General features: G+C 66.4%; 56 protein-coding genes, 2 tRNA genes and 1 pseudogene (1 of these 59 running past the window's edge). 34 read left to right on the forward strand and 25 right to left on the reverse strand.

The window, feature by feature from the left end; translation table 11 throughout:
* The first annotated feature begins 123 nt into the window (after window positions 1–123).
* The 3 genes and pseudogenes from GGR45_RS09945 to GGR45_RS20005 all read left to right on the forward strand — a co-directional run.
* On the forward strand, window positions 124–369 hold the full coding sequence (locus tag GGR45_RS09945) for a hypothetical protein (RefSeq protein WP_175310933.1): 246 nt from the start codon (window positions 124–126) through the stop codon (window positions 367–369).
* Window positions 370–774: 405 nt separating this feature from the next.
* The gene (locus tag GGR45_RS19825; protein WP_281394124.1) at window positions 775–909 is read left to right on the forward strand and encodes a hypothetical protein; all 135 of its coding nucleotides are present in this window, start codon (window positions 775–777) and stop codon (window positions 907–909) included.
* Window positions 906–1,931, forward strand: a pseudogene (locus GGR45_RS20005) (recombinase family protein); the annotation flags it as partial. The gene GGR45_RS19825 and the pseudogene GGR45_RS20005, both read left to right, overlap by 4 nt.
* Window positions 1,932–1,982: 51 nt before the next feature.
* On the opposite strand, the gene GGR45_RS09960 reads toward GGR45_RS20005, so the two are convergent.
* From GGR45_RS09960 to GGR45_RS09975, 4 genes are all read right to left on the reverse strand, one after another.
* Window positions 1,983–2,528, reverse strand: a complete 546-nt coding sequence (locus GGR45_RS09960; RefSeq protein WP_175310934.1) for a hypothetical protein — start codon at window positions 2,526–2,528, stop codon at window positions 1,983–1,985.
* A tRNA-Leu gene (locus GGR45_RS09965) sits at window positions 2,499–2,583 on the reverse strand. The genes GGR45_RS09960 and GGR45_RS09965 overlap by 30 nt, the downstream gene beginning before the upstream one ends.
* Window positions 2,584–2,640: 57 nt before the next feature.
* The gene (locus GGR45_RS09970) at window positions 2,641–2,934 is read right to left on the reverse strand and encodes a hypothetical protein (protein WP_175310935.1); all 294 of its coding nucleotides are present in this window, start codon (window positions 2,932–2,934) and stop codon (window positions 2,641–2,643) included.
* Complete coding sequence (locus tag GGR45_RS09975; RefSeq protein ID WP_175310936.1) at window positions 2,934–4,448, reverse strand: YifB family Mg chelatase-like AAA ATPase; 1,515 nt, start codon at window positions 4,446–4,448, stop codon at window positions 2,934–2,936. The genes GGR45_RS09970 and GGR45_RS09975 overlap by 1 nt, the downstream gene beginning before the upstream one ends.
* 196 nt (window positions 4,449–4,644) lie before the next feature.
* On the opposite strand from GGR45_RS09975, the gene rpmH reads away from it, so the two are divergent.
* The 6 genes from rpmH to GGR45_RS10005 all read left to right on the forward strand — a co-directional run bounded on the left by rpmH (window position 4,645) and on the right by GGR45_RS10005 (window position 8,589).
* Window positions 4,645–4,779, forward strand: a complete 135-nt coding sequence (gene rpmH / locus GGR45_RS09980; protein WP_007404632.1) for a 50S ribosomal protein L34 — start codon at window positions 4,645–4,647, stop codon at window positions 4,777–4,779.
* A gap of 59 nt (window positions 4,780–4,838) precedes the next feature.
* Window positions 4,839–5,225 carry a ribonuclease P protein component gene (gene rnpA, locus GGR45_RS09985; RefSeq protein WP_415640703.1) on the forward strand — a complete coding sequence of 129 codons (387 nt, stop codon included), beginning with the start codon at window positions 4,839–4,841 and terminating at the stop codon, window positions 5,223–5,225.
* Window positions 5,226–5,227: 2 nt separating this feature from the next.
* Window positions 5,228–5,440 (forward strand): membrane protein insertion efficiency factor YidD, encoded by a 213-nt coding sequence (gene yidD, locus GGR45_RS09990; RefSeq protein WP_285139263.1) that lies wholly within the window; start codon window positions 5,228–5,230, stop codon window positions 5,438–5,440.
* 18 nt (window positions 5,441–5,458) lie between these two features.
* Window positions 5,459–7,156 (forward strand): membrane protein insertase YidC, encoded by a 1,698-nt coding sequence (yidC, locus tag GGR45_RS09995; protein WP_175310937.1) that lies wholly within the window; start codon window positions 5,459–5,461, stop codon window positions 7,154–7,156.
* A complete protein-coding gene (gene yihA / locus GGR45_RS10000) occupies window positions 7,153–7,827 on the forward strand; it encodes a ribosome biogenesis GTP-binding protein YihA/YsxC (protein ID WP_175310938.1) in 675 nt (224 codons plus the stop codon). The genes yidC and yihA overlap by 4 nt, the downstream gene beginning before the upstream one ends.
* Window positions 7,828–7,926: 99 nt before the next feature.
* The gene (locus GGR45_RS10005; protein ID WP_175310939.1) at window positions 7,927–8,589 is read left to right on the forward strand and encodes a glutathione S-transferase; all 663 of its coding nucleotides are present in this window, start codon (window positions 7,927–7,929) and stop codon (window positions 8,587–8,589) included.
* Between the two features lie 18 nt (window positions 8,590–8,607).
* Here the strand turns inward: GGR45_RS10005 and GGR45_RS10010 are convergent, their stop codons facing one another.
* Window positions 8,608–8,790 carry a hypothetical protein gene (locus GGR45_RS10010; protein ID WP_175310940.1) on the reverse strand — a complete coding sequence of 61 codons (183 nt, stop codon included), beginning with the start codon at window positions 8,788–8,790 and terminating at the stop codon, window positions 8,608–8,610.
* Window positions 8,791–8,930: 140 nt separating this feature from the next.
* Here GGR45_RS10010 and dapE point away from each other — a divergent pair, with 140 nt between their 5' ends.
* Window positions 8,931–10,046: a succinyl-diaminopimelate desuccinylase gene (gene dapE, locus GGR45_RS10015; RefSeq protein ID WP_175310941.1), complete on the forward strand. Its 1,116-nt coding sequence runs from the start codon at window positions 8,931–8,933 to the stop codon at window positions 10,044–10,046.
* Here the strand turns inward: dapE and GGR45_RS10020 are convergent.
* From GGR45_RS10020 to GGR45_RS10030, 3 genes are read right to left on the reverse strand one after another with little or no spacing between them, the layout of a single operon-like run.
* Window positions 10,024–10,551, reverse strand: a complete 528-nt coding sequence (locus GGR45_RS10020) for a Smr/MutS family protein (protein ID WP_175310997.1) — start codon at window positions 10,549–10,551, stop codon at window positions 10,024–10,026. The two genes, dapE and GGR45_RS10020, sit on opposite strands and share 23 nt — an antisense overlap.
* A gap of 25 nt (window positions 10,552–10,576) precedes the next feature.
* Window positions 10,577–11,947, reverse strand: a complete 1,371-nt coding sequence (gene mltA / locus GGR45_RS10025; protein ID WP_175310942.1) for a murein transglycosylase A — start codon at window positions 11,945–11,947, stop codon at window positions 10,577–10,579.
* A gap of 25 nt (window positions 11,948–11,972) precedes the next feature.
* Window positions 11,973–12,626: a Tim44/TimA family putative adaptor protein gene (locus GGR45_RS10030; protein ID WP_175310943.1), complete on the reverse strand. Its 654-nt coding sequence runs from the start codon at window positions 12,624–12,626 to the stop codon at window positions 11,973–11,975.
* A 186-nt stretch (window positions 12,627–12,812) separates the two neighbouring features.
* On the opposite strand from GGR45_RS10030, the gene secB reads away from it, so the two are divergent.
* The 3 genes from secB to trpS are packed head-to-tail and all read left to right on the forward strand — an operon-like array spanning window position 12,813 to window position 15,926.
* The gene (gene secB, locus GGR45_RS10035; RefSeq protein ID WP_042490310.1) at window positions 12,813–13,319 is read left to right on the forward strand and encodes a protein-export chaperone SecB; all 507 of its coding nucleotides are present in this window, start codon (window positions 12,813–12,815) and stop codon (window positions 13,317–13,319) included.
* A 13-nt stretch (window positions 13,320–13,332) separates the two neighbouring features.
* Window positions 13,333–14,910, forward strand: a complete 1,578-nt coding sequence (murJ, locus tag GGR45_RS10040) for a murein biosynthesis integral membrane protein MurJ (protein WP_175310944.1) — start codon at window positions 13,333–13,335, stop codon at window positions 14,908–14,910.
* Between the two features lie 8 nt (window positions 14,911–14,918).
* Window positions 14,919–15,926, forward strand: coding sequence for a tryptophan--tRNA ligase (trpS, locus tag GGR45_RS10045; RefSeq protein ID WP_175310945.1), 1,008 nt, complete (start codon window positions 14,919–14,921; stop codon window positions 15,924–15,926).
* A gap of 167 nt (window positions 15,927–16,093) precedes the next feature.
* Here trpS and dnaA read toward each other — a convergent pair whose 3' ends face one another.
* The 3 genes from dnaA to mutM form a co-directional block, all read right to left on the reverse strand.
* Entirely contained in the window at window positions 16,094–17,623 is a 1,530-nt protein-coding gene (dnaA, locus tag GGR45_RS10050; RefSeq protein WP_175310946.1) for a chromosomal replication initiator protein DnaA, read from the reverse strand.
* Between the two features lie 478 nt (window positions 17,624–18,101).
* Window positions 18,102–18,365 carry a 30S ribosomal protein S20 gene (gene rpsT / locus GGR45_RS10055; protein ID WP_175310947.1) on the reverse strand — a complete coding sequence of 88 codons (264 nt, stop codon included), beginning with the start codon at window positions 18,363–18,365 and terminating at the stop codon, window positions 18,102–18,104.
* Window positions 18,366–18,452: 87 nt separating this feature from the next.
* Window positions 18,453–19,268 (reverse strand): bifunctional DNA-formamidopyrimidine glycosylase/DNA-(apurinic or apyrimidinic site) lyase, encoded by an 816-nt coding sequence (gene mutM, locus GGR45_RS10060; RefSeq protein WP_175310948.1) that lies wholly within the window; start codon window positions 19,266–19,268, stop codon window positions 18,453–18,455.
* A gap of 79 nt (window positions 19,269–19,347) precedes the next feature.
* On the opposite strand from mutM, the gene GGR45_RS10065 reads away from it, so the two are divergent.
* From GGR45_RS10065 to GGR45_RS10100, 8 genes are all read left to right on the forward strand, one after another.
* Complete coding sequence (locus GGR45_RS10065) at window positions 19,348–20,079, forward strand: class I SAM-dependent methyltransferase (RefSeq protein ID WP_042490299.1); 732 nt, start codon at window positions 19,348–19,350, stop codon at window positions 20,077–20,079.
* Window positions 20,080–20,116: 37 nt separating this feature from the next.
* Entirely contained in the window at window positions 20,117–21,652 is a 1,536-nt protein-coding gene (gene ubiB / locus GGR45_RS10070) for a 2-polyprenylphenol 6-hydroxylase (protein ID WP_175310949.1), read from the forward strand.
* Window positions 21,653–21,726: 74 nt separating this feature from the next.
* Window positions 21,727–22,761: a hypothetical protein gene (locus GGR45_RS10075; protein WP_175310950.1), complete on the forward strand. Its 1,035-nt coding sequence runs from the start codon at window positions 21,727–21,729 to the stop codon at window positions 22,759–22,761.
* Window positions 22,758–23,945 (forward strand): bifunctional phosphopantothenoylcysteine decarboxylase/phosphopantothenate--cysteine ligase CoaBC, encoded by a 1,188-nt coding sequence (gene coaBC / locus GGR45_RS10080; protein WP_175310951.1) that lies wholly within the window; start codon window positions 22,758–22,760, stop codon window positions 23,943–23,945. The genes GGR45_RS10075 and coaBC overlap by 4 nt, the downstream gene beginning before the upstream one ends.
* On the forward strand, window positions 23,942–24,391 hold the full coding sequence (gene dut / locus GGR45_RS10085) for a dUTP diphosphatase (protein ID WP_175310952.1): 450 nt from the start codon (window positions 23,942–23,944) through the stop codon (window positions 24,389–24,391). The genes coaBC and dut overlap by 4 nt, the downstream gene beginning before the upstream one ends.
* Entirely contained in the window at window positions 24,388–24,819 is a 432-nt protein-coding gene (locus GGR45_RS10090; RefSeq protein WP_175310953.1) for a hypothetical protein, read from the forward strand. The genes dut and GGR45_RS10090 overlap by 4 nt, the downstream gene beginning before the upstream one ends.
* Entirely contained in the window at window positions 24,816–25,583 is a 768-nt protein-coding gene (locus GGR45_RS10095; RefSeq protein WP_175310998.1) for a HesA/MoeB/ThiF family protein, read from the forward strand. Before GGR45_RS10090 ends, GGR45_RS10095 begins: the two co-directional genes overlap by 4 nt.
* Window positions 25,580–25,936, forward strand: coding sequence for a hypothetical protein (locus GGR45_RS10100; RefSeq protein WP_175310954.1), 357 nt, complete (start codon window positions 25,580–25,582; stop codon window positions 25,934–25,936). Before GGR45_RS10095 ends, GGR45_RS10100 begins: the two co-directional genes overlap by 4 nt.
* A gap of 83 nt (window positions 25,937–26,019) precedes the next feature.
* On the opposite strand, the gene galU is transcribed toward GGR45_RS10100, so the two are convergent.
* A complete protein-coding gene (gene galU / locus GGR45_RS10105; RefSeq protein WP_175310955.1) occupies window positions 26,020–26,880 on the reverse strand; it encodes a UTP--glucose-1-phosphate uridylyltransferase GalU in 861 nt (286 codons plus the stop codon).
* A gap of 112 nt (window positions 26,881–26,992) precedes the next feature.
* Here galU and wecB point away from each other — a divergent pair, with 112 nt between their 5' ends.
* The 4 genes from wecB (at window position 26,993) to GGR45_RS10125 (ending at window position 30,645) form a co-directional block, all read left to right on the forward strand.
* Complete coding sequence (gene wecB, locus GGR45_RS10110; RefSeq protein ID WP_175310956.1) at window positions 26,993–28,132, forward strand: non-hydrolyzing UDP-N-acetylglucosamine 2-epimerase; 1,140 nt, start codon at window positions 26,993–26,995, stop codon at window positions 28,130–28,132.
* Window positions 28,116–29,378 (forward strand): UDP-N-acetyl-D-mannosamine dehydrogenase, encoded by a 1,263-nt coding sequence (wecC, locus tag GGR45_RS10115; RefSeq protein ID WP_175310957.1) that lies wholly within the window; start codon window positions 28,116–28,118, stop codon window positions 29,376–29,378. Before wecB ends, wecC begins: the two co-directional genes overlap by 17 nt.
* 72 nt (window positions 29,379–29,450) lie before the next feature.
* Window positions 29,451–30,209, forward strand: a complete 759-nt coding sequence (locus GGR45_RS10120) for a metallophosphoesterase (protein WP_175310958.1) — start codon at window positions 29,451–29,453, stop codon at window positions 30,207–30,209.
* Window positions 30,210–30,405: 196 nt separating this feature from the next.
* Window positions 30,406–30,645 (forward strand): hypothetical protein, encoded by a 240-nt coding sequence (locus GGR45_RS10125; RefSeq protein WP_175310959.1) that lies wholly within the window; start codon window positions 30,406–30,408, stop codon window positions 30,643–30,645.
* A 663-nt stretch (window positions 30,646–31,308) separates the two neighbouring features.
* Here GGR45_RS10125 and GGR45_RS10130 read toward each other — a convergent pair.
* Complete coding sequence (locus tag GGR45_RS10130; protein ID WP_175310960.1) at window positions 31,309–31,881, reverse strand: FKBP-type peptidyl-prolyl cis-trans isomerase; 573 nt, start codon at window positions 31,879–31,881, stop codon at window positions 31,309–31,311.
* 156 nt (window positions 31,882–32,037) lie between these two features.
* Window positions 32,038–32,244: a 30S ribosomal protein S21 gene (gene rpsU / locus GGR45_RS10135; protein WP_007404630.1), complete on the reverse strand. Its 207-nt coding sequence runs from the start codon at window positions 32,242–32,244 to the stop codon at window positions 32,038–32,040.
* Window positions 32,245–32,631: 387 nt separating this feature from the next.
* Between rpsU and cysS the strand changes: the two genes are divergently transcribed.
* Window positions 32,632–34,077, forward strand: a complete 1,446-nt coding sequence (gene cysS / locus GGR45_RS10140) for a cysteine--tRNA ligase (protein WP_175310961.1) — start codon at window positions 32,632–32,634, stop codon at window positions 34,075–34,077.
* 12 nt (window positions 34,078–34,089) lie between these two features.
* Here the strand turns inward: cysS and GGR45_RS10145 are convergent, their stop codons facing one another.
* From GGR45_RS10145 to GGR45_RS10155, 3 genes are all read right to left on the reverse strand, one after another.
* Complete coding sequence (locus GGR45_RS10145; RefSeq protein ID WP_343051170.1) at window positions 34,090–34,446, reverse strand: hypothetical protein; 357 nt, start codon at window positions 34,444–34,446, stop codon at window positions 34,090–34,092.
* A 101-nt stretch (window positions 34,447–34,547) separates the two neighbouring features.
* Complete coding sequence (locus tag GGR45_RS10150; RefSeq protein ID WP_175310962.1) at window positions 34,548–36,386, reverse strand: methyl-accepting chemotaxis protein; 1,839 nt, start codon at window positions 36,384–36,386, stop codon at window positions 34,548–34,550.
* Between the two features lie 94 nt (window positions 36,387–36,480).
* Complete coding sequence (locus tag GGR45_RS10155; protein ID WP_175310963.1) at window positions 36,481–37,512, reverse strand: M48 family metallopeptidase; 1,032 nt, start codon at window positions 37,510–37,512, stop codon at window positions 36,481–36,483.
* Window positions 37,513–37,707: 195 nt separating this feature from the next.
* Between GGR45_RS10155 and GGR45_RS10160 the strand changes: the two genes are divergently transcribed.
* Window positions 37,708–39,081: a class II 3-deoxy-7-phosphoheptulonate synthase gene (locus GGR45_RS10160; protein WP_175310964.1), complete on the forward strand. Its 1,374-nt coding sequence runs from the start codon at window positions 37,708–37,710 to the stop codon at window positions 39,079–39,081.
* Window positions 39,082–39,202: 121 nt separating this feature from the next.
* Window positions 39,203–39,277 (forward strand) — tRNA-Glu (locus GGR45_RS10165).
* Window positions 39,278–39,777: 500 nt separating this feature from the next.
* On the opposite strand, the gene GGR45_RS10170 is transcribed toward GGR45_RS10165, so the two are convergent.
* The 4 genes from GGR45_RS10170 to GGR45_RS10185 form a co-directional block, all read right to left on the reverse strand.
* Window positions 39,778–40,620: a 23S rRNA (adenine(2030)-N(6))-methyltransferase RlmJ gene (locus tag GGR45_RS10170; RefSeq protein ID WP_175310965.1), complete on the reverse strand. Its 843-nt coding sequence runs from the start codon at window positions 40,618–40,620 to the stop codon at window positions 39,778–39,780.
* On the reverse strand, window positions 40,617–41,189 hold the full coding sequence (locus GGR45_RS10175) for a pseudouridine synthase (protein WP_175310966.1): 573 nt from the start codon (window positions 41,187–41,189) through the stop codon (window positions 40,617–40,619). Before GGR45_RS10175 ends, GGR45_RS10170 begins: the two co-directional genes overlap by 4 nt.
* Window positions 41,190–41,447: 258 nt before the next feature.
* Window positions 41,448–42,524, reverse strand: a complete 1,077-nt coding sequence (locus GGR45_RS10180) for a PLP-dependent cysteine synthase family protein (RefSeq protein WP_175310967.1) — start codon at window positions 42,522–42,524, stop codon at window positions 41,448–41,450.
* Between the two features lie 666 nt (window positions 42,525–43,190).
* Window positions 43,191–43,892 (reverse strand): OmpW/AlkL family protein, encoded by a 702-nt coding sequence (locus GGR45_RS10185; RefSeq protein WP_175310968.1) that lies wholly within the window; start codon window positions 43,890–43,892, stop codon window positions 43,191–43,193.
* 129 nt (window positions 43,893–44,021) lie between these two features.
* On the opposite strand from GGR45_RS10185, the gene hemN reads away from it, so the two are divergent.
* Together hemN and GGR45_RS10195 are read left to right on the forward strand one after the other, a co-directional pair.
* Window positions 44,022–45,344, forward strand: coding sequence for an oxygen-independent coproporphyrinogen III oxidase (hemN, locus tag GGR45_RS10190; protein ID WP_175310969.1), 1,323 nt, complete (start codon window positions 44,022–44,024; stop codon window positions 45,342–45,344).
* Between the two features lie 37 nt (window positions 45,345–45,381).
* Complete coding sequence (locus GGR45_RS10195; RefSeq protein WP_246358155.1) at window positions 45,382–46,023, forward strand: Crp/Fnr family transcriptional regulator; 642 nt, start codon at window positions 45,382–45,384, stop codon at window positions 46,021–46,023.
* On the opposite strand, the gene GGR45_RS10200 is transcribed toward GGR45_RS10195, so the two are convergent.
* Together GGR45_RS10200 and cydD are read right to left on the reverse strand one after the other, a co-directional pair.
* Window positions 46,020–47,621 carry an amino acid ABC transporter ATP-binding/permease protein gene (locus GGR45_RS10200; RefSeq protein WP_175310971.1) on the reverse strand — a complete coding sequence of 534 codons (1,602 nt, stop codon included), beginning with the start codon at window positions 47,619–47,621 and terminating at the stop codon, window positions 46,020–46,022. The genes GGR45_RS10195 and GGR45_RS10200 overlap by 4 nt on opposite strands.
* The gene (gene cydD, locus GGR45_RS10205) at window positions 47,618–49,249 is read right to left on the reverse strand and encodes a thiol reductant ABC exporter subunit CydD (protein WP_175310972.1); all 1,632 of its coding nucleotides are present in this window, start codon (window positions 49,247–49,249) and stop codon (window positions 47,618–47,620) included. Before cydD ends, GGR45_RS10200 begins: the two co-directional genes overlap by 4 nt.
* A 125-nt stretch (window positions 49,250–49,374) precedes the next feature.
* On the opposite strand from cydD, the gene GGR45_RS10210 reads away from it, so the two are divergent.
* The 4 genes from GGR45_RS10210 to GGR45_RS10225 are packed head-to-tail and all read left to right on the forward strand — an operon-like array spanning window position 49,375 to window position 52,998.
* Window positions 49,375–50,943 (forward strand): cytochrome ubiquinol oxidase subunit I, encoded by a 1,569-nt coding sequence (locus tag GGR45_RS10210; protein ID WP_175310973.1) that lies wholly within the window; start codon window positions 49,375–49,377, stop codon window positions 50,941–50,943.
* Window positions 50,944–50,959: 16 nt separating this feature from the next.
* Entirely contained in the window at window positions 50,960–52,099 is a 1,140-nt protein-coding gene (cydB, locus tag GGR45_RS10215; protein ID WP_175310974.1) for a cytochrome d ubiquinol oxidase subunit II, read from the forward strand.
* A 14-nt stretch (window positions 52,100–52,113) separates the two neighbouring features.
* Window positions 52,114–52,230, forward strand: a complete 117-nt coding sequence (cydX, locus tag GGR45_RS10220; RefSeq protein WP_175310975.1) for a cytochrome bd-I oxidase subunit CydX — start codon at window positions 52,114–52,116, stop codon at window positions 52,228–52,230.
* Window positions 52,231–52,287: 57 nt separating this feature from the next.
* On the forward strand, window positions 52,288–52,998 hold the full coding sequence (locus tag GGR45_RS10225; RefSeq protein WP_175310976.1) for a Crp/Fnr family transcriptional regulator: 711 nt from the start codon (window positions 52,288–52,290) through the stop codon (window positions 52,996–52,998).
* Here GGR45_RS10225 and GGR45_RS10230 read toward each other — a convergent pair.
* Together GGR45_RS10230 and GGR45_RS10235 are read right to left on the reverse strand one after the other, a co-directional pair.
* Entirely contained in the window at window positions 52,995–53,531 is a 537-nt protein-coding gene (locus GGR45_RS10230; protein WP_175310977.1) for a hypothetical protein, read from the reverse strand. The genes GGR45_RS10225 and GGR45_RS10230 overlap by 4 nt on opposite strands.
* A gap of 81 nt (window positions 53,532–53,612) precedes the next feature.
* Window positions 53,613–54,464: the 3' portion of a sigma-54-dependent Fis family transcriptional regulator gene (locus GGR45_RS10235; RefSeq protein WP_175310978.1), read on the reverse strand. Its footprint extends 189 nt past the window's final position; only the last 852 of its 1,041 coding nucleotides appear in the window; the start codon falls outside the window, past its right edge — the gene reads right to left on this strand; its stop codon occupies window positions 53,613–53,615.

The raw sequence follows: 54,464 nt of genomic DNA on the forward strand, positions 1-54,464 counted from the left end.
ACCCGCTACGATCGGTGCCCAACCGCCTTCTTCTCCGCCGTCGCCCTCGCTGCCACCATCATCTTCTGGCTTTGATCAACGAGTCCTGACCCTAAATATGCTACAGCCACGGCATTTCCAATTGTGATCGATGCTCCCAATCAACAGGGCCAGGACGCAGTGCACCTGCCTCAGATGCTGAAGTTTATCTTTGCGCAGGCGCCGGCTGACGCGCAGGTCATCGTCGCTGTCGAGGAGGCGTCGCAGAGTCTGCCGGCTGATGTAGATATCCGATCCTATGGCGTGCAGCGGCGGCAAGTACTGCGCGAAGCCGAATTCGATGAGGTCAACGAAAGGTTCTCTGTATACATTAAGAAATTAATCCTGTGACACTTTGAATGGCTCATTTCAGCGGCAATCTGGACGCGACCGAAACTTAGTTGTTACATATCGCGCTTCAGCATGTATCGGCACAATCAGCATTCGACCAAACGTGTCCGCCTGACGACTCCGAATCCATTGATGACCGGATTATCCGAACCTGCCCTTTCGAGGCCGGACCGAGAATGGCGGCTTTGTCCCAGCATAAGCTATTCCCGGGTGACAAGTGCGGCTCGCTCAAGCGGCCAATCCCTTCGCACGAACAATTTTCGGGGTAGGTGGACCGCGAACATCTGAGAAGGATGGCACCGCTCGGTCACCATGCCGCCGGCGCCACCTCCTCCTGCGAAAGACGCGATTGATCCACAGGCTGGAGCCGCGTGTTCGCGTGAGGTCATCGTCGAACTACCGCCTATGATCGGGCTTCTGCCCGGTGAGGTCGATCTCATCGCCAGCATGCTTGGCGAGGCCCTGATTGAGCTGTTCAGGGAAGAAGATATGAATGCTGCCGGGCGGCATGAGCATCAATTGCAGGATGAAAATAGATGAGCGAGCCGCTGCGCGCCTATGGGTATGTCCGGGTCAGCAACGACGACGAGGACGGCAACAATGCCAGTATCGCAGCCCAGATCGCCGCGATCAAAGACAAGGCGAAACGCGATGGCGTGCAAGTGGTGGAGATATTCGAGGAACTGAACGTCTCCGGCCGCAAGCTCCGTCGCCCTCAATTCGACACCATGATGGCGAAGGCGACCGCGCCCGAGCGACCAGTGGACATCATCTATGTCCACGCCTTGTCACGCTTTGCCAGGCGGCTGCGGACTCAGGTCAACAGCGAGTACAGGCTCGAACAGGCTTGCGTTCGCCTGATTTCGCTGACCGAAGAATTTGGCGACGATGCCAACGGCCGGCTCATGCGCGGCATGTTCGGCGCCATCAATGAAAAGTATGCCCTCGACGCATCCATCTTCACGCGGCGTGATAGACGCGGAAATGCGCAGTCGGGATACTTCAACGGCGGGCCGGTGCCGTTCGGCTACCAGGCACGCACCGTGGTTGTCGAGGGACGCAAGGAACGCCGCAAACTCTTCATCGTGGAGGAAGAAGCCGCCGTCGTTCGGCTGATCTATGATCTGGCGCGAATCGGCCTCCACGGCACGCCGATGGGCACGCGCGCGATCGCTCAGCATCTCAACGCCTTGGGATACCGGATCCGTGGCCGCGAATTCTTCCACAGCAGCGTCGATGGCATCCTGACCCGCCAACATTACGGCGGCCAATATCTCGATCGAACGGCTGACAGCAAAGGTCGAAAGCCTTCGATCGACGAGAGCATTATAGTGCCTTGTCCGGAGATCGTCCCACCCAAGATCATCGCGGAGGTCGCGGCTCGTCGTGCGAGGGCTGCTCCCAAGGTGACGCCGCCGCGCGTCACCAACGGCCCTACGCTGCTGACCGGTATGCTGAAGTGCAAAGCACCCGGCTGCGGAGCCGGTATGACGATCCGCACCGGCGAGTCCGGACAGTATATCTACTATGCCTGCAACGCGAAGCTGACCGGCGGTGCCGGACGCTGTGAGACGCGTGCGATCCGACAGGACGAGTTGGACAGCATCGTCCTGTCAGTCCTGACGGATCGTATCCTTCAGCGCGATCGGCTCCTCGAATTGTTGCAGGCCGTACTCGAGAAATCCGATACGGCGGATGCGCAGCGGCACCAGGATCTCGATCGTGTCAGGCGGGAGAAAGTCAAAGCGGAAAAGCGCATACGAAGGTTGCTGGAACTGCTCGAGGAGGGTCTGATGTCGCCCAAGGACCCGCAGTTCGCCGAGCGGCTCACCCAGCACCGCCAGAACGTCGCGCAACTGGGCGCCAGCGCGCGCAGCTTGACGCTCCAGCTTGAACGAGGACCGCAGCGCATCAGCGAGGAAACGATCGCCAAATTCGGCAATCTGATCAGCGAGCAACTGAGAGGCGGAAACCCGGCGCTGCGAAAAGCCTATGTCCGGCTGCTGATCGACAATGTCCGCGTGGACAACCAAACCATCCACATCCAGGGCAGCAAAGCGGCGCTGGAAAGCGCGGTCGTGCGGGACGGCGATGCCGCCATATCCATGGTGCCCGGTTTTGACCGGAAGTGGTGCCCCTGGCCGGACTCGAACCAGCATGCCTTTCGGCGTTCGATTTTGAGTCGAATGCGTCTACCAATTTCGCCACAGGGGCAGCGAAGTCGCGCTGCTAGACGAGGGTGACGGCGTACGCAAGTGCCGATTGCCGGGCTCAAGGGCAATCATGGGTGGCAACGCAGACGAAGACCACCAGAGTATAGAGCAGGCTCAGGATGACGGCGGTCAGGTAAAGCGGGAGGATCAGACCCTTGGTTCTGCGGCGCAGGGGCAGCATCGACAGGCCGGTAAGGCCGGGAACACTCGCCAGTGCGGGAAGGCCATAGAGTAGCGGACCACGGACACCCGACGCGACAGGATCGGACCAGAGGATGGCCAGCCACGTCAGCGGCGGTCCGACCCCCATCAACAGCATCGGGGCGATCCAGCGTATTGCCTTGCGCGCCATCAATTCACCGGCGGTCGCTGGCGATAGCTCAGCGCCTCGGCGATATGGATGCGCCCGACCTGCCCTGCCCCCGCCAGATCGGCGATGGTGCGCGCCACGCGCAGGACGCGGGTATAGCCGCGCGCGGTCACGCGCATCCGCTCTGCCGCTTCCACCAGCAGGGCGCGGCCTGGCTCATCCGGGGTAGCGAAGCGTTCCAGCCACTGGCCGTCCGCTTCGGCATTGGTCCGCACCGTCACGGTCGCCTCCCGATAGCGCTCGGCCTGAAGCCTTCGCGCCGCCGCCACCCGTGCGGCCACCGTGGCGGACGATTCGGCGGCGGCAGGTGCGAACAGATCGACCGCACGAACCGGCTGGACCTCGACCGACAGATCGATTCGGTCGAGCAACGGCCCTGAGATCTTCGCTTGATAATCCGCCGCACAGCGCGGCGCACGGGCACAGGCCAGCGCCGCGTCCCCCAGATGACCACAGCGGCAAGGGTTCATCGCCGCGACCAGCTGCACCCGCGCCGGGAAGGTCACATGCGCATTGGCCCGGGCGATGCTGACCGTGCCGGTCTCCAGCGGCTGGCGAAGCGAATCAAGCACGGCGCGCTGGAACTCGGGCAATTCGTCGAGGAACAGGACACCCAGATGCGCAAGGCTCACCTCGCCCGGTTTGGCCTTCAACCCGCCGCCAGTCAGCGCCGCCATCGAGGCCGAGTGATGCGGCGCGCGGAACGGGCGGGTGCGGGTCAGCCGTCCTCCGGCCAGGGTTCCCGCAACCGACTGGACCATCGACACCTCCAACGCCTCGGCCGCGTCGAGCGGGGGGAGAATTCCGGGGAGGCAGGCCGCCATCAGCGACTTGCCCGACCCCGGAGGACCGCTCATCAGCAGATTATGCCCACCGGCCGCGGCGATCTCCAGCGCACGGCGGGCATTTTCCTGGCCCTTGACCTGCGCCAGATCGGGGCCGGGAACGTCCTCCTCAACCAATCCGGCTTCGGGCAATGGCAGTATCGAATGCCCCTTCAGATGGTTGATGAGCGAGAGCAGGTCGGGTGCGGCGATCACCGCGCCGCCGCCCGCCCAGCTTGCTTCGGCGCCTTGCGCGGCGGGGCAGATCAGTCCCTTGTCGAGCGATCCGGCGTGAATCGCGGCCAGCAGCACGCCTGGTGACGGCCCGATCCGTCCGTCCAACGCCAGCTCGCCGACGACGACATGGTCGGCCAACAGCTCGGCATCGACCACCCCCATCGCGGCGAGCAGCGCCAGCGCGATCGGCAGGTCGAAATGCGATCCCTCCTTGGGCAGGTCGGCAGGCGACAGGTTCACCGCGATCCGCTTGGGCGGCAGCGCGAGGCCCATCGCGGCGATCGCGGCGCGCACCCGCTCACGGCTCTCCCCCACCGCCTTATCGGCCAGCCCGACCAGATTGAAGGCGGGCAACCCTGCGATCAGTTGCACCTGAACTTCGACGGCGCGCGCCTCCAGCCCCAGATAGGCCACCGTGGACACGATCGTCGCCATGAGATTCCCCCTATACGGGCTCTCCCCTGCCCGCTTATGCTTCCTGCAAAGGATGACGCCCGACCGCAAGGGGCGACGGATGTACCGGGAGTGCGTACAGCCGATTGACTTGAAAGCCCGCTTTGCGTAAGCGACTTGCCACCAAGGCCGTCCTCGTGGCGGCCGTTTTTATTCAGACGTATCCAAGGAATGAACGATGAAGCGGACCTTTCAGCCGAGCAATCTGGTGCGCGCTCGCCGTCACGGCTTCCGTGCGCGGATGGCGACGCCTGGCGGCCGTGCGGTGATCCGGGCGCGTCGCGCGCGCGGCCGCAAGAAGCTGTCGGCGTAATCACGACGCTGACCCGCCGCCGCGATTTCCTCGCGGCCAATGGCGGGCGCCGCGTGGTGATGCCCGGCTTCGTGCTGCAGGTTCGCCCGCGGGATGACGGTGACGCGGCGATTCGCGTCGGCTTCACCGTCACCAAGAAGATCGGAAACGCGGTCGTTCGCAACCGGATGAAACGCCGGTTGCGGGCGCTCGCGCGCGATCTGTTGCCGGGTAAGGGCATAGCGGGCGCCGACCATGTCCTGATCGGACGGCAAGGCGGTATCGAGCGCGACTATCAGGCGCTCACCGCCGAACTGGCCAAGGCGCTGACCCGCGCCGCCTCGCCCGAGTCCGCCAGCGATCAGCGCCCGCGCGAGCCGCGTGTGCATCATGGTCGCGGCAAGGGGCGATCCCCGCGCGGCGGTGCGCACCGCCAGCCCGCCACACCATCTCAAGAGCCCGCGTGACCGTGTTCGCGCGGGCCTTGATTCTCATCGCGCGGGGCTGGCAACTCGGCCCTTCGCTGATCCTGCCGCCCACTTGTCGCTATCAACCATCCTGTTCGGCCTATGCAATACAGGCCATTGACCGCTATGGCGCGGCCAAAGGGGGCTGGTTGGCGTTCAAGCGCATTGCGCGGTGCCATCCCTGGGGCGGGCACGGACCCGACCCGGTCCCCTGACACTACTGGGGTTTCCACGTGAACCAAGACCGCAAGAATTTCGTCGTGTTCGCGGTGATCGCGGCGCTGATCCTGTTCGGATGGCCGCTCATCCAGAGCAAGTTCTTCCCGAGCAATCCGCCCGCGACCAAGATCGAGGGTGGCAAGCAGGTGCCGGTGGCCAATTCCACCGCCAACCCGACCGCGACGACGCCGACCGCGATTCGCGACCGCAAGGTGGTGCTGGCCGAAACCCCGCGCGTGGCGATCGACACGCCGCGCCTGAAGGGCTCGATCAACCTGAAGGGCGCGCGAATCGATGACCTCGTTCTGCTCGACTATAAGGAAACCGTCGCCAAGGACTCGCCGCCGATCCGCCTGTTGTCGCCGGCGGGCGCGGAAGGCGCCTATTTCGCCGGCTTCGGCTGGCGCACCGATGGGCTGAACCCACCCGCCGCCGATACGGTCTGGACCGCCAGTGCACCCGTGCTGCGCCCCGGCCAGCCGGTCACGCTGACCGCCGCCAACGCGACGGGCCAGCAGTTCCGCATTGTCCTGTCGGTCGACAAGGATTACATGTTCACCGTCCAGCAGACGGTGGCCAATGGCGGCAATGCTCCGGTGCCGGTCGCGGCCTATGGTTATGTGAATCGCGGCATTTCAGCCGATCCGGACACCTGGACGATCCATGTCGGCCCGATGTCGGTCAATAACGGCTCGGCCAATTACGGTCCGAACTGGAAAGACGTGGACAAGGCCCCGACCCGCTTCAGCACGACCGGCGGCTGGCTGGGCTTTACCGACAAATATTGGCTGACCGCCCTGATCCCCGATCAGGCCAAGGCATTTGACGGCCAGTTCCGTGCAGGCGCGGGCCAGACCTATCAGGCCGACGACACGGTTCAGCCGCAGACGCTGGCGCCGGGCAAGCAGTTGACCCAGACCACCCGCTTCTTCGCAGGCGCCAAGGAAGTGGCGCTGCTCGATCGTTACACCGACAAGGAAGGCGCGACAAAGCTCGATTACGCTCTCGACTGGGGCTATCTGCGCGTCCTGGAAAAGCCGATCTTCTATTATCTCGATTGGCTGTTCCGTCTGGTCGGCAATTTCGGCGTCGCGATCATCCTGCTGACCGTCACCATCCGCGCGCTGATGTTCCCGATCGCGCAGCGCCAGTTCGCCTCGATGGCGGCGATGCGCGCGGTGCAGCCCAAGATGAAGGCGCTGCAGGAACGCTACAAGGACGACAAGGTGCGGATGCAGCAGGAGGTCATGGCCCTCTACAAGCAGGAAAAGGTCAATCCGCTGGCGGGCTGTCTGCCGACGCTGATCCAGATCCCGATCTTCTATGCGCTCTACAAAGTGCTGATGCTGACGATCGAAATGCGGCATCAGGGCTTCGTGCTGTGGATCAAGGATCTGTCGGCGCCCGATCCGCTGACCCCGGTCAACCTGTTCGGCCTGCTGCCCTTCGTGCCGCCGCACTTCATTGCGATCGGCGTCGTGCCGATCCTGCTGGGCATCTCGATGTACTTCCAGTTCAAGATGAACCCGCAGCCGATGGACGATGCGCAGAAGCAGGTCTTCGCGATCCTGCCTTGGGTGCTGATGTTCGTGATGGCGCCGTTCGCGGTCGGCCTGCAGGTCTACTGGATCACGACCAACTGCATCTCGATCCTGCAGCAGCGCCTGCTCTACGCCCGTCATCCGGGCCTGAAGCAGCCGGTCGCCAAGTGAGCGAGCTTCCCCCCGCCCTCCCCCCCGAAGAGCCTCAGGGCTTTTCGGAGGAACTGGTCGAGCAGGCGCGCAAGCTGTTCGCCGGGCCGGTCACCTTCCTGAAGTCCGCGCCCGCGCTGAAATTCCTGCCCGATCCGATCGTGCCGGAAGTCGCGGTGGCGGGCCGCTCGAACGTCGGCAAATCGTCGCTGCTCAATGCGCTGACCAACCGCAACGGCCTGGCGCGCACGTCGAACACGCCGGGCCGGACGCAGGAGCTGAACTTCTTCGACGTCGGGACCCCGCCGGTGCTGCGGCTGGTCGACATGCCGGGCTATGGCTTTGCCAAAGCGCCCAAGGACATGGTCAAGCAGTGGCGTTTCCTGGTGAACGATTTCCTGCGCGGACGGCAGGCGTTGAAGCGTGCGCTGGTGCTGATCGACTCGCGCCACGGCATCAAGGAAGTCGATCGCGAAATCCTGGAAATGCTCGACCGTGCGGCGGTCAGCTATCGCATCATCCTGACCAAGGCGGACAAGGTCAAGGCGACCGAACTGGCCGATGTCATCGCCCGCACCGAGATCGAGGCGCGCAAACGTGCCGCCGCCCATCCCGACATTCTCGCCACCTCGAGCGAAGGCGGCATGGGTATCCCCGAACTCCGCGCGGCGGTGCTCGAGGCCATCGGCTGAGTTGCGGAGACAGCGATCGAGAAAGGCCCGTCCGGTTCCACTGGGCGGGCCTTTTTTGTTCGGTTGCGGGGACCCGGCGGGGCGGTTACCCCTTTCCCCATGAAGCTCATCATCGGCAACAAGGCCTATTCCTCCTGGTCGCTGCGCGGCTGGCTCGCATGTCGCCAATCCGGCCTGCCGTTCGAGGAGGTGGTCGTCCCGCTCTATGACTCCGACTGGGACAAGCGGCGCGAGGGCGCGGAGTTCGCGCCGTCATCGGGCAAGGTGCCGATCCTTTGGGACGGTGAGGCCGTGGTCTGGGACAGCCTGGCGATCATCGACTTCCTTGCCGACAAGGTCGGGCGTGATCGCTTCTGGCCCGCCGACGACGCCGCCCGGGCAATGGCGCGATCGATGGCGGCCGAGATGCACTCCAGTTTCGTGGCGCTGCGTCGCAAGCACAGCATGAACATCCGTCAGGTCTATCCCGCGCGCACGCCCGACGAGGATGTGATCGTCGACCTCAAGCGGATGATGGAACTCTGGGCACAGGCGCGGGCACGTTTCGGCGGCGGGGGCGATTTCCTGTTCGGTGCATTCGGCGCAGCCGACATCATGTTCGCACCGGTTGTGACGCGGATCGTCACCTATCAGCTGCCGGTCGCGCGCTTCGCCGTGCCCTATATGGACGCGGTGCTGCGCCATCCCTTCATGCAGGACTGGATCGCTGCCGCACAGGAAGAGGAATGGGTGATCGAGCGGTTCGAGCAGCCGACGATCTGAACGGCCACGCCGCCGAACTTATTGCGTGGCCGGCGGCGTTTCGTTCAGCGGCGCGCGCTGGCTGGTCGCCGGTTCCGCAACCCGGGAGGCAAACGCCCATAGCAAGCCCATCGCGATCAGCAAGGCGATGGCCAACCACATGATCAGGCGCAGGCCGGTCTTGCGGCCCTTGTGATCCAGATCGCGATCCCGCTCGTTCATCGCCCTATTCCTTTCATGAGCGAACACAACGACGTGGGGCGCTTTCGGCTCCCATGGACGACAACATGGATTATGACGTTCAGCCCCACTAGCTCGCGGAGGAATTGCCTGCGCCGATCGGCCTGCCTATGCCGCGCGGCATGACCGATGCCCTCACCCTCACCCAGGCCCTTATCCGCAGCGACAGCGTCACCCCCGCACGCGGTCCGGTGTTCGACGTGCTGGAGGCCGCACTAATCCCGCTGGGCTTCACCGTGGATCGCTTCACGGTCGGCGAGGAGCCCGACGGCCCGGTCGAAAACCTTCTTGCCACGCGTGACGGTACAGGCCCTCATCTGGCCTTTGCGGGCCATGTCGACGTCGTGCCAGCAGGCGATGGCTGGCAGGGGTCGCCCTTTTCCGGCGAGGTGCGCGACGGCCGACTGTTCGGGCGCGGCGCGGTGGACATGAAAGGCGCGGTCGCCGCCTTCGTCGCCGCCATCCCGGCCGAGCCGACCATTCCCCTGTCGCTCATCATCACCGGCGACGAGGAAGGCCCGGCCATCTATGGCACGCGCGCGCTGATCGACCGGATGGCGGAGCGTGGCGTCGCCCCCGACCTCTGCCTGGTCGGCGAGCCGACCTCCGCCCACCGGCTGGGCGACATGATGAAGATCGGACGGCGTGGCTCGGTCAATATCTGGATCACCGTGCCGGGGCGGCAAGGGCATGTCGCCTATCCGCATCTCGCCGACAATCCGATCACGCCGCTGATCGCAATGCTGGCTGAAATCGAGGCGGTGACGCTCGACACCGGCAATGCCTGGTTCCAGCCGTCCAATATCGAGATCACCGACCTGCATGTCGGGAACCCGGCGACCAACGTCATCCCGGGATCGGCACAGGCGCGGCTGTCGATCCGCTTCAACGACGAGCATAGTGGCGCGGCGCTGGTCGAGCGGATCACCGCCATTGCTCACGCCCATGCCCCCGCCGCGCAGGTGACGGGTCGCATCTCGGGCGAGGCGTTCCTGACCCAGCCCGGCGCCTTCTCCGCGATGATCGCCGACGCCATCCGCGCCGAGACAGGGATCGAGCCCGAACTGTCGACCACCGGCGGTACCTCGGACGCGCGCTTCCTGTCGAAACTCTGTCCGACGGTCGAGTTCGGGTTGCTCAACGCGACCATGCACAAGGTCGACGAGGCAGTCGCGGTCGACGATCTCTACGCGCTGACCCGAATCTATGCGGGCGTCATCGCTCGCGCGGGCGCCTGAAGACGATATAGAGCGCGCCCTGCCCGCCATGGCGCGGATGGGCATTACGGATCGCCGCGATCGAATCGGCATGGCGCGACGCGCCCAGCCAGTCGCTGATCGCCGCACGGATCGCGCCGCGCGCATGGGGGCGCTCGCTTTCGGGTCGCGGCGGCTTGCCGGTCACGAGCAACAGCACCCGGTCCCCGCGCGCGATCGCCCGGCCCAGCCCCTGATCGAGCAGCGCGTGCGCCGACGACAGGGTATGGCCATGCAGGTCGAGCGAACTGTCGGGCATGACACTGCCACGCGACAGGCGCTTGTCCCAACCGCCGTCCAGCGTCTCGCCCGGTCCCTTCTTGGCGGCAACAGGCGGCGGCGCGGGCTGACGGAGCGGCGGCACACGGCCCTTCACCCGTACTTTGGGTGCCCCTGGTGTTTCGTGGAATACCGCGTCCATAGTGGGCGGGGGCGGCGCGGGTCGAGCCGGAACGATGGCCGCGCGAAGCGGTCGCACCGTTTCCATCACCCGCGCCCAGAGCTGCGCCTCGTCAGGGTTGAGGGGGCGCACTGACCGTCCCGCTTGGCGCCACGACTCCAGCCCGCGCCAGCGTTCCGACCGGCAGCAGCAGGAAGGCGGTGCCGCGCGCCGACATGCCGCCAGCGACCGCGCGCGCCGTATCCCCCGCACCCCAGAAGGTGTCGAAACGGTTGGAGCCCTTGATCGCGCCGCCGGTATCCTGCGCGACCCACAGGCCGGTTGCGTCCTGCCGGTCCATCGACAGGAACACCGGTGCGCCCAGCGGCACGAATTTGGGGTCCGCCGCCGCGCTGACCTGCCCCGTCACCGCATAGCCCATTGCCCCTTGCGGCGCGCCGTTCAGCTCGCGGAAGAACACGAAGCTCCTGTTCTCGCGCATGATCGCGCGCCCCTCTTCCGGGTGGTCGTGCAGCCAGGCGACGATCCCCTGCATGGAGGTCTGGCCCGGCCCCAGCAGCCCGCGCGCCTTCATCAGCGCGCCGATGCCGGTATAGTCGCGGCCATTCTGGCTGTCATAGCCGACGCGCATGATCCCGCCATCGGGCAGCCGCAGCCGTCCCGACCCCTGGATCTGGAGGAAGAATACTTCGACCGGGTCTGCGCCCCAAGCCAGAACCGGCGCCCGCCCCTCCAGCGAACCCTGCTCGATCGCGGTGCGGTCGTCATAAGGAACGAGGTTGGTGCCCTGCACCTTGCCGCGCACCTTCTTGCCCTTCAGATCGGTCGTGAAGGCGCCGAGATCGACATCGATCAGATCGCGCGGCCGGGCATAGATCGGCACCTCGTAACCTGCGCGCCGCTCGCGCGAGCCCGCAATCTCGGGTTCGTAATAGCCGGTCGCCAATGAGCGGCCGTCGCCGACCTGCACCGCCTCGAAATAGCGGGAGAAGAAATCGCGGGCCTGCCCACGCGGTACGCTGGCGGCGGCTTGGCAGGCGGCTTGCCAATCGGTGCCTTGCGTCAGGCCACTGGCATCGGTGCGGCGCATCAGGCCGGGGCAGGATAACAGGAAAGCGGCACGCGCCGCCTCGGCCTGCGGTTCGGTGATCGGCAGCGAGGCGACCGGCGGTCCGGCCAGCACGCCTGCCTGTGCTGCCGTTGCCGCACCGGGAACGGTCACGACCGGGGTGGCGGGCAAAGGCGTGGCGGCGATGATCCGCACCGGGCCATCGGGCACGCGCGACACACTGGGGCCGCTCGGTTGTACCGAGGAGCCGCTCGGGCGGGGGCGTGGTTGTGGTCGGGGCTGGGGCTGCGCTTGCCCACGCGACGGATAGGCCCCGGACGCACTACCAGCCGCACCGGGCGGAACGATCCGCCCGGCACAGGCCGGCAGGCTGACCGAAAGCGCGACCACGGTCGCGACGCGATACCCCCTCATCGCGGACATTCCCCGTCAGGCCCGATCAGGCTTCGTCGGTGTCGACGAGCTTCCAGTTCGGATCGCCGCTCTTCAGCGTCCGGGCGAAGGTCCAGACGTCATGCGTCTCGACCGCATCGCTCAGCGAACCGGCGATGACATGGCCCTCGGCATCGCGCGTCACGGCGGCGATGTCGGCGTCGAAGCGGACGGTGATCCGCGCCTCACGCCCCTCGACCGTCGCATCGACGATCTTGGCGCTCTCGACCCGGATCAGGCGGTTGTCGAGCCTCTCGCCCGCCTCGCGGCGCTGCTCGATCGCCTCGGCAAAGGCGGCGAGCACATCGCGTTCGACCAGATCGGCCAGCGCGTCCTCATCGCCCTTCCAGAACGCTTCCAGCGTCATGCGATAGGCCGCCTGCGCGCCGTTCAGGAACTGCGCCACGTCGAAGCCGGATTCCCCCGCGATCACCGCGCGCAGGCCTTGCTCGGCCCGCGGTTCGATGTTGCGGTTGGCGACCGGCGCGGACGCCTGCGTAGCCTCGGTCGTGCGAGGCAACGTGACGGGCAAAGGCCGGTCGTCGGCGCTGCGCGCCAGCGGCTGCTGTTCATGGCCGGTGCGCTTGCCCAGCACGCTGTACAGTCGCAGTGCGAGGAAGAGCGCGACCATCGCGAGAAGAACGACGTAGAATAACAACACAAGCGCCTTTCACTATCGTGACCGATATAGGCGCAGCAGCCGACAATGAAAACCCGGCCTCCCGACGAAGAGGGCAAGGTTGAAACCATGCCGACCCGCTGCTACGCGCAACGGCCATATGGCCGAACGCGTGAACATGCCGTTTCGGTTCCTTATCTCCCTTGATCTAACGCAAAGGTTTCGACGATGGACGAACAGGGTTTGCCGCAGGGCTTTGAAGCACCGAACGGCGACGATGCCGGCCCCGCCGCGGGGATGATCTCGCAATATGTGAAGGATCTGTCGTTCGAGAACCCGAATGCGCCCGCCATCTATCAGGCGCAGACCGCGCCCGGCATCGATGTGCAGTTCAACATCTCGGCGGCGCAGGTCGGCGAGGAGGTCCACGAACTGACCCTGAAGATCGAGGTTCGCGCCGAGTCCGAGGGCAAGACCGCCTTCATCGTCGACCTGAGCTATGCGGGGCTGTTCGGTTTCCGCAACGTGCCCGCCGACCAGATCCAGCCCTTCATGCTGGGCGAAGCGCCGCGCCTGCTCTTCCCCTTCGCCCGCCGTGTGCTGGCCGATGCGGTGCGCGACGGCGGCTTCCCGCCCCTGATGCTGGAGCCGATCGATTTCGCGCAGCTGTACCTGCAGCAGGCCGATGCCCAGGCGGGTGCGCAGCCCAATACCCCGGAAACCGGCCACGCCTGATCCGGACTGACAAATGAACCTGACCAAGGCGCTGGGCTCGGTCGGCGGGCTGACTCTGGCCAGCCGCGTGCTTGGTCTGGTTCGCGACTCGCTGTTCTTCCGCTTCGTGGGCGCGAACTTCGCCTCCGACGCGTTCCAGATCGCGTTTCGCCTGCCCAATATGTTCCGCGCCCTCTTTGCGGAGGGCGCCTTTTCCGCCGCCTTCATCCCGATGTTCAACCGCAAGGTGGCGGAGGGCGACAAGGCGGCAGAGGGCTCGGGCCTGGCGAATGGCCTGGCCTTTGCCGAAAACGCGCTATCGGTCCTGCTGCCGATCCTGATCGTCATGACCGCCCTGGTCGAGCTGGCCGCCTGGCCCGTCACTTGGGTTCAGACCTTCGGTTACGGCAAAGGAACGCCTGCGCAGTTCGACTATATCGTCCTGCTCAACCGGCTGACCTTTCCCTATCTGCTGTTCATCAGCCTGGTGTCGCTGTTGGGGGGCATCCTCAATTCGCTGCACCGTTTCTGGGTGAATGCGGCCGCGCCGATTCTGCTCAACCTGACGCTGATCGTCGCGCTGCTGTTCTTCCACACGCATGACCCGATGGCTACCGCGCGCAACCAGGCGGTCGCGGTGACGATCGCGGGTATCCTGCAGTTCGTCTGGCTCTGGTGGGCGTGCCGCCGTGCTGGCGTCCGGCTCCGGCTGAAGCGGCCGGTCATCAACGATGACGTCAAGCGCCTGATGAAGCTGATCCTGCCCGCCGCCGCCGGTGCGGGGGCGGTGCAGATCAACCTCGTCATCTCAACCGCGCTCGCCGCACGCTTCTTGCCTGCGGGCTCCGTGTCGTACATCTATGCCGCCGACCGGCTGAACCAGTTGCCACTGGGGCTGATCGGCATCGGGCTGGGCACCGTCCTCCTCCCCACCGTCTCGCGCCTGCTGGGTGCGGGCAAGGAGGTCGAGGCGATGGAGACGCAGAACCGGGGCATGGAGCTGGCGCTGCTGCTCACCCTCCCCGCCACCGTCGCACTGATCGTCTGTGGGCAGCCGATCGTCGCCGCGCTGTTCGAGCATGGCAAGTTCACCGCGACCAACAGCTATTATACCGCGCAGGCGCTCGCCGCCTTCTCGATCGGGCTGCCCAGCTACATCCTCGTGAAGGTGCTGACCCCCGGCTATTACGCGCGCGCCGATACGCGCACCCCGGTGCGCTTCGCCACCTGGTCGATGCTGGTCAATCTCGTGCTGAACCTGATCTTCATCTGGTGGCTGGGGCATATGGGGCCGCCGCTGGCGACAGCCATCGCCTCGACGGTCAATGTCGTGCTGCTCTATCGCACGCTGGTGCGGCGCGGGCATTTCGTGGCGGACCCACAGTTGCGGCGGCGCAGCTGGCGGATGCTGCTCGCCGCGATCCTGATGGGCGGGGCGATGGCGCTGCTCAACGAACGGTTCCAGCCCTATGTCACCGGCACCAATCTGGAGCGCTGGGGCGCGCTCATCATACTGGTCGCGACGGGTATGCTGGTCTATGCGGTCGCCACCTTCGCGACGGGCGCCTTCCGTCTCGGAGACATCAAGCGGCTCGTTCGCCGCAACAGTTGAGGACCATCATGCGCGTCGTTTCCGGCATCAAGCCCACGGGCAATCTCCATCTCGGCAATTATCTGGGTGCCGTGAAGCAGTGGGTGGCGATGCAGGACGACATCCAGGCGAAAGGTGGCGAGACGATGTACTTCATCGCCGACCTGCACGGCCTGACCGAGTGGATCGCGCCCGCCGACATGGCCGCGAACACCATCGAGATGACCGCGACGCTGATCGCCGCCGGGATCGATCCCGAGCGTTCGATCCTGTTCAACCAGACCCGCGTACCGCAGCATAGCGAGTTGAGCTGGCTGCTGAACAATGTCGCGCGCGTCGGCTGGCTGAACCGCATGACCCAGTTCAAGGACAAGGCGGGCAAGAACCGCGAGGGCGCCAGCGTCGGGCTGTATGATTACCCGGTGCTGATGGCGGCCGACGTGCTGCTCTACAATGCCACCCATGTCCCCGTCGGCGAGGACCAGAAGCAGCATCTGGAGCTGGCACGCGACATCGCGACCAAGTTCAACAATGATTATGGCCGCGACCTGTTCACCTTGCCCGAGCCGCTGATCAGCGCCGCCGCGCCGCGCATCATGTCGCTTCGTGACGGCGCGTCGAAGATGTCCAAGTCCAACCCGTCGGAAATGTCGCTGGTCAAGCTGATCGACACCGATGACCAGATCGCCGAGAAGTTCCGCAAGGCCAAGACCGATCCGGACGTCCTGCCCGAAACGATGGAGGGGCTGGAAGGCCGCGCCGAGGCGCGCAACCTGATCACCATCTATGCCGCGCTGTCCGATCGCGATCCGGCGGACGTGCTGGCACAGTTCGCGGGCCAGGGCTTCGGCGCGTTCAAGCCCGAACTGGCCGATCTGGCGGTCGCCACGCTGGGTCCGATCCGCGAACGGCTGACCCGACTGCTCGACGATCGCGGCGAAGTGGGGCGCATCCTCGAGCGCGGCGCCGAGAAGGCTCGTGATATGGCCGTGCCATTGCTGCTCGATGTGCAGCGGACCATGGGGTTGCAGATCTGATGAAACCTGGTCCCGTTGCCCGAACTTGGGCGACGGGGTCATGGACTGCCGGCTCGCGTGACCTTCGACTATGCCCGGGCGGGATCGAGATAGGGTAACAGCGGGTCGAATAAGCGTTCAGGCTGAGCGCAGTCGAAGCCTACGCCCCCGCCCCGCCCAAACGAACCTCAGCCCTCCAGTTCCTTCATCAACACCCGCACCGCATTGTCGATATCGCGGTCGGTATCGCGCAATTCCTCGATCTTGCGCACCGCATAGATCACCGTCGAGTGATCGCGCCCGCCAAACTTGCGGCCGATCTCGGGCAGCGAACGGGTGGTCAGGCGCTTGGCGAGGTACATGGCGATCTGACGCGGACGGGCGATCGCGCGGGCGCGGCGGGCCGAGACCAGATCAAGCGGCTTCAGCTCGAAATGGCGGCTGACCAGCTTCTGGATCTCATCGATCGTGATCCGCCGCTGCGCCCCGCGTAGCACCTCGCCCAGCGTGGCGACGGCGAATTCCAGGTCGATCTTGTCGCCGGTCAGCTGCGCATAGGCGACGACCCGGTTCAGCGCGCCTTCCAGCTCGCGGATATTGCCGCGAATCCGCGAGGCAAGCAGGTCGAGCACCTCGGCGGGCACCTCGATCTCGGGCAGATCGGCGACCTTGCGGTTCAGGATCGTGCGGCGCAGCGTCAGGTCAGGCGCCTTGATGTCGGCGACAAGGCCCGCACCCAGGCGACCGATGATCCGCGGCTCGACGCCGTCCAGCGACTGGGGCGAACGATCGGCCGAGATGACCAGCCGCTTGCCAGCGCCAACCAGCTCGTTGACCGTGTGGAAGAATTCCTCCTGGGTCGAATCCTTGCCCGCGATGAACTGAAGATCGTCGATCAGCAGCAGATCGGCCGAGCGCAGCCGCAACTTGAAGCTGTGCGTGTCACGCGCGCGCATCGCGGCGACGAAATCGAACATGAAACGCTCGGCCGACATGCACAGCACGATCGCGTCGGGATGCGACTCGAGAAAGGCATGGGCGATGGCGTGCATCAGATGGGTCTTGCCCTGCCCGGTGCCGCCATGAAGGAAAAGCGGACTGAAACGCGGCGGACCCGGCTCGGCGAGCGACAGCGCGGCGTTGAACGCGACGCGGTTCGACGAATCGACCACGAAGCGATCGAAGGTCAGGCGGGGATCGAGCGGTGGCCGATCGGCTGGCGTGCGCAGGGCTGGCGCGGCGACGGCCGCGACCGGCGCCAGGTTCGCGGCCTTGGCCCGAGGGGCCGGACGCGGAGCCGGAGCGGACTCGGCGAAGAGCGAGGGCTGCTCGTCTTCCTTGACCGGCTGCGACTCAACCGCCCGGAGACCAGGGGCAGCGGAACGCGGGGCGGGCGCGGTATCGGACGTCTCGACGCTGGTCAGCCGTGCGACCTTGCTCGGTGCGCGAGTCTCGATAACGACCGAACGGACCTCAGGCAGCACCGCCTTGAATTCCAGGTGCAGGCGGTCGGCATAATGGCTGCGTACCCAATTGGTCGCGAAGGCCGAGGGGAGTGCCAGACGGACCGTGTCGGGCTCGTCACCCTCGATCAGCTCCATCGGCTTCAGCCACTGGTCGAACAGACGGGCACCGGCTGATTCGCGCAGGTTCGCGCGGACGCGCGCCCAGGCACGAGCCTGGTCCGTCGTCGGTCGCGTCGCCTGCCAATTCGTCACCCGTACACTCCACTCTTGCCGACCCCCTATCGGGTGGTCGATCCCCTGTTCCACTCGGCGACACGTTACCCATCGGCGAATCAACTGGATTCGACCCGGTCTGTCACTTCGCTATGTCCATGACGCGGGGCACGAAGCACCGCCGCTGGGAAACCGATTATGAGCCATGACGGGGTCCGATCAAGACCATCTCCGGCCATAAATCTGAAATAAACCGGATTGACAGGCAAAAGCCCGCAGAAACCCGTACAACTATCTCACAACGTATTGATATTGCTCGATATTAACCAAGGCGTATGTTTGGAGCCCGAAACCCGAATCGCTCGAATCGCGGATAAAGCTGGCGTTGCGCGAACCGCGGGATTGTTCCCAGGGATCACGGCCCGCAAAGCGTTAATGCTGGGGTGACGCGCGCACGAAAAAACCCGCCGGGGTACCGCCCCCGGCGGGTTTCATTCGTCGCGAAACCGAGAGGCTTTTAGGCCAGTGCGGCGACACGCTTCGTCAGGCGCGAGAACTTGCGCGCGACGGTGTTCTTGTGCAGCACGCCCTTGGCGACGCCGCGCGCCATTTCCGGCTGCGCCGCGGCCAGAGCGATCGTCGCGGTTTCCTTGTCACCGGCGGCCAGGGCGGCTTCGACCTTCTTCACGAAGGTACGGATGCGGCTGACGCGGTTGCCGTTGATGACGGCGCGACGCTCGTTGCGACGGATACGCTTTTTGGCCTGCGGCGTGTTCGCCATGAAAACCTCTAAATCTCGATCAAAAGGGATAGCGGCGCGACGCACCAGCTTTGAAGCCGCCGCCCTTACCGGCTGGCGGGCATCCCGTCAACTGCGCTGGCAGGTCGCACACCAGAAAGTCGAGCGCCCCGAATCGGTTCGCCGCCGGACGATGGCCCCGCATTCGCAACGATCGCCTTCACGGCCATAGACCCGCCACTCCTTGGAGAAATAGCCCAGTTCGCCGTCCGGCCGCACATAATCGCGCAAGGACGATCCTCCAGCGAGGATCGCGGCCTCCAGCACGGCGCGGATCGCCTCGACCAGCCGGACGAGTCGCGGCCGGGAAATCTGCCCGCCCGCGCGGCCCGGCGTGATCTTCGCCATGTGCAGCGCTTCGCAAACATAGATATTGCCCAGCCCCGCCACGATCCGCTGGTCGAGCAGCATCGCCTTGATCGGCGCCGCCCGCCCCTCCAACGCCCTGGTCAGATAATCGGCGGTGAAGTCCGGCCCCAACGGCTCCGGCCCCATCGCCAGGAAGGGCGGATAGCTGGCCAGATCGGCGGTCGGCCACAGATCGACAAAGCCGAATCGCCGGGGATCATTCAGCGCCAGCCGCCGCCCTGCCGCCGTCTCCAGCAACAGATGGTCATGCGTCTGCGGCTCGCCCGGATCGATCCGCCAGCGCCCAGACATGCCGAGGTGAAAGACCATGGTGTCGCCGCGATCGGTGTCGATCAGGCCATATTTGGCACGGCGGCCGAGCGACGTGACGGTCGCCCCCGTCATCCGTTGGCGCAGGTCGGGGGGAAAGGGATGGCGCAGGTCGGGGCGGCGTGGCTCGACCAGCGTCAGCTGCGCATTCGCGAGCACCGGGGTCAGGCCGCGGACCGTGGTTTCGACCTCGGGAAGTTCGGGCATCAGCTCTCTGTCTGGGTTTCCTTACCCCAACAGCTAGGTAGCGTTTGCCCCGCCAGCAAGGCCGGGCTAGGGCAAGCGCATGAGCGATACCGTGTCCTTCGGCTATGAAGATGTGCCCCGCGACGAAAAGGTCGCCCGTGTCGGCAGCGTGTTTACCAATGTCGCCGCCAAATATGACCTGATGAACGATGCCATGTCGGGCGGTATGCACCGGCTGTGGAAGGATCGTTTCGTGCGCCGGGTGAAGCCCCGCGCCAGCGACCAGATCCTCGACATGGCGGGCGGCACCGGCGACATCGCCTTCCGCCTGGCCGAGTCGGGCGCGAGCATCACGGTGGCCGACATCAATCCGGCGATGCTGGAGGTTGGCATGAAGCGCGCGGCGGAGCGCGGGTTCGACGAGCTGGTCTGGACCGAGGCCAATGCCGAGTCGCTGACTTTTCCCGACAAGTTCTTCGACGCCTACACGATCGCGTTCGGCATCCGCAACGTCACCGACATTCCGGCGGCACTGAAGGAAGCGCACCGCGTCCTGCGGCGTGGCGGGCGCTTCTTTTGCCTCGAATTCTCGACCACCGTCTGGCCGGGCTTTTCGGAGGTGTACGACGCCTATTCGCACAAGCTGGTCCCCAAGCTGGGCCAGATGCTGGCGGGCGATGCGGACAGCTATCGCTATCTGATCGAGTCGATCCGCCGCTTCCCCGACATGCCGACCTTCGAGCGGATGATCCGCGAGGCGGGCTTCGTCGAAACCAAGGTCGAGCCGATCATGGGCGGGCTGGTCGCGATCCATTCGGGTTGGAAGATTTGATGCAGGGACGCTCGGGCGCCGATCAGGGGGGCGCCCTATGACCCAGCCGGTGGTGCATCTCTGGCGTCTGCTCAAATGGGGGCGGACGCTGGCGCGGCATGGCGCTTTGCGCGGGATCGAGCGCGATCCCAATACGCCCGCGCCGGTGCGGCGGCTGGCGCGGGTCGCCCGCTTTGGTGCGCGCGTGCCCGCCCGGCCCGCTTATGCCGATGCGTTCCAGGCGATCGGCCCGGCGGCGATCAAGCTGGGCCAGACGCTGGCCACCCGGCCCGATCTGGTCGGCGAGGAAGCCGCGCACGACCTGCTGCGGCTTCAGGACCAGCTGCCCCCTGTTCCCTTCGCGACGATCTGCGCCGCGATGGAGGCGAGCATGGGCCGCCCGCCTTCGCACTTCTTCTCCTCGATCGAGGAGGTGCCGGTCGGCGCTGCCTCGATCGCGCAGGTCCACCGCGCGGTGACGACCGATGGCCGCACGGTCGCGGTCAAGGTGTTGCGCCCCGGCGTCGAGGAAGACTTCGCCCGCGCCATCGACACCTATCAATGGGCTGCGGCGCAGGTCGAGGGGATGAGCGGCGAGGCCGCGCGTCTGCGCCCGCGTCTGACAGTCGAGAATTTCCGCCGCTGGACCCTGCGTGAATTGAACTTCCGGCGGGAGGCGGCCTCGGCCTCCGAACTCGCCGAATCGATGACCGCCGAGCCCGATTTCGTCGTGCCGCAGATCGACTGGGCGCGCTCGACCGCCAAGGTGCTGACGGTCGAATGGGTCGACGGGATCAAGCTGTCCAACCGCCAGGCGCTGGTCGAGGCGGGATACGACCTGCCGCACCTCGCCCAGACGCTGGTGCGCGCCTTCCTGCGCCAGGCGATCGCGGAAGGCTTCTTCCATGCCGACATGCACCAGGGCAATCTGTTCGCCCTGCCCGGCAACAAGATCGCCGCGATCGATTTCGGCATCATGGGCCGGATCGACCGGCGCGCGCGGGTGTGGCTGGCCGAGATTCTCTATGGCCTGATCACCGGCAATTATAAGCGCGTCGCCGAGATTCATTTCGAGGCAGGCTATGTGCCGCCGCACCACAATGTCGCCGAATTCGCGACCGCACTCCGCGCGGTGGGCGAGCCGATGCGCGGGCTTCCCGTCAAAGACATGTCGATCGGCATGATGCTGGACGGCCTGTTCTCGATCACGCGCGATTTCGACATGGTGACGCAGCCGCATCTGCTGCTGCTCCAGAAGACCATGGTGATGGTGGAGGGCGTGGCGACCAGCCTCGACCCCGATATCAACCTGTGGGACTCGGCCGCGCCGTTCGTGCGGGAATGGATTCGCACCGAACTCGGCCCGGAGGCGAAGATCGCCGATCGGCTGATCGAGGATGTCCGCACCATTGCGCGCCTCCCCGATCTGGTCCGCCGGATCGAGGCGCGCTACCCCGCACCGGGCGGCGAGCCGCCTGCCCCGCCGCTCAAGCAGATCGAGGTCGTGCGGATCGGCGGCGGCTGGCGCTATGCGCTGATCTCGATGCTGTCGGCCGCCGCCGGGGTCGCCGCGACGTTGGCCGTCTTGCGGTAAGAATGCCGGGCAGCGCGCCCCCTCTCCCCACGCGTCGCGCCTCGCGGCCGCTCTGGCTGAGCCAGCCGGGACGGATGTCGGGCCTGACGCCGCCGATGGCGATCGGAGTTCTGGCTCTGCTGCTCATGCTGGTGGCCGGCATATTCTGGACCGGCGGCGATACCACCCCGGTGACGGATCGCCTGCCCCCGGTCGCGGCTGCGATCCTCGACCATGTGCGGCATGGCCAGGATTTCTACGCGGCCGCGATCGATGCGTTGCGGGAGAATGGGCGGCCACTGCGCCCCGTGCTGCTGGCGGTTCCGCTGCCCGCGCTTCCCGTGACGCTCGCATTGCTGCCGCCCCTGGTCGACCAGATGCTGATCGTATTGCTCGGATTGGCGGTGGTCGCAGCCTGGGCGCGCCGGTGCTGGCCCCTGTTCGAGCGACGCGGCCCCCGCGCGTTGGCGATCATTCTGCTCGTCGCTGGCCTCTATCCGGCGTTCGACCGGGCGATGGTCGCGGTGCCCGAGGTCTGGGCTGCCCTGTTCATCGCCCTGTCGCTGGTCCAGCGACGCCCCGATGCCATGCCGACCGCCGTCGCGCTGGGGCTGGTCGCGATGATCCTCAGCCCCGTCGCGCTGCTTCACGCGCTGCTCATGGGGTTCCTCGCCTGGCGCGCAGGCGCGGAACGCGAGGCGACGGGATGGATCGGTGCCACCGCCATGGCGATAATCCTCTACGCGGCCCATGCGCACAGGCTGAATGCGATGATCAGCCCGATCGACCCCGCCATCAGCTCGCCCATCGCCGCCCAGTCGCCGGGCGAGTGGCTGGCCGCGATCGCGTCGGCGAGCGGAGTCGGGCTATTGCCCCCGGTGATCGCCCTTCCGCTGGCGCTGCTCGCCGCGCTGGGCTGGGCGCATTGGCGGCAGCCAGTGGCGCGGCGGGCGGGAATAACCCTCGCTGCCTATGCGCTGCTTGGCCTGTTGACCGGCGCCCCGGCCTTTGCCTTGGCGGCCGCGCCGCTATTGTTTCTTGGTGTCGTCTTCGCCCCTGATGCGGTCCGCGAGTTGATCGCCGCCGCGCGCGACCGGCGCCGCATCACGGTGACGCGAGTCGTGCGATGAGCCATATCCTGTTGATCGTCGGCGGCGGGATCGCCGCCTATAAATCCTGCGAACTGATCCGCCTGCTGCGCAAGGCCGGGCACAGCGTCCGCTGCGTCCTGACCGAGGGCGGCAGCCATTTCGTCACGCCCATGACGCTGGCCGCGTTATCCGAAAATCAGGTCTTCACGACGCTTTGGGACCTGAAGGACGAAGCCGAGATGGGGCATATCCAGCTCAGTCGCGAGGCCGATCTGGTGGTCGTCGCGCCGGGCACCGCCGACCTGATCGCACGTATGGCGAACGGCCATGCCGATGATCTGGCAACGACGTTGCTGCTCGCCACCGACACGCCGGTGCTGGTCGCGCCCGCGATGAACGTGCGGATGTGGCTTCACCCCGCGACCCAGCGCAACGTGGCGCGGTTGCGCGATGATGGCGTCGAGGTGATGGCTCCCGACGAAGGCGCGATGGCGTGCGGCGAGTTCGGCCCCGGCCGCCTGCCCGAACCGCCCGCGATCGTCGCGGCGATCGAGGCCAGGCTGGCCCCCGCCCATCGCCCGCTGGCCGGACGGCATATACTGGTCACGGCGGGGCCGACTCACGAGCCGATCGACCCGGTTCGCTACATCGCCAACCGCTCTTCGGGGCGGCAGGGTTTTGCGGTGGCGGGGGCGCTGGCCGCGCTGGGCGCACGAGTGACGCTGATCGCCGGGCCGGTCACGCTGCCCACTCCGCCGGGCGTTGGCCGGGTTGACGTCGAAACCGCATGTCAGATGGCCCAGGCGGTCGCCGAGGCGCTCCCCGCCGACGCCGCCGTCATGGTCGCCGCCGTCGCCGACTGGCGGGTCGAGGCGGCGGGGCAGAAGGTCAAGAAGGACGGCGGTGCCGCCCCTGCGCTGACGCTGGTCGAGAACCCCGACATCCTGGCCACCGTTGCCGCCGCACCGAACCGTCCCGCGCTGGTCGTCGGCTTCGCCGCCGAGACCGAGCATGTCATCGACCATGCCGTCGCCAAGCGCCTGCGCAAGCGCGCCGACTGGATCGTCGCCAATGACGTATCCGGCGACGTGTTCGGCGGCGATGCGAACAGCGTCCACCTCGTCACCGCCGAGGGCGTCGAAAGCTGGGAGCGGATGGGTAAGGACGATGTTGCCAGGGGGCTCGCGCAACGTATCGCCGATGCGCTACAAGGCGAACCATGACGCTTGCACCAATCTCGATTTCCCTCAAACGCTTGCCCCATGGCGAGGGGCTTCCCCTGCCCGCCTATGCCACGCCGGGAGCGGCGGGCATGGATGTGGTCGCGGCCGAGACGCTGACACTGGAGCCCGGCAAACGCGCCGCCGTCGCGACCGGCTTGGCCATCGCGATCCCGCCGGGCTACGAGGTGCAAGTGCGCCCGCGCTCGGGCCTGGCGCTGAAGCACGGCATCACCTGCCTCAACACGCCAGGGACGATCGACGAGGATTATCGCGGCGAGGTGAAGGTGATCCTCGCCAATCTGGGCGACGCGCCGTTCGACGTGGTGCGCGGCGAACGCATCGCCCAGCTCGTCCCCGCCCCCGTCCAGCGCGCGACCCTTGCGCAGGTCGATGAACTCGACTCGACCGGGCGGGGTACGGGCGGCTTCGGATCGACCGGGCGGTGATCGCGGCGCTGCTTCTCGTCGCCGCCACGATGCAGGCGACCGTGCCGACGGCGCCGGTCGTCCCCGCGACGCCCCCCGCCGCTGCGGGTGCCGCCGAGCCGCCGCATGACTGGTCGACGCTTTCCTCCCTCACCCTGCCGCCCGCCGGTCCCGACATGGTCCGCTTCGTCCGCTACGAGGTGGCAGCCGGACGCTGCCCGCGGGCCAAGGCGGCGGAGGCGCAGATGGTGCTGGTCATGCCGCTCGCCATCCGGATCAGCACCGATGGCAGCGCCGACAGCATCGTGCCGCTCGCCATCGGATGCCCCACGGTCGAACAATTTACCGCAGGTGCGGCACAGCGCATGGTGCGCCACCTGGCCCATCGCACGATGATCCCGGGCGGTCGCTGGTATCGGACGGTCATCACCTATACATGGCCGGGATGATCCTGAACGACGACGAATTGGCCCGTTATGCCCGCCATATGGTGCTCCGCGAATTCGGGGGAAGCGGACAGATTCGTCTGAAAAAGGCGCGGGTCGCGGTGATCGGTGCGGGAGGCATCGGCTCTCCCGCCATCCAGTATCTGGCCGCCGCCGGCATCGGATCACTGGTGCTGATCGACGACGATGTGGTCGAGCCGTCGAACCTGCAACGCCAGACCATCTTCACCACCGAGGATCGTGGGATCCCCAAGGTCGAGGCCGCCGCCGCGCACGTCTCTCGGCTGAACCCGCATGTCACCGTCACGGCGCATCGGACGCGGGTGACGCCGGACAATGCCGCCGCGCTGATCGAAGGCGCCGACGTGGTGCTGGACGGCTGCGACAATTTCGCGACCCGGCTGGCGGTGGCCGACGCCGCGCTGGGCCTGCGCATCCCGCTCGTCTCGGCGGCGGTGGGGCAGTTCGAGGGACAGCTGGCGGTCTATCGCGGCTGGGAAGCGGACAAGCCCTGTTATCGCTGCTTCGTCGGCGACGCCGCGGACCAGGCGGGACTGACCTGCGCCGATGACGGCGTGCTGGGGCCGGTGACCGGCGTGATGGGCAGTCTCGCCGCGCTGGAGACATTGCGCGCGGCGGCTCCGTTCGGCCGCGACAGCGCGGGCAGCATCCTGATCGCCGACATGCTGACCATGCGGTTCCGCACGCTGGCCCTGCCCAAGGACCCCGGTTGCCGCTGCGCCCGGGCCGTCGCGGTGGCGGCATGAGCGCGCGGCCGACGCCGCCGCATGGCTGGCTCGACTGGACTGGCGACAAGAGCTGGATCGGGCAAGTCACCGGCCTGCCCGACAGTACGCTCCACGCCTATGCGGGCGTGGCGATCCTGACCCTCGCGGCGCTGGTCATGCGGCGCAAGCCCTGGGACTGGCGCTGCTGGCTGACCGTGCTGGTGATCGAGACGATCAACGAAGCCTATGACCTGCTCCAGCCCTTCTACGCGACCGACGAGGGCAATCTGCCCGCCAGCTGGTTCGACATCTGGAACACGATGCTGTGTCCGACGCTGATCCTGCTGACCTTCGGCTGGCTCGCGCGCCGGGCGGATAAGCGCGGGCGGTAATCATAATTTCTCCCTGCAGGGGAGAAATGAAAAAGGGGCGGCGACCTTTCGGCCCGCCCCTCTTCAACAACGCTGAAGCTCAATCAGCCTAGCAGGTTCTTCGCGAACGCGCGCACCGCCGGGCCGATATCCTCGCGCGCCAGACCCAGTGCCAAATTCGCGGTCAGCCAGCCCGCCTTGTCGCCGCAGTCATAACGCTGCCCATCGAAGGTGAAGCCATGGAAGGGCTGGTTGCCGATCAGCTTGGCCATCGCGTCGGTCAGCTGGATTTCGCCACCCGCGCCCGGCTCCTGCGCGTCGAGGATCTGCATGACCTCGGGCTGGAGGATGTAGCGGCCCGGGATCATCAGGTTCGACGGTGCCTTGCCCTTGGGCTTTTCGACCAGCGCGGTGACTTCGGTCAGGCGACCATCCTGCTTGCCGGGCGAGATGATGCCGTATTTGTCGGTTTCGCTGTCGGGCACTTCCAGCGCGCCGATGACGTTGCCGCCGACCCGGTCATAGGCCTCGACCATCTGCTTCATGAAGCCGCCGACCATGAGCTCGTCGGGCAGCAGCACCGCGAAGGGCTCGTCGCCGACGATCTCACGCGCGCACCATACGGCATGGCCCAGGCCCAGCGGCTCCTGCTGGCGGACATAGACGGGCGAACCCGGCTTCTGGCGGATGCCCTCGACCACCGCGAGGCTCTTGCCGCGCGCCTTCATCGTGGCTTCCAGTTCGTAGGAGATGTCGAAATGATCCTCCAGCGCGCCCTTGCCGCGGCCGGTGACGAAGATGATCTGCTCGATACCCGCTTCCAGTGCTTCCTCGACGGCGTACTGGATCAGCGGCTTGTCGACGACGGTCAGCATTTCCTTCGGCATCGACTTTGTGGCGGGCAGAAAACGCGTACCCAAACCGGCGACAGGAAAAACAGCCTTGCGAACCTTCTTGATCGTCATGAAACCTCCCTGGATCAATCTACCTCTAGCCGGATCGTGCAGCGCAACATAGCCTTGCGCCGCCGGGATGCGATTAGGGTGTCCTTAAAAGCGACAGGTTACGAATCGCCCGATGAAGCGCCCGATCCTTGCCCCCATACTTGTCGTCTTCGGCACAAGACCCGAAGCGATCAAACTGTTCCCCGTCATCAGGGCTCTGCGCGCGGCGAATGCGGCGCCGGTACGCGTCTGCGTGACCGCGCAGCATCGCGGGATGCTTGATCAGGTGCTGAGGATCGCCGATCTCGCCCCCGACCATGACCTGGACCTGATGGAGCCTGGCCAATCGCTCGACCGGCTGACCGCGCGGCTGCTGACCGGGCTGGGCGAAGTGATGGATGCCGAGCGTCCGGCGATGGTCGTCGTGCAGGGCGATACAGCCACCGCCATGGCCGGCGCGCTCGCAGCCTATTATCGTAAGATTCCCGTCGCCCATGTCGAGGCGGGGCTGCGTTCGGGCGACATCTATCAGCCTTGGCCCGAAGAGGTGAACCGGCGGATGATCGCACCGATCGCCGCGCTCCACTTCGCACCCACCCAAACCGCCGCCGCCGCGCTCATGGCCGAGGGAATTGATCCGGCGCGGGTCCATGTCACCGGCAACAGCGTGATCGACGCGCTCCTTTGGACGAAGGAGCGGATTGCAACTGATCCGACGCTGGCCTCGGGCCTCGATCCCGTGCTGGCGCGGCTGGAGGGCAAGCCGATCGTGCTGGCCACGACGCATCGGCGTGAGAATTTTGGCGACGGCATGGCGGCGATCGCCCGCGCGCTGCGCCGGATCGCCGATCGGGGGGATGTCGGCATCCTGTTCCCGATGCACCCCAACCCCAATGTCGTGGCCGTCATGGACGAAGTGCTGGGCGATCACCCCGCCATCGCGCGGATCGCGCCGCTCGATTATCCCCATTTCGTCCGCGCGCTGGACGCCGCGCATATCGTCCTGACCGACTCGGGCGGGGTGCAGGAGGAAGCGCCCGCACTCGGCAAGCCGGTGCTGGTCATGCGCGAGACCACAGAACGCCCCGAAGGCGTCGAGGCGGGCACCGCGCGGCTGGTCGGCACCGACGAGGATCGGATCGCTACGGAAGTCTTCGCGTTGCTGGACGACGCCGATCGTTACGCCGCCATGGCGCGCGCGCACAACCCGTTCGGCTCGGGCGACACCGCCGAGCGGATCAACAGGATCATGACCCATGCCCTTGGACTCTGAACTCTCGGTCACGGTGATGGGGCTGGGCTATATCGGCCTGCCCACCGCCGCGGTCATCGCGCGGACCGGCGCGATGGTGACGGGCGTCGACGTCACGCCTTCTGTCGTGGACACGATCAATTCGGGTCGCGTCCATATCGAGGAGGTCGATCTGGACGGCCTCGTCTCGGGCGTGGTCGCGCGCGGCAGCCTGAAAGCCTCGCTGACCGTCGCACCCGCCGATGTCTTCGTCATCGCGGTGCCGACCCCCTTCACCCAAGATCGCCAGCCCGACATCACCTTCGTCCTCGACGCCGCGCGCGCGATTGCGCCGGTGCTGAAGAGCGGCGACACGGTGATCCTCGAGTCGACCTCTCCCGTCGGCACCACGGAGCAGGTGCGCGATCTGATCGCACGCGAACGGCCCGACCTGAAGCTGCCGGGCGCCACCCGGCCGGGCGAGCAGGCCGATCTGGCCATCGCCTATTGCCCCGAACGCGTGCTGCCCGGCCGTATCCTGGTCGAACTGATCGACAATGACCGGGTCATCGGCGGCATCACGCCGCGCTGCGCGCGCAAGGCGCTGGCCTTTTACCGGCGCTTCGTACGCGGCGCGTGCGTCACCACCACCGCGCGCGCGGCGGAGATGACCAAGCTGACCGAAAACGCCTTTCGCGACGTCAACATCGCCTTTGCCAATGAACTCAGCTTGGTGGCGGACACGCTGGGCGTCGATGTGTGGGAAGTGATCCGGCTGGCCAACCGCCATCCGCGCGTCAACATCTTGTCGCCCGGTCCCGGCGTCGGCGGCCACTGCATCGCGGTCGACCCCTGGTTCCTGGTCGCCGCCGATCCCGCCAACACGCCACTGATCCGCACCGCGCGCGAGGTGAATGACGGCAAGACCGACCACATCATCGCCCGCGCTGCTGCGATGATTGAAGCGCAGGACGGTCCGGTCGCCTGCCTGGGCCTGGCATTCAAGGCCAATATCGACGACTTCCGCGAAAGCCCCGCCCTGAAGGTCGCCGCCGCGCTCGCCGCCCGATTCGGAGAGCGCGTCCACGTCGTCGAGCCCTATGCCACTACCCTGCCCCGCGCCTTTGACGGAACGGGCGCGCGGCTGATCGATATCGACACCGCGCTGGAAACTTGCGGGGCGATGATCGTTCTGGTCGATCACGACATCTTCCGATCCGTTCCGCTCGACGAGCGTCGGGGCAAGGCCGTTCTGGATACCCGCGGGCTTTGGCCCGACCAGAGCTGACCCCCGCGTCGCATTGCACGGGCGGACGGTCGGGACTAAGCACAACCGCCTATAGCGGACATCAGACCATCCATGCTTGCCAAGCTGTTGAATCTACGAAAACGCGTTCCTGATTTCGTACCCGCCATGGAGCCCGGTCTACGGGTCTATGCTGTCGGCGATATCCATGGTCGGCTGGATTTGCTTGACGCCATCCTCACCCGGATCGAGGCGGATCACGCCGCCCGCGCGCCCGCCGAGCGACACATCATCTTCCTGGGCGATCTCGTCGATCGTGGCCCCGACTCGGCGGGCGTGGTGGAGCGGGTGCGCGGCCTGTGCGCCGCCGATCCCCAAGTCCATTGTATCATGGGCAATCACGAAGAGATTTTCCTGCGCGCGATCGAAGGCGACGACAAGGCGCTGCGGCTGTTCTGCCGAATCGGCGGCCGCGAGACGATGCTGAGCTACGGCGTCACGGCGGAGGACTATGAGCGGCTCGATTATGCCGAGGTCGCCGAGCGGCTGAACGCCGTCGTGCCGCCCGAGCATCGGACATTCCTGGAAAATTTGAAGGAGATCATGGTCCTGGGCGACTATGCCTTCGTCCATGCAGGCGTTCGCCCCGGCATTCCGATCGCCGAACAGAAACTCGCCGAAACGCGCTGGATTCGCGATCCCTTTCTCGATCACCGCGCCCCGCTCGAAAAGATGGTGGTGCATGGTCATACCGTTGCCGAAGAGGCAGAAATCCTGCCGCACCGTATCGGGATCGACACGGGCGCCTATCACAGCGACCGCCTGACCGCACTGATGCTGGAAGATCAGGGACGCGAGATTTTTTCCACTTGACGTCTCTTTACCGAGCCGAAACGTTTGTCAGGGCATTCCGTTTGGCGGCAAAGCACCGTATAGCCGCAGAGCGGTAAAGTGATGTTGCATTGCCGCATCAGTGTGGGAGCATAACTGTCCCATACTCGTTGGTGGGGTTGCCTTGGGACGATCTGCGTGCCATGGGCGTCACTGACAAATATTAAGGGAGTTCGACATGCGTCTTGGGAAGTTTCTCGTCGCCGCTGCCGCCGTTTCGATGACCGTTGCTCCGGCAATGGCTGCGAACCCGGCTGCCAGCCTTTCGGTTTCGAAGTCGGTTCGCGCCTCGGCGCCGACCGCCAAGAAGAACGGCCTGGCCGGCGGTGGCATCCTCGTCGCCGTCCTGGCGGCTGCTGCCGTCGTTGCCGGCATCGTCGTGGTCGCCGACTCGGACGACGACGCCGACAGCAACTAAGTTGCTTCAGCCTCACGGTTGAAAGGAATAGCGGCCTTCGGGCCGCTATTTTTTTGTCCGGCGAAGATGGGTGCTTTGCCGTGAAGCGAGGTGCTTATGTCGGATTCGCTACGACGCGAAGCGCAACTCCAGCCAGAAGGCTGGAGGAAGCCAAGCACGGCCTGAATGCCATGACGGCTTTGCCATCCCCACATTGATGGCCGATCAGCGTGACATCCGCGCGCCTGACCCTTTTAGTCCAAGGACATATCGTCGCTGACGGACTATCCTTCAGATTGCGCACAAACGGGAAAGCATCCGATCGCCACCGCCCCCGACGTCTCCGTCTCGAGGCGCAGGAGCGGGATGACATCACATTGATGGTTCAAACGGACGTCACCGTGCGCGCTGGGCTGATTCGCGACCAAGGCGCGCGTCGGGGCCTAGAGGGCGCTGCCGCCCGCCTGTAAGAGCTATAACACGGAATCAGCCTAGTCGAGCGCCACCCGGACTTGCGGCTATAACCAGACTTTGCCCCTTCATCGCCAGCTGGCATTCCGATCCTGGGACGCCAAAGCATTCCCCGACATGGCTCTCGGCCACCCCACAACGCAAAATCGCCGGAACCCTGTGAGGCTCCGGCGATCATGATTCGATCGGATACGGTGTTGAGGGGCGTGCGCGTCAGCGGGGTGACGGTGCGCCGGGAGCACCGCCGGGCATCCCGCCGGGGACGCCACCGCCCATCATCGACTGCTGCGCCTGCATCTGCCGCAGCACCGCCTCGGGGATGAAGTCGATCATCTCGACGTCGAACACCAGTTCCGAATTGGCCGGGATCGGGCCATTGGCGCGGTCACCATAGCCGAGCTTGGCCGGCAGCCAGAAACGGTACTTCGCGCCCTTGGGCATCAGCTTGAGCGCTTCGGCAAAGCCGGGCAGCACGCTCGACAGCGGCATCGGCGTCGGCTGCTTCGAAGCGTCGAAGACGGTGCCGTCGATCAGACGACCGGTATAGTTGACCAGCGCCACATCCGTCGCGGTCGGGTGCGCCCCGCCCTGCCCGGGCTGGATCACCTTATATTGAAGGCCCGACGCGTTCGTCGTGACATCCGCGCCGCGCGCCTCGCGCAGCAGCGCGGCATCGCCCTGGCGCGCCAGCAAGGCGGCGACGACGATGGCCGCGACCACCGCAACCCATATCCAGACCAGATAGGAACGCCGGACGGGACGAAGGGGAACAGCGGTTACGGACATGCCTGTTTCTCGCTCTGTGCGTGGGCGTTCAGAGAATGCAGCGCTCCAAGCGCGGGCCGAATCGCGCCATGCGAGTCGGCCAGTGCCGGACCGCGCCGTCCCCTCGCCCAATGCGGGGGGACACGGCGCCGTCCGGCGATGCGCTTACCGGGGCGCTTACCGGGCGCCGTCGCGCTCGGCGCGCTTGCGCTCGAGCTTGCGGGCACGACGCACGGCCGCTGCACGCTCCCGAGCGCGCTTTTCCGAGGGCTTCTCGTAGTGGCGACGGAGCTTCATTTCGCGATACACGCCTTCCCGCTGCAGCTTCTTCTTGAGCGCGCGAAGGGCCTGATCCACATTGTTGTCGCGAACGATGATCTGCATAAAAACGAATTGCTCCGGCAAAACAGGATAAAGCGGCCGCAGAACAACTGTGGCCGCATCGTGGGGCGCTCCTAGCAGCGCGGTCGGCCGAATACAACCCGTCGCATCGCAAATCGCCCCGTCGCCCGGCTTGCTCGATTCGTCGCCAACACCCGGAATTGAACAGCCTTGTCATGTTGCGGCCATGCTGTGGTGATCCGCCGTATCCTAAAAGCATCGCTGTCCGGCTAACTCCCGTATGCCGGGCACCCTGACATGTTCATGGGCCTTTGAGGTTCAGGAACGAAACGACACGGTGCCTCCCCTGTCACCGCGTCACCCCCGGTCCGGTACCCGCCGGACCGGGGCCTCTTTCGGGCCGCAGCCGACATGGCTAAGGCAAGCGCCATGACTGCACCCGCCACTCCGCTGACCCTATACAACAGCCTGACCCGTGCGCCGGAGACCTTCCGGCCGATCGATCCGGCCAATGTGCGCGTCTATTCCTGCGGGCCGACCGTCTACAATTACGCGCATATCGGCAATCTGCGGGCCTATGTCTTCACCGACACGCTGTCGCGTGTGTTGCGGTGGAAGGGGTGGCCGCTCACCCATATCATCAATATCACCGATGTCGGCCATCTGACCTCCGACGCCGATGCGGGCGACGACAAGATGGAAGCCGCCGCCCGGAAGAGCGGCCAGGATATCTGGGCAATCGCCGCGCATTACACGTCCGCTTTCAAGCAGAATCTGAAGGATCTGGGCATTGCCGAGCCGACCCGCTTTCCGCTGGCGACCGAGCATGTCCCCCAGATGATCGACTTCGCCAAGGCGATCGAGGCCAAGCATTGCTATCGCCTGCCCGACGGGCTGTATTTCGACGTGACGACCGTGCCCGATTATGGCCGCCTCGCCCGTCATCAGGACGACGAAGGCGAGAGCCGGATCGATCCGGTTGCGGGCAAGCGGCATCCGGCGGACTTCGCCATCTGGCGCGCCTCCGCGCCGGGCGAGAATCGGCAGATGGAGTGGGACAGCCCATGGGGTCCCGGCGCGCCGGGCTGGCATCTGGAATGCTCGGTGATGAGCAAACAATATCTGGGCGCGCAGTTCGACATCCATACCGGCGGCATCGACCACCGCGAGATTCATCACCCCAATGAGATCGCGCAGAACCAGGCGCATGGCTGCACCGCCGACAGCGGCGCCAATATCTGGATGCACAACAACTTCCTGGTCGACCGCACCGGCAAGATGTCCAAGTCGTCGGGCGAATTCCTGACCCTCCAGGCGCTGATGGATCGCGGCTTCCACCCGCTGGCTTACCGTTTGATGTGCCTTCAGGCGCATTATCGCTCGGAGATGGAGTTCGGCTGGGACGGCCTCGCCGCCGCGCAGGTGCGATTGAAACGGCTGGTCCAGACGGTGGAGGGGCTTCGCACCCGCGCCGATGCACCCGAAAAGGGCGATGCGGCCCGCTATCGCGAGAGGCTGGATGCCGCGCTGTCCGACGATCTGGCGACACCGCGCGCGCTGCCCGTGCTGGACGAGATGCTGGGCGACAAGAAGTTGTCGCCGGGCGTGCGACTCGCCGCGCTCACCGATTTCGACGCGACTTTGGGGCTGCAACTGGCGACGCTGACCCGCGCCGACCTGCGCACCCGTCCCAAGACCGCCACGCTGGACGAAGCCGCGATCGAAGCGCAACTGGTCGAACGGCGCGCGGCGCGGGCGGACAAGGATTTCGCGCGGGGCGATGCGATCCGCGACACCCTGCTCGCCGCCGGGGTCGAGGTGATGGACGGCGATCCGCTGGGCTGGGACTGGAAACCGGTGCTGCCGGATAGCTAGCCCTCTGCCGGGTCAGCGTCGGCTGCGTGGGGTTCGCATCCTGAGGCCGATAAACAGCACCGTCGGCCAGAACATCGTATTGGCAATGTCGCCCAGCGTGTCGGCCCAGCGCCAAGACCCGTAATGCAGCCGGTCGAGGATCTCGTTCGCCGCCTCGGCCAGTGCGACGCACGCCAGCGGGATCGGCGTCGCCAGCGACTTGCGGGTCAGGATCCGCGCCAGGAACAGCACCGCCATGCCCGCATGGACGTGCAACAGGCTGTCGGCCATGCCGGTGCCGTCTCCGATCCAGGCGATGAGATCGGCGTAGCGTGCGGGAATATCCATGCCCGCCGCTTGCACCGGCGCGGTGCGACTTACAATCCCCACGCCGCGTGAAGCCCCCGCCCTGCGCGGAATGCGGAAAGGTCCGCAATCCGGCGGGTGGGATTGCGGACCTTTTTACACGTCGCTGGGGCTTCAGGCGATAATCAGAAGCTGCTCCAATCGTCGTCGTTCTGCTTCATGGCGAGGTTGCCCTGCACCGGGCTCGCTGCGCGCCGCACCGGGGCGGCGGATGCCGGGGCCGCACGGCGTATCGACATGACGGGCGCGGAGGGCGCGACAGCCGCCTCGTCGATGCGGAAACGGCCGATCTGCTCCTCCAGTGCGCGCGTTTCGGCAGACAGGGCGCGTATAGCGGCGGTCACTTCCTCGACCATCGCGGCATTCGCTTGCGTCACGCCATCCATGTCGTTGATCGCCAGATTGACCTGCTTGATGCTGGTCGCCTGCTCGGACGCACCGCCCGCGATCGCCTCGACCAGTCCGGTGATATCCTGCATCCCGGTCGCGATCAGGCGCAGCGACTCGTCGGTCTTGTTGGCCAGTTCCACGCCGCTGCGCACCCGGTCGACCGTGGTGGTGATCCGGGCACTGATGTCGCGCGCCGCCTCTGCCGAACGTTCGGCCAACGCGCGTACTTCGGAGGCGACGACCGCAAAGCCCTTGCCCGCATCGCCCGCGCGCGCCGCCTCGACACCGGCGTTCAGCGCCAGCAGATTCGTCTGGAAGGACAGGCCGTCGATGACCGCGATGATCTCGGCGATCTCGTTCGACGAGCGCTCGATGTCGCCGATCGCCGACACGGTGCGGCGCACGATCGCCTCGCTATTGGCGACGTCGCTACTCGCCTTGCGGACGATGCTCTCCGCCGACTGCGCCTTGGTCGCCGCCGCCGTGACCGACTGGGCGATCTCGTTCATCGCGGCCGAGGTTTCCTCGATGCTGGCGGCCTGCTGCTCGGCGCGGCGTGCCAGATCGTCGGCGGCTTCGTTCATTTCCACCGTGCCGCTGGTGATGCCGGAGGCATTGACCCGCACCGCCGCCAGCGAACCCGACAGGCGCGAAACCGCCGTGTTGAAGTCGCGCTCGATCGCCGCATAGGATGGTGGGAAGCCCGAAAGCCGGGCCGTCAGGTCCGAGTTGGCCAGCCGACCCAGCGCGTCGCCGATGCTGCCGACCACCTCATTCTGTTCTGCATCCGCCCGCGCCTTGGCGATGGCCGCGTCGCGGAAGATGACCACAGCGCGTGACATGCTGCCCAATTCGTCGCCGCGCTCGGCATCGGGGACGGCGATGTCGTTACGACCGCGCGCCAGGTCCTCCATGATGCCGGTCAGCCGGACGATCGGCTGGCCCAGCGCCCGCGCCAGCAGCATCGCCATCGCCACCGCGACGCCGATCATCGCCAGGCCGCCGATGATCAGGCTCCACTGCCCGGTGACCAGCGCCGTCTTTCGCGCGGCGCGCACGCGATCCAGCTGCCCGACCGTCTGCGTCCGTACGTCGCGCAGCGCCTGAAGCACCGCGGTGACGCGAACGCGCGTGCTGTTCTGGCGAAGCCATGCCTGCGCGCCGTCACGGTCGGTACGGCTGCGTTCGATCAGCGGATCGCTGATCGTGCGACGCCATTCCTGCATATGCTCATGCGACCTGGCGACCGCTGCGCGGGCTTTCGGATCGTTCGCCAGCAACGAGTCGAGCTTGGCCGCGGCCTGGATTTCGGTCGCACGCGACTCGAAATACTGCTTCAGATAGGCCTCGTCCGAGGTAATCAGGAAACCGCGCATCTGGGCGTTTTCGCGTTGGACCCCGCCCTCCATCTCGAGCGTGGAGCTGTAGACGTCCTGAGCGAAACCGCTTTGCGCCGTGGTCGTCTGGATGCGCGCGAAGGCCCACCACAGGACCCCGATCATGACGAACACCGTCATGATGACGACCGCGAAGGACAGACCGATCTTCTTCGGAATGGGCAAGGATGAAAACATGGCAATTCCCGACATCGCGGGCCGTCATGCTCGCGATTTTCATCGGGACTAGCCTACAACTACAAACGGTTGGTTAAGCCGCTACATATCCAGACTATTGTAATGCGGCGCCGCTTTGGTCGAGCAGCGGCGGGCGATAGGGTGTCGGCGCGCCCGCCGGAATGGCCGCGATCTCGGCCGCAACCGCATCGGCACGCGCCGAGGAGGATGGATGCGTCCGGCTGCGGAAGATGCCGCCGTCGACCTCGCCGCCATGCTCGCGCCAGAACCGCACCGCATCCTGCGGATCATAGCCCGCATTGCGCATCAGGATGACGCCCAGCAGATCGGCCTCGGTCTCGGTCTGGCGGAACAGCCGACCGTTGCGCCCGAACTCGGACAACAGGCCGCGCTTCACCCCAGCCGCGTCCAGCCGATCGCGGTGGTGCAGGATATTGTGCGAGAATTCATGCGCGACGACGACCGCGATCATCCGGTCGTCGAACCGCTCGAAAAAGCGCGAGCCGATCTGGACGATGTCGCCGTCCGCCGAGGCGGTCAGGCCCGGCCCCATCAGCATCTCGAACCGCGAGCGACATCCGGGCTGTGCCGCGACCGTCACCTCTCGCTTTTGCCCATGCCGCAGCAAGGTCAGCCGCAGCGGCCGGTCGGCGGGCTCGGCCGCGATCAGGCGTTGCGCGGCGTCGCGGGTCGCGGTGTTCGCCTGCGAAGCACCCGCCGGGTTCACGACGAAGGGCTTGCCGTCGACCGCCTCGATCGTGTCGTTTGCCTGGACCCCTGCCCGCGCCGCCGCGCTGCCCGGCACGACCGCCTCGACCGCCACCGGTCCTTCGAAGCCGAAGATCGCGGGCAGTTGCTTGCGCACGCCCGGGTCGTACTGGTCGATCGCATGAACGACGATGCCGGGAGTCGGTGCGCGGTCGGGACAGATCGCCGCGTTCGCCGTCGCCAGCCGCCACGCGATCGTCGCCAGCCGCAGATCGGCGTCGCGCATCGCCCCGAACAGCGCGGTGTCGTCGGTGTTCTCGATCGAGACCATCGGCGCGGCGGGCGCCCGATCGGGCACCGACAACAGGAAGGCGGACAGGGCGACGACCGCCGAGGACAGGATGGAGGCACGCGACATCGCGCTCCTGCTACCGCCTCTCCCCGCAATCCGCAAAGCCGGTTGCCGCAATCCGCCACCACTCGGCGCAAACTGGTATCGGGCGCAACAAAGCACGCGACTTGGGGGGCTCAAACGCCAACTTCATTGCGTATGGCCGCAATTCGGCGCATGGGCGATCCCTCAAACACAAGAAGACGAAAGAGCAGGACGATCATGGCCGCGAAATGGGCGCCCGAAAGCTGGATGAATGCCGAAGCGCGCCAGCTTCCCCGCTATCCCGACCAGAATGCGCTGGACGCCGCGACCAAGACGCTGGCGACCTATCCGCCGCTGGTCTTTGCGGGCGAGGCGCGCAGCCTGACCGCCGAGCTGGCCGAAGTAGCGGCGGGCCGTGGCTTCCTGCTCCAAGGCGGCGACTGCGCCGAGAGTTTTGCCGAACATAGCGCCAACAACATCCGCGACACCTTCCGCGTCATCCTGCAGATGGCGGTCGTCCTAACCTTCGCCTCCAAGCTGCCCGTGGTGAAGCTGGGCCGCATGGCGGGCCAGTTCGCCAAGCCGCGCTCGGCCGATACCGAGGTGGTCGGCGGCGTCGAGCTGCCCAGCTATCGCGGTGACAATGTCAACGACATCGCCTTCACCCCCGAAGCGCGCGTGCCCGATCCCCAGCGGATGCTGCGCTCCTATGCGCAGTCGGCCGCGACGCTGAACCTGCTGCGTGCGTTCGCGCAGGGCGGCTATGCCAATTTGCACCAGGTCCATCGCTGGACCCACGACTTCATGGGCCGCAGCCCATGGGCGCAGAAGTACAGCGAGATGGCCGACCGTATCGGCGAGGCGCTGGACTTCATGGCGGCCTGCGGCATCGACCCGGCTTCGGTCCCGCAACTGGCGCAGACCAGCTTCTACACCAGCCATGAGGCGTTGTTGTTGCCCTATGAGCAGGCACTGACGCGGCAGGATTCGCTGACGGGTGACTGGTACGACACCTCGGCGCATTTCCTGTGGATCGGCGACCGTACTCGCTTCGAGGGCTCGTCGCATGTCGAGTTCCTGCGCGGCATCGGCAATCCGATCGGCGTGAAGTGCGGACCGAGCCTGGAGCCCGAGGCGCTACTGCGGATGCTCGACACGCTGAACCCCGGCCGCGTGCCGGGCCGCATGACGCTCATCACCCGCTATGGCCATGACAAGATCGAGGCGCACCTGCCCAAGCTGGTCCGCGCCGTGACGCGCGAGGGACATCCAGTCGTCTGGTCGTGCGACCCGATGCACGGCAACACGATCAAGGCGGCGACCGGCTACAAGACCCGCCCCTTCGACCGCATCCTGGCCGAAGTGCGCGGCTTCTTCGCCGTCCACCGTGCCGAGGGCACCCATGCGGGTGGCATCCATGCCGAGATGACCGGCCAGAACGTGACCGAGTGCACCGGCGGCGCGATCGATGTGACCGAACAGTCGCTGGCCGACCGCTACCACACCCATTGCGACCCCCGCCTGAATGCGGGTCAGAGCCTGGAACTGGCCTTCCTGCTCGCCGAAATGCTGAACGAGGAAATGGCCGAACGCCGCAAGGCCGCGGCCTGACCGGCCTGAAAAGGGCGGACCGGCACCATGTCGCTCCGCCCTTTCCACTTTTATCCGGGTTTCACCGGGGAGGCGCTTGACGTCCCCTCCCACCCCCGCTAACAGCGCCCCTCCACTGCACGGCCCCTTCGTCTAGCGGTTAGGACGTCGCCCTCTCACGGCGAAAACACGAGTTCGATTCTCGTAGGGGTCACCAGCGCACGCCGGAATGGCGGATTTGCGCGGTTTTGGCGGTCCCTCGATACTTTCGATCCTGACGAAGCCCGCCAGCGCTAGCATCCCTATACCGTCGTCTTTGAGCAGAAGCTTGCAGCGTTATCAGCCAGCGCCCTACGAGGTGATCGGTCGAGCCCTTCCCGGCAGGCTCGGCGCCGTCCGCGCTGAATATCGATCCGATCCGCCTGCGCATCCTACCATCTGCGATCCCATTCGGCGTGGTGCCGAGTTCGCATGACCCGGCTGTAAACCTACAATCGCCAAGGGACGAGCGGGATTCCAGCGCCGCGACCCCAAGCTCGTCGACGAGTGACGTACGGCCATAGACCGGTTTGCCCGCCTGCATAACGATCCGCCGGTCAATGTCAGGACGTATGACGGCATTCGCTATATCGCGATCGAGGTCAGCCCTTGCAGCGGGCCCGTCGCTTAACTGAAGACAAACCAGCGCAAGTGATGGGTCTGGAAAACCAGATCTGGCTAGGCCCCTTTTGGATCGTCCAGCCAGTCCATTGTGATCTCGCCTCGATGCCCTTCCGGCGCCAGCGCGGCGCGGAGGGCTTCCAGCAGAGGGGGCAGTGCCTGGGTGAAGGCATAGGGCGGATTGATGATGAAAAGGCCCGCGCCGTTATAGATGCCGGGCTGATCGGCATCATACAACCAATGCTCGACGACCAGGAATTTCGGGATACCGAGCCTACGCAGCTGGGCCTTCCACTGCTGATGCGGCGCGCGGTCTTTCAGCGGATACCAGATGACCGTCACGCCATGCGCCCATTTGCGGTGCGCCGCGGCCAGGGTGGCGGTGATGCGGGCGCGTTCGTCGGTCTGTTCGTAAGGCGGATCGACCACCACTACGCCGCGTGCCGTTCGGGTCGGCAGCATCGCCAGCCACAGTTCATAGGCATCGCGCTCGTGCACGGCCGCAGACGACCCGCGCATTGCGCCGCGCAGGGCAGCGGCATCCTCGGGATGTTTTTCGTTGAGGATCAGCAGGTCTTGCGGGCGCAGCAGCTGCGCCAGGAACTGCGGCGAGCCCGGGTAGAGACGCGGCTCGGCTCCGGCATTCACTGCCTGCACGGCGGCGCGATAGTCGTCCAGCAAGGGGTTCGGGTCGGCAAAGGCCCGCAATACGCCGTGTGCGGCTTCGCCGGTACGCTGCGCCTGCTCGCCGCCCAGGTCGTAGAGCCCGCAGCCGGCATGGGTGTCGATCAGGGTCAACGCACCCGGTTTCTGCTGCAACGCCCGGACGAGGGCGATCAACAGACTGTGCTTCACGACGTCGGCGCTGTTGCCGGCATGGAAAGAATGGCGATAATTCATTGAGATTTGAAACTCTTGTCCGCGCTGGAGACTTCTTCGAATCGGCCCTGCGCGATCCCGGCGACGGACCAGTCGCCGATCGACCAGCGGACCAGCCGCAGGGTGGGCAAGCCAACCTCCGCCGTCATTCGGCGCACCTGCCGGTTGCGCCCTTCGCGGATGGTGATTTGCAGCCAGCTGTCGGGGATGGACTTGCGCTCCCGTATCGGTGGATCGCGCGGCCACAGGTCCGGCGCGTCGATCCGGGCGACGTCGGCAGGCAGGGTCATGCCGTCCTTGAGCCGGACGCCCCGCCGCAAGCGCTCTAGTTCCGGCTCCTGCGCATCGCCCTCGACCTGTACGAGATAGGTCTTGGGCATCTTGAAGCGCGGATCGGCAATACGCGCCTGCAGCCGCCCATCGTCGCATAATAGCAGCAGGCCCTCGCTGTCCCGATCGAGCCGCCCGGCGGGATAAACGCCCTTCACCGCAATGAAGTCGGATAAGGTCGACCGAAGCGTTGGCGATCCTCGATCCGTGAACTGCGATAAGACCCCGAAGGGTTTGTTGAACAGGAGCAGCCGGGCCATCCTGCGCTCATAGCGTTGGACTGCGGCCCTGTCTTCCGGCGCATGCCGCCGCCAGACAGGCTGCGCCCGCCGGACCCATCGCGAAACCAGGTGTGCCATCCCGGCATATGGTGGATCGGGTTGAAGATGAAGCTTTCTTGCTCTGACGTCGCGATCTTCGTGACGTATCCGCAGGGCGTGAGGCCGCTGAGCGCCTTGAGGCGGCGGGCGACCTCATAGGCTGCCACCCAATCGGCAGTTGGAACAAAGGCGCCTACCTTACGCGGCGAACATGGTGTCGAACGCCATATCGTTGCGCCGCCAATCGAGCCCCCGCGCGTCGAGCCATGCGTCGTCATAATAAGTGCAGCCGTAACGATCGCCGCCGTCGCACAGGATGGACACGATCGAGCCGGCTTCGCCACGGCTGGCCATTTCCTCCACCAACTGGGCCACGGCGACGAGGTTGGTGCCGGTCGAGCCGCCGACGCGACGCCCGAGCCGGCGGGAGAGCGCCCTCATCGCACCGATGCTAGCCGCGTCATCGACCGCGATCATCCGGTCGATGACCGAGGGGATGAAGCTGGGCTCGACGCGCGGGCGACCGATCCCCTCGATGCAGCTCGCGCAGCCCCCGGGCAATGATAGTGCCGCGCGGTCGGCGAAGTGGCGGTGGAAGACCGAGTGGACCGGGTCGGCCACGCACAGCTGCGTGGCATGGCGCCGATAGCCGATGAAGCGACCGATCGTCGCCGACGTTCCGCCGGTCCCCGCCCCACAGACGATCCAGCGGGGAATGGAGTGCTCCTCCGCCGCCATCTGCGCGAAAATGCTCTCTGCAATGTTATTGTTGCCGCGCCAGTCGGTCGCGCGCTCGGCATAGGTGAACTGGTCGAGATAATGGCCGCCCGTCTCCGCTGCGAGCCGATGGGCGACGTCATATACGGTGCGCGGATCGTCGACCGCGTGAATCTCGCCGCCGTGAAAGCGGATTGCGTCCAGCTTGGGCGCGGCGGTCGAGGCGGGCACGACGGCGAGGAAGCGCAGGCCCAGCATCCTCGCGAAATAGGCTTCGCTGACCGCGGTCGATCCCGACGAGGCCTCGATCACGCAGGTATCCGGGCCGATCCAGCCGTTGCACAGCGCGTAAAGGAACAGCGAGCGGGCAAGGCGGTGCTTCAAACTGCCGGTCGGATGGCTGCTCTCATCCTTCAGATAGAGCGTGATGCCGGGATAGCGTGGCAGTTCGAGCCGGATGAGGTGCGTGTCGGCCGAGCGGTTATAGTCCGCCTCAATCCGCCGGATCGCCTCGGTTCGCCAGGCTCGTACGGCGGCAATATCCCGATTAGAGGGCATTACAACACAACTCCATGACATGCTGATCGACGTCGTCGTCGCGCATCTTCAGCGCGCGACGCTCCAGCCCATACTCCCGAAACCCGCAATTGCGATACGGCGACGGCGTAGCGACCGATAATTGTGGGGATTCGATTTAGCCGCCGACGCAAGGCCAAGCCCGGCGGCAGCGTTTGCTACTCGCCACCGGTACGGACCATCCGATCATCGGCGAAATGATCGCGCAGTCGATCCGGCAACCGATGCGCGTGGAGCCGACCATATTTCCATAGGGCAGACATTGTGGCGGGCTGGTGGGACTTGCATGGGATTGGGCGCCACGCGAAACCTATCCGCTGCGCGCCGCGCATTGGTCGGCATTTCCGCTGGAGCCAAATCGCCCGGCAGGATGATTTTTCTTACCTTTAATATGGATCCCGCGCGATATTCCGGCGAAGGCACCGGCTTCGCTCGGCAGCGCGGAACGGCGCAGACAGGGTCGAGGACGGCAAGGGGCTGCTTCGCGCCGCGTAGCCCAAGACTATGCCGCGCAGCCCCTTGCTCCATTCGCGCTCTTGCCCGACGACGCATCACGGCCTCAGCGCCCGCCTAAGGCCGGAGGACGATCAGACCGCAATGTGTCTTTTCTCTGCGGCTATAGAGCGCGTCAGCGGCGTCATGCCCCCCTTACAGGCGCACCCCGACGCCGATGCCGAACACCAGCGGGTCCAGCGAGACGTTCACCCGCTGGCGGCCCAGTGTAGCGTTGTCCAGGCGGGCGGTCGTGTCGATGTCGATATATTTGACGTCGCAGTTCACAAAGATCCGGGGGGTGATGTCCACATCGACACCCGCCTGCGCCGCCCAGCCGACGCTGTCCTTGAGGTGGACCTTGGTCGGTCCCACCGCCGATTGCAGGCTATCCGACGCCGACTCGTTCCAGAAGATCGTATAGTTGATGCCCGCGCCCACATAAGGGCGAACATGCTGTGTCGGCGCGAAATGATACTGGGCCGTCAACGTCGGCGGAAGAACCCAGGTCGAGGCGAGTTTGCCCAGGCTCCCGGTCGTACCCCGTACGCCGCTGACCGAATGCTTGGTGGTCGAAGCGATCAGTTCGAAACCGATATGGTCCGTCGCCATATAGGTGGCGTCGACCTCCGGCATGACGCTGTTGTTGACCTTCACCGTCTCACCAGGGAAGGCCGGCAGAATGCTGCCCGACCGTTCATTGGGCGCAACGAGGATGGCGCGGGCGCGGAGCAGGACGTCGCCCGCGCGGATCCCGACCCGTGGTTCATCACCCGTCCGATCCTGTGCCCATGCCGATGTGCCGATACCCGTCGCGGCGAGCGCGAGCAGGACAGTGGCGGTTCTGATGAGGGTCATCCCTTGTCTCCTGTTTCAGTACAGGAAGACCGATTAGAGGCGGCCTTGCCTCGTGGCTTTGACGACCGACAAACGCCGGTTTGACGGTGGTCAAAGGCAGGTCCGTACCATGGGGGCACAGCATGTCGCATGTGGCCCTATCATCCTGATCTGCTCGCCCGGCCCGTGCCGCGCTACACCAGCTATCCCACCGCCGCCGAGTTTGGCGGCCATGTGAGCGATGCCGACATGCGAGCGGCGCTCGACGCTGTCGAGGCGGACACGGTCGTGTCGCTCTATCTGCATATCCCCTATTGCCATGCGATCTGCTGGTATTGCGGATGCAACACCGGCGCGGCGAACCGCAGTGCGCGGCTGGATGCCTATCTCGCGCGCCTGCATGACGAGATCGACATGGTCGCCGCCCAGTTGGATGGACGCGGACGAATCGGACGGATTGCCTTTGGCGGGGGGAGTCCCAATGCCATCCCGCCTGGCGCCTTTGCCGCGCTCGTTGCGCATCTGCGCCGCGCCTTCGCATCCGAAGATGCGGCCATATCGGTTGAGATCGATCCCCGCGGGTTCGATGCGGAATGGGCGGCGGTCATCGCCCAGACCGGCGTCGCGCGGGTCAGCCTGGGCGTTCAGACCTTCGACCCCAAGCTTCAGGCGGCGATCGGCCGGGTTCAGCCGCGCGAGGACATCGTTCGCGCCGTCGCCCTGTTGCGCACCGCCGGGGTCGGTTCGATCAATTTCGACCTGATGTACGGCCTGCCCGGTCAGGACGACGCGGCGCTTCTAGCGACGCTGGAGGAAACCATCGCGCTCGCGCCCGAAAGACTGGCGGTGTTCGGCTATGCGCATGTCCCCCATCTGATCCCCCGTCAGCGCCGGATCGACGCGACCACGCTTCCCGGTGCTGCGGCGCGCTTTGCCCAGGCGGCGCTGGCGCATGAGCGATTGACGGCGGCGGGCTACCGGGCGGTCGGCTTCGATCACTTCGCGCTTCCCGACGATCCCCTGGCGGTGGCGGCGGCGAACGGAACGCTGCGTCGCAATTTCCAGGGGTTCACCGACGATTCCGCCGACATCCTGCTCGGCCTCGGCGCCAGCGCGATCAGCGAATTTCCCGACCGCCTGCTCCAGAACGCCAAGAATGCGGGCGATTGGCATCAAGCGATCGGCGCCAACCGATTCGCGGCCGCGCGTGGCATCCATCGCACGCCGCTGGACCGCCGGCGAGGAAAGGCGATCGCGGCCGTGCTATGCCACGGTGTCGCCGATACGGACGGCCTCCCGGAGCGGAGCGACATCCGGGCCAGACTGGACCGCTTCGAACAGGCCGGATTGCTCACCTGGCAGGGCCATCGCCTGAGACTGGCCCCCGACGCCCTGCCCTATGCCCGCAGCATCGCCGCCGCCTTCGACGCCTGGCGCAGCGAGGACGACAGGCGCTTCAGCCATGCCGTCTGAGCTTCAACCACGTTGCGCCGCGTGCGCCGCGCGGGGCATGGCCCTATGCGGCGGCCTGAGCGAAGCGGAACTCGCAGCGCTCCATCATATCGGCCGCCGTCGCCGGTTGAGTGCCGGACAGACTTTCGGCTGGATTGGCGATCCGGCAAGCAGCTGCGCCAATCTCGTCTCCGGCGTGCTGAAAGTTTCCCGCGAAGAGGCGGATGGGAGCGCCCAGATCGTCGGCCTGCTCTATCCAGGGGATTTCGTCGGTACGCTCTTTGCCGAACGATCCGCCGACACGATCGCGGCACTGAGCGATGCGGATCTGTGCGTCTATCCGCGTTTGGCGCTAGAGGAGATCCTCGCCCGTCATCCCGCCGCCGGACGGTTGCTGCTGCGCCGGACGCTGGCGACGCTGGGCGAAGTACGACGCTGGATGCCCATGTTGGCCCGCGCCCGTGCCGAGGCCCGCGTGGCGGCATTGCTGCTCGACATGGCGCGCCGGTACGAGCCGGACGCCGGTGAAGTGTTCCGCCTGCCGCTGTCCCGCGGCGCGATGGCCGAGGCGCTGGGCCTGGCGGTCGAGACGGTCAGCCGTCACATGACGGCGTTTCAGCAGGACGGGCTGATCGCGCTATCCGGCCTGCGCGGCGTGCGCCTGCTCGACCGAACGCGCCTTGCCCTCATTGCGGATTAGGCGGCGGATCGCCGGGCTCCCAAATCCGCCATCCATTGCCGCTCGCACAGAGCGGAAAGCACCGGGCGGTGGCTGACCAGGATCAATCCCTGTCCGGTGCGCTTCAGCCGCGCGTCCAAGCGACGCGCAACGTCGTCCGCGACGGCCGCATCCAACCCCTCTCCCGGTTCGTCGAGGAGCAGCCAGGGCGCATCGCCAAGATAGGCGCGCGCCAGCGACAGCCGTCGCCGCTCGCCCCCGGACAGCCTGGCCCCATCCTCGCCCAGCCACGTATCGAGCCCCTGCGGCAACGCCCGCACCACCGTATCGAGCGCGGCGTCCTGCAAGACCTGCCACAGACGATCCTCGTTCGCATGTCCGTCGGCCAACCGCAGATTGTCGCGGACCGTGCCCGCGATCAGGGCCGCGTCCTGCGGCGCCCACGCGAAGATCGCGCGCAGCGTCGCGGGCGCCAGCAGGGCTGCATCCTGTCCCCCGATCATGATCCGGCCGTGCTGGAGCGGGCGCAAACCCAGCAGCCCCTCGACCAGCGTCGTCTTGCCGCAACCCGATGGCCCCGTCAGCGCGATCCGGCTGCCCGGCGCGAACCGGCCGCCGTCGATGGCAAGGTTCGGCTCACAGGGCAGCCCGAGAGCCGGGCGTCCGTCCTCTGCCGCCCCGAACAGGGCGTTCAGCCGCGCCTCCGCCTCGTGGAGCCGCCCATTCTCGGTCATCGCCCGCAAGAGCGGCGCGATCGAATCGACCGTCATCGCCGCCGCCAGCCCCGCCAGCGCGGCGATCGCTGCGCCAGCTCCCGCCGACAGGACCAGCGCCGATGCAGCCGCCAGCGCGACGCTGACCGCGTGCAAGGCCTCGAACCGCGCCGCCACCGCCGCCTGCCGGGCCTGAGCCTCGGCGAGCCGGTCGCCCGCTGCCGTGATCCGAGCGGTCGCCCAATCCTCGAGCGCAAAACACCGCAGCTCCGCCGCCGAGCCGCCGATCATCGCCACTTCCTCGCGCAGAGCCCCCATCGCCTGTTGCACCGCGCGGCCGGGCTCCTCCAGTCGATGCGACCAAGAGCGTGCCAGGCCGAGCGCCACCCCGACACAGGTCAGCGTCGCAGCCATGGCCAGCCATCCGCCGAGCAGCGTCAAGGCTGCCCCGGACGCCAGCGCCGCCGCGACACCCCAAGGCCCCGACAAGCGAACGAAGCGCCACTCCACCGCATCGACATCCCCGATCAGCCGCGCCGTCGCCTCGCCGCGCCCAAGCGCCAGCGCAACCGGGGCGGGCGTGACGGTGATCGCGCGGTAGAGGGCGGGACGCAGCCGGGCGAGCGCACCGAACGCCGCGCCATGGCTTGCCAAACGTTCCCCGTAACGCGCGCCGGTCCGCACGATCGCCAGCAAGCGAATCATGGCGGAGGGCAGCATGTAGTTGAACGCCTGCGCCGCGACGATCCCCGCCCCGCCCGCCAGTGCCGCAGCGGTCAGGAACCAGCCGGACAGGGCAAGCAACAGCACCGACGCGATAGCGACCAAGGCGGCACAGGCCCCCGCCTGCCGCAAGCGACGACGCTCCCGCCGGCGTTCGGCGGCGATCAGGCTATGGAGCGTCATATGGCAGTTCCCAGGTGAACGACGCGCGTTGCAATGGCGGCAAGCGCGGGGCTGTGAGTAGCGATCAACGTCGTGCGCCCTGGCGCGGCGCGGGCGATCGTCGCGATCAGTGCGGCTTCGGCGGCGGCGTCCAGATGGGCGGTCGGCTCGTCGAGCAGAAGGAACGGCGCGGGGCTCAGCAGGGCGCGGGCCAGCGCGATCCGCCGCCGCTCGCCCCCCGACAGGCCGCTGCCCCGCGCATCAAGCAGGGCGTCCAGCCCTCCCGGCCGGGTCGCGAGCATCGGACCCAAGCCCGCCGCCGCGACGGCGCGCTGGATCGCCAGATCCTTCGCCTGGGGATCGGCCAGCAACAGGTTCTCGCGGATCGTGCCCGCGATCAGCAGCGGATGCTGGCCCGCCCAACTCGCCTGGCCCGCGAGGGAGACCAACGGCGCACCGCCCGCCTCGATCGTCCCCGCCGATAGCGGCGCGAGGCCGAGCAGGAGATGCAGGACGCTGGTCTTGCCGCTGCCCGAGGGGCCTAGCAGCGCCACCGTCTCGCCCCTCTCGATCCGCAGGGACAGATGGGATACGGCGGGGGCATCGCTGCCCGGATATTGGATCGCGACATCGCGCAGTATCAGGGGAGCCGCCACCGCCATCGAAACCGCGCGCTCCGACGCAGCCGTCGGCATCAGCGTATCGGCGGCCGTCTCCGCCGCCTGCTTGTCGTGATAGGCAGCGGCAAGACGGCGCATCGGCGCGTAGAATTCCGGGGCAAGCGCCAGCACGAAGAAGCCTCGCCCAAGGGTCAGCGTCTCTGGCACGGCGACAGGCAGCAGGCCGAGCAGGGCAAAGCCGCAATAGACCGCAACCAGCGCGACCGACAGCGCCGCAAAAAACTCCAGCGCCGCGGAGGACAGGAAGGCAACCCGCAGGACGCGCATCGTTCGCTTTGCCAGTTCCTGCGCCGCCGCGCCGACCGCTTCGGTCTCGCGAGTTTCGGCCCGAAAGGCCAGCACGACCGGCAGGGTGCGCACACGGTCGGCGAAGCGGGCGGACAGACGATGCAGGGCAACGAACTGCCGCCGCGACTCCTCTGCCGCCGCGCCACCCGCCAGGATCATCGCGGCCACGAAGGGCAGCAGCGTTCCGGCAAGGATCACGGCCGAGACCCAGCTGGCGCAGGCCGTCGCGCCAAGGACCAGCATCGGCGCGATGGCCGCGGCCCGGCGCGCGGGCAGGAACCGCGCGACATAGCCGTCCAGCGCCTCGACCGCATCGACGGCCTGGGTGGCGAGCAGGCCGCTATCGATCGGGACCCCCGCCTTTCGATGCAGCATGGCTGCCACCGCGCGAAGCCGCTGCCCCCGCTTGACCGCCCCCGCCTCCACCGCGCCACGCCGCGATGCCAAGCTCGCGAAAAGCGCGCGCAAGCCGCCCATGCCCAGCATGAGCAACGCCCAGGGCAGAACCGCCCCCTGTTCCGTCACGGCCGTTACGCCGCCCGCGATACCGGCCGCGAAACCGATCGCCGCCAGCGTATCGAGCAACAGCAGGCCCGCCGCGCCATCGCGGCGCCCGACCGCATCCTTCAACCAGCGGTTGCGGGTCCGGGCCCCCGGGGCAGCATCGGCGATCGTCGTCATGCCCCGACCGTCGCCCGGACCGCCCCAACTGTCTTTGACCACGGTCAATGTCAGCGCGGAGTCGCTGGCCTAGCGATTCGACATGTAAGGAGCCGGGGGGCGGCTCCCCATTATGGAGACGTCATATGGATCCGGGGGTCGTTGATCTGTCGCGACTGCAATTCGCCGCGACCGCGCTGTACCATTTCCTGTTCGTGCCGCTGACGCTTGGCCTGTCGATGATGCTGGTCATCATGGAATCGGTCTATGTCATGACCAATCGCCCGGAATGGCGCGTCACCACGCGTTTCTGGGGCAAGATTTTCGGCATCAATTTCGTGCTGGGCGTGGCCACGGGCCTGACCATGGAATTCCAGTTCGGCACCAACTGGTCCTACTTCTCGCATTATGTCGGCGACATCTTCGGCGCCCCGCTGGCGATCGAAGGGCTGATGGCCTTCTTCCTGGAGGCGACGTTCGTCGGGCTGATGTTCTTCGGTTGGGACCGGTTGTCCAAGCTGGGCCACCTGATCGTCACCTTCATGGTGGCGCTGGGCACCAATTTGTCGGCGCTGTGGATCCTGATCGCCAATGGCTGGATGCAGAATCCCGTCGGCGCGGCGTTCAATCCCGATACGATGCGCATGGAGGTCGCCGATTTCGGCGCGGTGCTGTTCAACCCCGTCGCGCAGGCCAAGTTCGTCCACACGGTCAGCGCCGGCTATGTCTGCGCATCGGTCGTGGTGCTGGGCGTATCGGCCTTCTGGCTGCTGAAGGGACGCTTCCTGCCCGTCGCACGCCGGTCGATGACGGTGGCGGCGGCGTTCGGTCTTGCATCATCGCTGTCGGTCGTCGTGCTGGGTGACGAGAGCGGCTATGCGCTGACCGACAACCAGAAGATGAAGCTCGCCGCGATCGAGGCGGTCTGGCACACCGAGCCCGGACCCTCTAGCCTGACGCTGTTCGGCCTGCCCGACACGGTGGCGCGCGAGACGCGCTACAAGGTCGAGATTCCCTGGGTGCTCGGCCTGATCGCGACGCGCAGCCTGGACGGCACCGTCGCGGGCATCTCCGAACTGGTGCTGAAGGCGCAGGAGCGGATCGCCTCGGGCGTGATCGCCTATGACGCGGTCCAGCAGTTGAAGGCGAACCCGCAGGACATGGGCCAGCGCGCCCGGTTCGAGGCGCACAAGCGTGACCTGGGCTATGCCCTGCTGCTCAAGCGACAGGTGGCCGACCCGCGTGTCGCGACGCCGCAGCAGATCGAGGCCGCGGCCTGGGATACGGTGCCCGATGTCGGCCTGCTCTTCTGGAGCTTCCGCATCATGGCCGCGATCGGCTTTGCTATGATCGCGCTGTTCGCGACCGCCTTCATCCTCTGTTCGCTCAGGATGCACATGGATTCGCGCTGGTTCCTGAAACTGGCGGTGGCAGCCATCCCGCTGCCCTGGATCGCGATCGAACTGGGCTGGCTCGTCGCCGAGCTGGGGCGTCAACCCTGGGCGATCGAGGGGGTCCTGCCCACCTTCCTGGCGTCCAGTTCGCTGTCGCGTGGCGCGCTGTGGACCACGCTGGCGGGCTTTACCGCGCTCTATGGCGCGCTGGCGGTGATCGAGGTTCGCCTCATCCTCGCCGCCATCGCCCATGGGCCGGAAGAGCGGGACGACCAGCCCGCGCCGGCTGCCATCCCCGCCGCCATTCCCGTCGCCGCCTGAACATAAGGACTGGGACATGTTCGATTATGAGATGTTGCGCCTGATCTGGTGGGCGCTGCTAGGCGTGCTGCTGATCGGCTTCGCGTTGACCGACGGGTTCGACCTGGGTGTCGCTGCCCTCCTGCCCTTCGTCGCACGGGACGATTCCGAGCGGCGAATGGTCATCAATTCGGTCGGACCGACCTGGGAGGGGAACCAGGTCTGGTTCATTCTGGGCGGCGGTGCGATCTTCGCGGCCTGGCCGTTCGTCTATGCGGTCAGTTTTTCCGGCTTCTATCTGGCCATGTTCCTCGTTCTGGCCGCACTGATCCTGCGGCCGGTGGGGTTCAAATACCGGTCGAAAAAGCCGGACCCCGCCTGGCGCACGCGCTGGGACTGGGCGCTGTTCGTGGGGGGACTGGTGCCCGCGCTCGTCTTCGGCGTCGCGGTCGGCAATGTGATGCTGGGCGCGCCATTCCGCCTCGATGGCGACCTGCGTGCCTTTTACGACGGCACGCTGTTGGGACTGTTCACGCCCTTCACCCTGGTCTGCGGGCTTTTGTCGGTGGCGATGCTGGTGCTGCACGGCGCGGCATGGCTATCGATCAAGGTCGAACATGGCCCCGTCCATGACCGGGCGCGCGCCTTCGGAACGGTGGCGGCGATCGCTTCCATCCTGCTGTTCGCGATCGGCTTCGCCTTCGTCGCCTGGGGCGATATGGGCTACCGGACGGTCGGCGCGGTCGATCCGCTTGGTCCGTCCAACCCGCTGCGCATGACGGCGCAGCATGCGGGTGGCGCGTGGCTCGACAATTACGCCCTGTATCCCTGGATGATGGCGTTGCCCGTGCTGGGCTTTGTCGGCGCCGCGCTGGCGCTGGTCGGCATCCGTTCTGGGCGCGAAGCTCTGGCGTTCACCGGGTCGTCGCTCGCCGCCACCGGGATCATCGCGACGGTCGGCTGCTCCATGTTCCCCTTCATCCTGCCGTCCAGCATCGACGCGCATAGCAGCCTGACGGTGTGGAACGCCTCGTCGACCCATAAGACGCTGGGCATCATGCTGTTCGTCACGATCGTCTTCCTGCCGATCGTGCTCGCCTACACCGCCTGGGCCTATCGGGTGATGTTCGGCCGCGTGACGACGGATGCGGTGCGCACCAACCCCGACTTTTACTGAGAAAGGAACGACCCATGTGGTATTTCTCCTGGGTCCTGGGCCTCGGCCTGGCGATCGGTTTCGGCATCCTCAACGGCATCTGGCACGAATTCCACCTGCCGCGGAATGATGACGGGTCGCAACCGAACTGACGAATGGGACAATCCGTCCCGCGACAAGGGATCATGGTCATGCTACATGGCAAGGCCATGATCCCGAACGACGTTTGCACCGACTGCGCGGTGCGCGACCGAGCTTTGTGCGGCAGCCTCGACGACCGAGAGCTGATCGCGCTCAACTCTATCGGTCAGCGACGCCGTGTGGCGCGCGGCCAGACCATTGCCTGGGCGGGCGACGAAGCGGTCCTCTGCGGCAATCTGCTGTCGGGCGTGCTGAAACTGGTCGCCGCCACCGCCAATGGGCGTGAGCAGACCGTCGGCCTCCTCTATCCCGCAGACTTTTTCGGCCAGCCCTATGCCGGCGATGTCGATTTTACCCTGTCCGCGCTGACCGATACCGAACTGTGCGTCTTTCCCCGCGCCGCCTTCGAGCGGGTGCTGGAGGACCATCAGCGGATGGAACGCCTGTTGCTCCAGCGGACCTTCGACTCGCTGAACGAGGCGCGAGGCCGGATGCTGGTGCTCGCGCGCAAATCGGCGGGGGAAAAGCTGGCGGGCTTTCTGCTCGACATGGCGGCGCGGGCAGGCGCCAGCGGGTGCAGGGCCACGCGCGACGGGCCTGTCACCTTCGACCTGCCGCTGACCCGCGGCCAGATCGCCGATGTGCTGGGAATGACGATCGAAACGGTCAGCCGCCAGCTGACCCGGATGAAGCAGAGCGGTCTGATCGGCCTTCCCGGTGGCCGGGCGGTCACGATCAGCGACCGCGAAGCGCTGGCCGCGCGCGCCGAGGCGGCTTAGTTCAGCAGGCTGTCCGTCAGCGCATCGGCCAGGATCGCGCGCGCCTCTGGCGTAAGACGATGGCCGGCCAGCGCGATGATGGTCAGCTGCTCGAAATCCACCGCGCGGCGGCATCCGGTGAAGAAGCTGCGCAGCATATGGCCCAGCGTCTCCGGCGCATCGAACGCATCCGCCTCGCCAAAGGCCGCAACCAGTTCGCGCGCCGCCGCCGCATCGGCCATGTGCCGGTGCCGGACATGGTCGAGCAGCGTCCCCGTGAGCGGATCGCTATGCCCGCTCGACAGCATCGCCTCCAGATAATCCCCGTCTGCCCGCTCGCCCCGCAGGACCAGCGCTTCGAGCGTCCTCAGGAACGCATCCATGGTCGAGTCGTCGGGGCGATCGGGCAAGGCGTCCGCGATCGCCTCCGCCTGCGCGCATAGGGCAAGACGGTGACGATGCTCCTGGACCAGGCGGATCAGGTCGATTTCGTGGATGACATGCCAGCGACGCGCAAACGGTACGATGCTGCCTTCAAGCGGGGTGCGATCCATCGCGATCGATCTCCTTCGCCGCACTCGTGACGAAGCGATGCGATCCCTGCATTGACGCTGGTCAAAGGGCAGGCGGGTCGTTCAGCGCTGGCGGGCAAGGTGGCGGTGAATGGTGCTGCGATGGACGCCCAGTTGCCGCGCCGCCGCCGAGACATTGCCGCCATGCGCCGCCAGTGCCGCGTCGATCGCCTCCGCCCTGTCGTCGGCCAGGGGACGTGCGGCAAGCGGGAGTTCGACGCCCCCTCCCCGCCCGTCGGCATCCCAGCCGCCGATCAGGGTCGCGCCGTTGGTCAGGCGCAATTGGCCGCGCCCCGCCTGTCCCTGCATATCCACCAGCTCGCTCAGCGCCGTATCGTCGAGCGCATCCCAGCTCCGCCCGACCAGCGAAAGCCCCCGCCGATTGGCGGCCACGAGCCGGTCGTCGCGGAATACCAATACCCCCTCGCGCGCGGTGCCCAGCATCGCCGCGTCGTCATGCATCCGCAGCACGCGGCAATCGGCAAAGCCCGTGCGGAACAGGCGATGTTCGATCTGGTCGACCGCCAGCCGGATGAGCCCCAGCGCATGACCATGGCCGCTGGCCGACGGCCCGGAAATGTCGAGCGCCCCAACGATCGCACCACGCGGGTCGAGAATCGGTGTCGCGGCGCAGCTCAGCACTGCGTGTTCGGCGAAGAAATGCTCCGGGCCATGGACGGCGATCGGGCGCCGTTCGGCAATGGCCGTACCGATCGCGTTGGTGCCGGTGCTCGCCTCGGTCCAGGAGACGCCGGGCCGCAGCGCCACCTGCGCCGCGCGCGACAGGAAGCCGGTGTCACCGATCGTGTCGAGGATCATGCCATCGGCATCGGCCAGGATCACGACGCTGCTGGTATCCCGCGCTTCACCCGCCAGCATCTCCAATTCGGGGCGGCACAGGCGGCGCAGCGACTC

Origin of the sequence: Sphingomonas zeae, from assembly GCF_014197135.1 — a bacterium.
In the GTDB taxonomy this organism is placed as follows: Bacteria; Pseudomonadota; Alphaproteobacteria; order Sphingomonadales; family Sphingomonadaceae; genus Sphingomonas; species Sphingomonas zeae.

What these genes read in the sequence shown, in the direction of transcription:
- GGR45_RS09960 (WP_175310934.1), bottom strand. Translation starts at nt 2,528, where the DNA reads ATGCTGGTTCGAGTCCGGCCAGGGGCACCACTTCCGGTCAAAACCGGG.
- GGR45_RS10125 (WP_175310959.1), top strand. Translation starts at nt 30,406, where the DNA reads ATGCGTCTTGGGAAGTTTCTCGTCGCCGCTGCCGCCGTTTCGATGACC.
- GGR45_RS10010 (WP_175310940.1), bottom strand. Translation starts at nt 8,790, where the DNA reads ATGAACGAGCGGGATCGCGATCTGGATCACAAGGGCCGCAAGACCGGC.
- GGR45_RS10020 (WP_175310997.1), bottom strand. Translation starts at nt 10,551, where the DNA reads ATGGAAACGGTGCGACCGCTTCGCGCGGCCATCGTTCCGGCTCGACCC.
- GGR45_RS10155 (WP_175310963.1), bottom strand. Translation starts at nt 37,512, where the DNA reads ATGTCGCGTGCCTCCATCCTGTCCTCGGCGGTCGTCGCCCTGTCCGCC.
- rpsU (WP_007404630.1), bottom strand. Translation starts at nt 32,244, where the DNA reads ATGCAGATCATCGTTCGCGACAACAATGTGGATCAGGCCCTTCGCGCG.
- wecC (WP_175310957.1), top strand. Translation starts at nt 28,116, where the DNA reads ATGCCCTTGGACTCTGAACTCTCGGTCACGGTGATGGGGCTGGGCTAT.
- GGR45_RS10230 (WP_175310977.1), bottom strand. Translation starts at nt 53,531, where the DNA reads ATGGATCGCACCCCGCTTGAAGGCAGCATCGTACCGTTTGCGCGTCGC.
- GGR45_RS10210 (WP_175310973.1), top strand. Translation starts at nt 49,375, where the DNA reads ATGGATCCGGGGGTCGTTGATCTGTCGCGACTGCAATTCGCCGCGACC.
- rpmH (WP_007404632.1), top strand. Translation starts at nt 4,645, where the DNA reads ATGAAGCGGACCTTTCAGCCGAGCAATCTGGTGCGCGCTCGCCGTCAC.
- GGR45_RS09975 (WP_175310936.1), bottom strand. Translation starts at nt 4,448, where the DNA reads ATGGCGACGATCGTGTCCACGGTGGCCTATCTGGGGCTGGAGGCGCGC.
- secB (WP_042490310.1), top strand. Translation starts at nt 12,813, where the DNA reads ATGGACGAACAGGGTTTGCCGCAGGGCTTTGAAGCACCGAACGGCGAC.
- dapE (WP_175310941.1), top strand. Translation starts at nt 8,931, where the DNA reads ATGACCGATGCCCTCACCCTCACCCAGGCCCTTATCCGCAGCGACAGC.
- GGR45_RS10150 (WP_175310962.1), bottom strand. Translation starts at nt 36,386, where the DNA reads ATGTTTTCATCCTTGCCCATTCCGAAGAAGATCGGTCTGTCCTTCGCG.
- cydD (WP_175310972.1), bottom strand. Translation starts at nt 49,249, where the DNA reads ATGACGACGATCGCCGATGCTGCCCCGGGGGCCCGGACCCGCAACCGC.
- GGR45_RS10100 (WP_175310954.1), top strand. Translation starts at nt 25,580, where the DNA reads ATGAGCGCGCGGCCGACGCCGCCGCATGGCTGGCTCGACTGGACTGGC.
- ubiB (WP_175310949.1), top strand. Translation starts at nt 20,117, where the DNA reads ATGACCCAGCCGGTGGTGCATCTCTGGCGTCTGCTCAAATGGGGGCGG.
- GGR45_RS10095 (WP_175310998.1), top strand. Translation starts at nt 24,816, where the DNA reads ATGATCCTGAACGACGACGAATTGGCCCGTTATGCCCGCCATATGGTG.
- GGR45_RS10225 (WP_175310976.1), top strand. Translation starts at nt 52,288, where the DNA reads ATGATCCCGAACGACGTTTGCACCGACTGCGCGGTGCGCGACCGAGCT.
- galU (WP_175310955.1), bottom strand. Translation starts at nt 26,880, where the DNA reads ATGACGATCAAGAAGGTTCGCAAGGCTGTTTTTCCTGTCGCCGGTTTG.
- GGR45_RS10170 (WP_175310965.1), bottom strand. Translation starts at nt 40,620, where the DNA reads ATGAATTATCGCCATTCTTTCCATGCCGGCAACAGCGCCGACGTCGTG.
- mltA (WP_175310942.1), bottom strand. Translation starts at nt 11,947, where the DNA reads ATGAGGGGGTATCGCGTCGCGACCGTGGTCGCGCTTTCGGTCAGCCTG.
- trpS (WP_175310945.1), top strand. Translation starts at nt 14,919, where the DNA reads ATGCGCGTCGTTTCCGGCATCAAGCCCACGGGCAATCTCCATCTCGGC.
- GGR45_RS10160 (WP_175310964.1), top strand. Translation starts at nt 37,708, where the DNA reads ATGGCCGCGAAATGGGCGCCCGAAAGCTGGATGAATGCCGAAGCGCGC.
- rnpA (WP_415640703.1), top strand. Translation starts at nt 4,839, where the DNA reads ATGCCCGGCTTCGTGCTGCAGGTTCGCCCGCGGGATGACGGTGACGCG.
- GGR45_RS09970 (WP_175310935.1), bottom strand. Translation starts at nt 2,934, where the DNA reads ATGGCGCGCAAGGCAATACGCTGGATCGCCCCGATGCTGTTGATGGGG.
- GGR45_RS10130 (WP_175310960.1), bottom strand. Translation starts at nt 31,881, where the DNA reads ATGTCCGTAACCGCTGTTCCCCTTCGTCCCGTCCGGCGTTCCTATCTG.
- GGR45_RS10180 (WP_175310967.1), bottom strand. Translation starts at nt 42,524, where the DNA reads ATGCCCTCTAATCGGGATATTGCCGCCGTACGAGCCTGGCGAACCGAG.
- cysS (WP_175310961.1), top strand. Translation starts at nt 32,632, where the DNA reads ATGACTGCACCCGCCACTCCGCTGACCCTATACAACAGCCTGACCCGT.
- murJ (WP_175310944.1), top strand. Translation starts at nt 13,333, where the DNA reads ATGAACCTGACCAAGGCGCTGGGCTCGGTCGGCGGGCTGACTCTGGCC.
- dut (WP_175310952.1), top strand. Translation starts at nt 23,942, where the DNA reads ATGACGCTTGCACCAATCTCGATTTCCCTCAAACGCTTGCCCCATGGC.
- cydX (WP_175310975.1), top strand. Translation starts at nt 52,114, where the DNA reads ATGTGGTATTTCTCCTGGGTCCTGGGCCTCGGCCTGGCGATCGGTTTC.
- GGR45_RS10185 (WP_175310968.1), bottom strand. Translation starts at nt 43,892, where the DNA reads ATGACCCTCATCAGAACCGCCACTGTCCTGCTCGCGCTCGCCGCGACG.
- GGR45_RS10175 (WP_175310966.1), bottom strand. Translation starts at nt 41,189, where the DNA reads ATGGCCCGGCTGCTCCTGTTCAACAAACCCTTCGGGGTCTTATCGCAG.
- GGR45_RS10200 (WP_175310971.1), bottom strand. Translation starts at nt 47,621, where the DNA reads ATGACGCTCCATAGCCTGATCGCCGCCGAACGCCGGCGGGAGCGTCGT.
- hemN (WP_175310969.1), top strand. Translation starts at nt 44,022, where the DNA reads ATGTGGCCCTATCATCCTGATCTGCTCGCCCGGCCCGTGCCGCGCTAC.
- cydB (WP_175310974.1), top strand. Translation starts at nt 50,960, where the DNA reads ATGTTCGATTATGAGATGTTGCGCCTGATCTGGTGGGCGCTGCTAGGC.
- GGR45_RS10120 (WP_175310958.1), top strand. Translation starts at nt 29,451, where the DNA reads ATGCTTGCCAAGCTGTTGAATCTACGAAAACGCGTTCCTGATTTCGTA.
- mutM (WP_175310948.1), bottom strand. Translation starts at nt 19,268, where the DNA reads ATGCCCGAACTTCCCGAGGTCGAAACCACGGTCCGCGGCCTGACCCCG.
- GGR45_RS10195 (WP_246358155.1), top strand. Translation starts at nt 45,382, where the DNA reads ATGGCCCTATGCGGCGGCCTGAGCGAAGCGGAACTCGCAGCGCTCCAT.
- GGR45_RS10005 (WP_175310939.1), top strand. Translation starts at nt 7,927, where the DNA reads ATGAAGCTCATCATCGGCAACAAGGCCTATTCCTCCTGGTCGCTGCGC.
- GGR45_RS10075 (WP_175310950.1), top strand. Translation starts at nt 21,727, where the DNA reads ATGTCGGGCCTGACGCCGCCGATGGCGATCGGAGTTCTGGCTCTGCTG.
- GGR45_RS19825 (WP_281394124.1), top strand. Translation starts at nt 775, where the DNA reads ATGATCGGGCTTCTGCCCGGTGAGGTCGATCTCATCGCCAGCATGCTT.
- GGR45_RS10065 (WP_042490299.1), top strand. Translation starts at nt 19,348, where the DNA reads ATGAGCGATACCGTGTCCTTCGGCTATGAAGATGTGCCCCGCGACGAA.
- coaBC (WP_175310951.1), top strand. Translation starts at nt 22,758, where the DNA reads ATGAGCCATATCCTGTTGATCGTCGGCGGCGGGATCGCCGCCTATAAA.
- rpsT (WP_175310947.1), bottom strand. Translation starts at nt 18,365, where the DNA reads ATGGCGAACACGCCGCAGGCCAAAAAGCGTATCCGTCGCAACGAGCGT.
- wecB (WP_175310956.1), top strand. Translation starts at nt 26,993, where the DNA reads ATGAAGCGCCCGATCCTTGCCCCCATACTTGTCGTCTTCGGCACAAGA.